This is a genomic window from Escherichia sp. E.sYA108 (genome assembly GCF_011754335.1).
Lineage (GTDB): Bacteria > Pseudomonadota > Gammaproteobacteria > Enterobacterales > Enterobacteriaceae > Escherichia > Escherichia coli.
The window spans coordinates 2987240-3041588 of record NZ_JAAQVZ010000001.1; the positions used below are offsets into that span (position 1 = coordinate 2987240).

General features: G+C 50.0%; 68 protein-coding genes and 3 pseudogenes (2 of these 71 cut by a window edge). 20 read left to right on the plus strand and 51 right to left on the minus strand.

Translation table 11 applies throughout. The features are described 5' to 3' along the window. Window positions 1-23 (minus strand): annotated as a pseudogene (locus tag HBM92_RS14325) (DUF6645 domain-containing protein) (it extends 1940 nt beyond the left edge of the window). 260 nt (window positions 24-283) lie between these two features. Between HBM92_RS14325 and HBM92_RS14330 the strand changes: the two are divergent. Further along, window positions 284-619: an anti-adapter protein IraM gene (locus HBM92_RS14330; RefSeq protein ID WP_001443236.1), complete on the plus strand. Its 336-nt coding sequence runs from the start codon at window positions 284-286 to the stop codon at window positions 617-619. A gap of 295 nt (window positions 620-914) precedes the next feature. Here the strand turns inward: HBM92_RS14330 and HBM92_RS25855 are convergent, their stop codons facing one another. The 21 genes and pseudogenes from HBM92_RS25855 to HBM92_RS14440 all read right to left on the minus strand — a co-directional run bounded on the left by HBM92_RS25855 (window position 915) and on the right by HBM92_RS14440 (window position 10541). Continuing rightward, the gene (locus tag HBM92_RS25855; protein WP_214277461.1) at window positions 915-989 is read right to left on the minus strand and encodes a DUF3927 family protein; all 75 of its coding nucleotides are present in this window, start codon (window positions 987-989) and stop codon (window positions 915-917) included. A 14-nt stretch (window positions 990-1003) separates the two neighbouring features. Next, window positions 1004-1201, minus strand: a complete 198-nt coding sequence (locus tag HBM92_RS14340; protein ID WP_000917765.1) for a hypothetical protein — start codon at window positions 1199-1201, stop codon at window positions 1004-1006. Window positions 1202-1425: 224 nt separating this feature from the next. Then, window positions 1426-1980 (minus strand): DUF1133 family protein, encoded by a 555-nt coding sequence (locus tag HBM92_RS14345; RefSeq protein ID WP_000640021.1) that lies wholly within the window; start codon window positions 1978-1980, stop codon window positions 1426-1428. A gap of 8 nt (window positions 1981-1988) precedes the next feature. Further along, window positions 1989-2348, minus strand: a complete 360-nt coding sequence (locus tag HBM92_RS14350; protein ID WP_000904110.1) for a RusA family crossover junction endodeoxyribonuclease — start codon at window positions 2346-2348, stop codon at window positions 1989-1991. Window positions 2349-2360: 12 nt separating this feature from the next. Further along, window positions 2361-3410, minus strand: coding sequence for a DUF968 domain-containing protein (locus tag HBM92_RS14355; RefSeq protein WP_001265310.1), 1050 nt, complete (start codon window positions 3408-3410; stop codon window positions 2361-2363). A gap of 1 nt (window position 3411) precedes the next feature. Next, window positions 3412-3690: a hypothetical protein gene (locus HBM92_RS14360; protein WP_032141837.1), complete on the minus strand. Its 279-nt coding sequence runs from the start codon at window positions 3688-3690 to the stop codon at window positions 3412-3414. Between the two features lie 166 nt (window positions 3691-3856). Continuing rightward, entirely contained in the window at window positions 3857-4012 is a 156-nt protein-coding gene (hokD, locus tag HBM92_RS14365) for a type I toxin-antitoxin system toxin HokD (protein WP_001443235.1), read from the minus strand. Window positions 4013-4695: 683 nt separating this feature from the next. Then, window positions 4696-5085, minus strand: coding sequence for a hypothetical protein (locus HBM92_RS14375; RefSeq protein ID WP_001556926.1), 390 nt, complete (start codon window positions 5083-5085; stop codon window positions 4696-4698). Continuing rightward, window positions 5082-5258, minus strand: a complete 177-nt coding sequence (locus tag HBM92_RS14380; protein WP_000753058.1) for a hypothetical protein — start codon at window positions 5256-5258, stop codon at window positions 5082-5084. Before HBM92_RS14380 ends, HBM92_RS14375 begins: the two co-directional genes overlap by 4 nt. Next, window positions 5251-5433 (minus strand): hypothetical protein, encoded by a 183-nt coding sequence (locus HBM92_RS14385; protein ID WP_001224662.1) that lies wholly within the window; start codon window positions 5431-5433, stop codon window positions 5251-5253. The genes HBM92_RS14380 and HBM92_RS14385 overlap by 8 nt, the downstream gene beginning before the upstream one ends. Window positions 5434-5526: 93 nt before the next feature. Then, window positions 5527-5883 (minus strand): hypothetical protein, encoded by a 357-nt coding sequence (locus HBM92_RS14390; protein WP_000403778.1) that lies wholly within the window; start codon window positions 5881-5883, stop codon window positions 5527-5529. Then, a complete protein-coding gene (locus HBM92_RS14395) occupies window positions 5861-6004 on the minus strand; it encodes a hypothetical protein (RefSeq protein WP_000207966.1) in 144 nt (47 codons plus the stop codon). Before HBM92_RS14395 ends, HBM92_RS14390 begins: the two co-directional genes overlap by 23 nt. Window positions 6005-6014: 10 nt before the next feature. Next, window positions 6015-6278, minus strand: coding sequence for a hypothetical protein (locus HBM92_RS14400; RefSeq protein WP_000224233.1), 264 nt, complete (start codon window positions 6276-6278; stop codon window positions 6015-6017). Window position 6279: 1 nt separating this feature from the next. Continuing rightward, entirely contained in the window at window positions 6280-6498 is a 219-nt protein-coding gene (locus HBM92_RS14405) for a DUF4014 family protein (RefSeq protein WP_000209148.1), read from the minus strand. Window positions 6499-6530: 32 nt separating this feature from the next. Beyond that, entirely contained in the window at window positions 6531-6743 is a 213-nt protein-coding gene (locus tag HBM92_RS14410; RefSeq protein WP_000072553.1) for a hypothetical protein, read from the minus strand. A gap of 105 nt (window positions 6744-6848) precedes the next feature. Next, a pseudogene (locus HBM92_RS14415) lies at window positions 6849-7271 on the minus strand (DUF977 family protein). Between the two features lie 15 nt (window positions 7272-7286). Then, on the minus strand, window positions 7287-8057 hold the full coding sequence (locus HBM92_RS14420; protein ID WP_000450998.1) for a DUF1627 domain-containing protein: 771 nt from the start codon (window positions 8055-8057) through the stop codon (window positions 7287-7289). Between the two features lie 21 nt (window positions 8058-8078). Continuing rightward, entirely contained in the window at window positions 8079-8825 is a 747-nt protein-coding gene (locus tag HBM92_RS14425) for an ATP-binding protein (protein WP_000788950.1), read from the minus strand. A 6-nt stretch (window positions 8826-8831) separates the two neighbouring features. Next, window positions 8832-9794 (minus strand): helix-turn-helix domain-containing protein, encoded by a 963-nt coding sequence (locus tag HBM92_RS14430; protein ID WP_000095673.1) that lies wholly within the window; start codon window positions 9792-9794, stop codon window positions 8832-8834. A gap of 22 nt (window positions 9795-9816) precedes the next feature. Further along, window positions 9817-10242 (minus strand): toxin YdaT family protein, encoded by a 426-nt coding sequence (locus HBM92_RS14435; RefSeq protein ID WP_000693943.1) that lies wholly within the window; start codon window positions 10240-10242, stop codon window positions 9817-9819. Then, window positions 10239-10541 carry a transcriptional regulator gene (locus HBM92_RS14440; protein WP_001556930.1) on the minus strand — a complete coding sequence of 101 codons (303 nt, stop codon included), beginning with the start codon at window positions 10539-10541 and terminating at the stop codon, window positions 10239-10241. Before HBM92_RS14440 ends, HBM92_RS14435 begins: the two co-directional genes overlap by 4 nt. Before the next feature lie 97 nt (window positions 10542-10638). On the opposite strand from HBM92_RS14440, the gene HBM92_RS14445 reads away from it, so the two are divergent. The 5 genes and pseudogenes from HBM92_RS14445 to HBM92_RS25860 all read left to right on the plus strand — a co-directional run. Continuing rightward, window positions 10639-11010: a hypothetical protein gene (locus tag HBM92_RS14445; RefSeq protein ID WP_001169687.1), complete on the plus strand. Its 372-nt coding sequence runs from the start codon at window positions 10639-10641 to the stop codon at window positions 11008-11010. 20 nt (window positions 11011-11030) lie between these two features. Continuing rightward, window positions 11031-11222: a hypothetical protein gene (locus HBM92_RS14450; protein WP_001302048.1), complete on the plus strand. Its 192-nt coding sequence runs from the start codon at window positions 11031-11033 to the stop codon at window positions 11220-11222. A gap of 1 nt (window position 11223) precedes the next feature. Beyond that, window positions 11224-11502, plus strand: a complete 279-nt coding sequence (locus HBM92_RS14455; protein WP_001303511.1) for a type II toxin-antitoxin system RelE/ParE family toxin — start codon at window positions 11224-11226, stop codon at window positions 11500-11502. A 291-nt stretch (window positions 11503-11793) separates the two neighbouring features. Next, window positions 11794-11946, plus strand: coding sequence for a DUF1391 family protein (locus HBM92_RS14460; RefSeq protein WP_000380313.1), 153 nt, complete (start codon window positions 11794-11796; stop codon window positions 11944-11946). Between the two features lie 11 nt (window positions 11947-11957). Next, a pseudogene (locus HBM92_RS25860) lies at window positions 11958-12108 on the plus strand (hypothetical protein); the annotation flags it as partial. Between the two features lie 176 nt (window positions 12109-12284). Here HBM92_RS25860 and HBM92_RS14470 read toward each other — a convergent pair. After that, complete coding sequence (locus tag HBM92_RS14470) at window positions 12285-12479, minus strand: hypothetical protein (protein WP_001295058.1); 195 nt, start codon at window positions 12477-12479, stop codon at window positions 12285-12287. Window positions 12480-13054: 575 nt separating this feature from the next. Here HBM92_RS14470 and dicB point away from each other — a divergent pair. The 9 genes from dicB to HBM92_RS14515 all read left to right on the plus strand — a co-directional run bounded on the left by dicB (window position 13055) and on the right by HBM92_RS14515 (window position 20685). Then, window positions 13055-13243: a cell division inhibition protein DicB gene (gene dicB, locus HBM92_RS14475; protein ID WP_000449175.1), complete on the plus strand. Its 189-nt coding sequence runs from the start codon at window positions 13055-13057 to the stop codon at window positions 13241-13243. Beyond that, complete coding sequence (locus HBM92_RS14480; RefSeq protein WP_000199475.1) at window positions 13240-13428, plus strand: DUF1482 family protein; 189 nt, start codon at window positions 13240-13242, stop codon at window positions 13426-13428. Before dicB ends, HBM92_RS14480 begins: the two co-directional genes overlap by 4 nt. Window positions 13429-13520: 92 nt before the next feature. Then, a complete protein-coding gene (locus HBM92_RS14485; protein WP_000102132.1) occupies window positions 13521-15959 on the plus strand; it encodes an exonuclease in 2439 nt (812 codons plus the stop codon). Between the two features lie 61 nt (window positions 15960-16020). Further along, window positions 16021-16290 carry an excisionase gene (locus HBM92_RS14490; RefSeq protein ID WP_000003742.1) on the plus strand — a complete coding sequence of 90 codons (270 nt, stop codon included), beginning with the start codon at window positions 16021-16023 and terminating at the stop codon, window positions 16288-16290. Further along, window positions 16259-17377 (plus strand): phage integrase Arm DNA-binding domain-containing protein, encoded by a 1119-nt coding sequence (locus tag HBM92_RS14495; RefSeq protein ID WP_000074983.1) that lies wholly within the window; start codon window positions 16259-16261, stop codon window positions 17375-17377. The genes HBM92_RS14490 and HBM92_RS14495 overlap by 32 nt, the downstream gene beginning before the upstream one ends. 166 nt (window positions 17378-17543) lie before the next feature. Then, entirely contained in the window at window positions 17544-18338 is a 795-nt protein-coding gene (potC, locus tag HBM92_RS14500) for a spermidine/putrescine ABC transporter permease PotC (protein WP_000580316.1), read from the plus strand. Then, a complete protein-coding gene (gene potD, locus HBM92_RS14505; protein ID WP_000759310.1) occupies window positions 18335-19381 on the plus strand; it encodes a spermidine/putrescine ABC transporter substrate-binding protein PotD in 1047 nt (348 codons plus the stop codon). Before potC ends, potD begins: the two co-directional genes overlap by 4 nt. A 57-nt stretch (window positions 19382-19438) precedes the next feature. Then, window positions 19439-19900, plus strand: coding sequence for a DUF3592 domain-containing protein (locus tag HBM92_RS14510; RefSeq protein ID WP_001443234.1), 462 nt, complete (start codon window positions 19439-19441; stop codon window positions 19898-19900). Continuing rightward, complete coding sequence (locus HBM92_RS14515) at window positions 19897-20685, plus strand: TPM domain-containing protein (protein WP_000723290.1); 789 nt, start codon at window positions 19897-19899, stop codon at window positions 20683-20685. Before HBM92_RS14510 ends, HBM92_RS14515 begins: the two co-directional genes overlap by 4 nt. Window positions 20686-20822: 137 nt before the next feature. Here the strand turns inward: HBM92_RS14515 and cobB are convergent, their stop codons facing one another. The 5 genes from cobB to lolC are packed head-to-tail and all read right to left on the minus strand — an operon-like array spanning window position 20823 to window position 25737. After that, window positions 20823-21644 (minus strand): Sir2 family NAD+-dependent deacetylase, encoded by an 822-nt coding sequence (gene cobB, locus HBM92_RS14520; protein WP_000952746.1) that lies wholly within the window; start codon window positions 21642-21644, stop codon window positions 20823-20825. 15 nt (window positions 21645-21659) lie between these two features. Next, a complete protein-coding gene (gene nagK / locus HBM92_RS14525) occupies window positions 21660-22571 on the minus strand; it encodes an N-acetylglucosamine kinase (protein WP_000291305.1) in 912 nt (303 codons plus the stop codon). A 28-nt stretch (window positions 22572-22599) separates the two neighbouring features. Then, complete coding sequence (lolE, locus tag HBM92_RS14530) at window positions 22600-23844, minus strand: lipoprotein-releasing ABC transporter permease subunit LolE (RefSeq protein ID WP_001251365.1); 1245 nt, start codon at window positions 23842-23844, stop codon at window positions 22600-22602. Continuing rightward, the gene (gene lolD, locus HBM92_RS14535) at window positions 23844-24545 is read right to left on the minus strand and encodes a lipoprotein-releasing ABC transporter ATP-binding protein LolD (protein ID WP_001033695.1); all 702 of its coding nucleotides are present in this window, start codon (window positions 24543-24545) and stop codon (window positions 23844-23846) included. Before lolD ends, lolE begins: the two co-directional genes overlap by 1 nt. After that, on the minus strand, window positions 24538-25737 hold the full coding sequence (lolC, locus tag HBM92_RS14540; RefSeq protein ID WP_000284714.1) for a lipoprotein-releasing ABC transporter permease subunit LolC: 1200 nt from the start codon (window positions 25735-25737) through the stop codon (window positions 24538-24540). The genes lolD and lolC overlap by 8 nt, the downstream gene beginning before the upstream one ends. Before the next feature lie 260 nt (window positions 25738-25997). On the opposite strand from lolC, the gene HBM92_RS14545 reads away from it, so the two are divergent. From HBM92_RS14545 to ldtC, 3 genes are all read left to right on the plus strand, one after another. Continuing rightward, complete coding sequence (locus tag HBM92_RS14545) at window positions 25998-27071, plus strand: acyltransferase family protein (protein WP_000810242.1); 1074 nt, start codon at window positions 25998-26000, stop codon at window positions 27069-27071. A 127-nt stretch (window positions 27072-27198) separates the two neighbouring features. Further along, window positions 27199-30645 (plus strand): transcription-repair coupling factor, encoded by a 3447-nt coding sequence (gene mfd, locus HBM92_RS14550; protein ID WP_001443233.1) that lies wholly within the window; start codon window positions 27199-27201, stop codon window positions 30643-30645. A 142-nt stretch (window positions 30646-30787) separates the two neighbouring features. Then, window positions 30788-31750, plus strand: a complete 963-nt coding sequence (gene ldtC, locus HBM92_RS14555) for a L,D-transpeptidase LdtC (protein WP_016265943.1) — start codon at window positions 30788-30790, stop codon at window positions 31748-31750. A gap of 81 nt (window positions 31751-31831) precedes the next feature. Here the strand turns inward: ldtC and bhsA are convergent, their stop codons facing one another. Then, a complete protein-coding gene (gene bhsA / locus HBM92_RS14560; RefSeq protein WP_000800153.1) occupies window positions 31832-32089 on the minus strand; it encodes a multiple stress resistance protein BhsA in 258 nt (85 codons plus the stop codon). A gap of 240 nt (window positions 32090-32329) precedes the next feature. On the opposite strand from bhsA, the gene comR reads away from it, so the two are divergent. Next, window positions 32330-32962, plus strand: a complete 633-nt coding sequence (gene comR, locus HBM92_RS14565) for a TetR family copper-responsive transcriptional repressor ComR (protein WP_000179805.1) — start codon at window positions 32330-32332, stop codon at window positions 32960-32962. A 61-nt stretch (window positions 32963-33023) separates the two neighbouring features. On the opposite strand, the gene HBM92_RS14570 is transcribed toward comR, so the two are convergent. The 8 genes from HBM92_RS14570 to hinT form a co-directional block, all read right to left on the minus strand. Further along, the gene (locus HBM92_RS14570; RefSeq protein WP_001043459.1) at window positions 33024-33563 is read right to left on the minus strand and encodes a glycine zipper 2TM domain-containing protein; all 540 of its coding nucleotides are present in this window, start codon (window positions 33561-33563) and stop codon (window positions 33024-33026) included. A gap of 226 nt (window positions 33564-33789) precedes the next feature. Then, complete coding sequence (gene ndh / locus HBM92_RS14575; RefSeq protein WP_001295966.1) at window positions 33790-35094, minus strand: NADH-quinone dehydrogenase; 1305 nt, start codon at window positions 35092-35094, stop codon at window positions 33790-33792. Between the two features lie 398 nt (window positions 35095-35492). Then, a complete protein-coding gene (gene ycfP / locus HBM92_RS14580) occupies window positions 35493-36035 on the minus strand; it encodes an alpha/beta hydrolase YcfP (protein ID WP_000587933.1) in 543 nt (180 codons plus the stop codon). 22 nt (window positions 36036-36057) lie between these two features. Continuing rightward, window positions 36058-37083 carry a beta-N-acetylhexosaminidase gene (gene nagZ, locus HBM92_RS14585; protein ID WP_000529307.1) on the minus strand — a complete coding sequence of 342 codons (1026 nt, stop codon included), beginning with the start codon at window positions 37081-37083 and terminating at the stop codon, window positions 36058-36060. Between the two features lie 10 nt (window positions 37084-37093). Then, entirely contained in the window at window positions 37094-37918 is an 825-nt protein-coding gene (thiK, locus tag HBM92_RS14590; protein WP_001116601.1) for a thiamine kinase, read from the minus strand. Beyond that, window positions 37899-38540, minus strand: a complete 642-nt coding sequence (gene lpoB, locus HBM92_RS14595) for a penicillin-binding protein activator LpoB (protein WP_001327229.1) — start codon at window positions 38538-38540, stop codon at window positions 37899-37901. The genes thiK and lpoB overlap by 20 nt, the downstream gene beginning before the upstream one ends. 13 nt (window positions 38541-38553) lie before the next feature. Then, a complete protein-coding gene (locus HBM92_RS14600) occupies window positions 38554-38931 on the minus strand; it encodes a YcfL family protein (RefSeq protein WP_001225269.1) in 378 nt (125 codons plus the stop codon). A 2-nt stretch (window positions 38932-38933) separates the two neighbouring features. After that, window positions 38934-39293 (minus strand): purine nucleoside phosphoramidase, encoded by a 360-nt coding sequence (gene hinT, locus HBM92_RS14605; RefSeq protein ID WP_001313744.1) that lies wholly within the window; start codon window positions 39291-39293, stop codon window positions 38934-38936. Between the two features lie 333 nt (window positions 39294-39626). Here hinT and fhuE point away from each other — a divergent pair, with 333 nt between their 5' ends. Then, window positions 39627-41816, plus strand: coding sequence for a ferric-rhodotorulic acid/ferric-coprogen receptor FhuE (gene fhuE, locus HBM92_RS14610; protein WP_000953416.1), 2190 nt, complete (start codon window positions 39627-39629; stop codon window positions 41814-41816). A 59-nt stretch (window positions 41817-41875) separates the two neighbouring features. On the opposite strand, the gene ptsG is transcribed toward fhuE, so the two are convergent. The 14 genes from ptsG to yceD all read right to left on the minus strand — a co-directional run. Beyond that, window positions 41876-43309 carry a PTS glucose transporter subunit IIBC gene (gene ptsG / locus HBM92_RS14615; RefSeq protein WP_000475719.1) on the minus strand — a complete coding sequence of 478 codons (1434 nt, stop codon included), beginning with the start codon at window positions 43307-43309 and terminating at the stop codon, window positions 41876-41878. A gap of 294 nt (window positions 43310-43603) precedes the next feature. Then, on the minus strand, window positions 43604-44401 hold the full coding sequence (locus tag HBM92_RS14620; protein ID WP_000480245.1) for a metal-dependent hydrolase: 798 nt from the start codon (window positions 44399-44401) through the stop codon (window positions 43604-43606). Between the two features lie 10 nt (window positions 44402-44411). Beyond that, the gene (holB, locus tag HBM92_RS14625; RefSeq protein WP_001267923.1) at window positions 44412-45416 is read right to left on the minus strand and encodes a DNA polymerase III subunit delta'; all 1005 of its coding nucleotides are present in this window, start codon (window positions 45414-45416) and stop codon (window positions 44412-44414) included. Then, window positions 45413-46054 carry a dTMP kinase gene (tmk, locus tag HBM92_RS14630; protein ID WP_001257013.1) on the minus strand — a complete coding sequence of 214 codons (642 nt, stop codon included), beginning with the start codon at window positions 46052-46054 and terminating at the stop codon, window positions 45413-45415. Before tmk ends, holB begins: the two co-directional genes overlap by 4 nt. Continuing rightward, entirely contained in the window at window positions 46044-47066 is a 1023-nt protein-coding gene (yceG, locus tag HBM92_RS14635; RefSeq protein ID WP_000756838.1) for a cell division protein YceG, read from the minus strand. Before yceG ends, tmk begins: the two co-directional genes overlap by 11 nt. Before the next feature lie 2 nt (window positions 47067-47068). Beyond that, window positions 47069-47878: an aminodeoxychorismate lyase gene (pabC, locus tag HBM92_RS14640; RefSeq protein WP_000478680.1), complete on the minus strand. Its 810-nt coding sequence runs from the start codon at window positions 47876-47878 to the stop codon at window positions 47069-47071. A 119-nt stretch (window positions 47879-47997) separates the two neighbouring features. After that, the gene (gene fabF / locus HBM92_RS14645) at window positions 47998-49239 is read right to left on the minus strand and encodes a beta-ketoacyl-ACP synthase II (protein ID WP_000044679.1); all 1242 of its coding nucleotides are present in this window, start codon (window positions 49237-49239) and stop codon (window positions 47998-48000) included. An 86-nt stretch (window positions 49240-49325) separates the two neighbouring features. Continuing rightward, the gene (gene acpP, locus HBM92_RS14650; protein ID WP_000103754.1) at window positions 49326-49562 is read right to left on the minus strand and encodes an acyl carrier protein; all 237 of its coding nucleotides are present in this window, start codon (window positions 49560-49562) and stop codon (window positions 49326-49328) included. 210 nt (window positions 49563-49772) lie between these two features. Further along, window positions 49773-50507 carry a 3-oxoacyl-ACP reductase FabG gene (fabG, locus tag HBM92_RS14655; protein WP_001008535.1) on the minus strand — a complete coding sequence of 245 codons (735 nt, stop codon included), beginning with the start codon at window positions 50505-50507 and terminating at the stop codon, window positions 49773-49775. 12 nt (window positions 50508-50519) lie between these two features. Further along, window positions 50520-51449: an ACP S-malonyltransferase gene (gene fabD, locus HBM92_RS14660; RefSeq protein WP_000191372.1), complete on the minus strand. Its 930-nt coding sequence runs from the start codon at window positions 51447-51449 to the stop codon at window positions 50520-50522. 15 nt (window positions 51450-51464) lie between these two features. Continuing rightward, window positions 51465-52418: a beta-ketoacyl-ACP synthase III gene (gene fabH, locus HBM92_RS14665; RefSeq protein WP_000288132.1), complete on the minus strand. Its 954-nt coding sequence runs from the start codon at window positions 52416-52418 to the stop codon at window positions 51465-51467. A gap of 67 nt (window positions 52419-52485) precedes the next feature. After that, entirely contained in the window at window positions 52486-53556 is a 1071-nt protein-coding gene (gene plsX, locus HBM92_RS14670; RefSeq protein WP_000197578.1) for a phosphate acyltransferase PlsX, read from the minus strand. A gap of 80 nt (window positions 53557-53636) precedes the next feature. Further along, window positions 53637-53810, minus strand: a complete 174-nt coding sequence (gene rpmF / locus HBM92_RS14675) for a 50S ribosomal protein L32 (protein WP_000290727.1) — start codon at window positions 53808-53810, stop codon at window positions 53637-53639. A 51-nt stretch (window positions 53811-53861) separates the two neighbouring features. After that, window positions 53862-54349 carry the 3' portion of a 23S rRNA accumulation protein YceD gene (gene yceD / locus HBM92_RS14680; RefSeq protein WP_001174481.1) on the minus strand. 34 nt of this gene lie beyond the right edge of the window, so 488 of the gene's 522 nt are visible here — the last part of the coding sequence; its start codon lies beyond the right edge, outside the window; the stop codon is at window positions 53862-53864.

Genomic DNA, 54349 nt, shown 5'->3' on the forward strand with positions numbered 1-54349 from the left:
ACATCATAGTGTTTAAATGCCATGGTTCTTTCCACCATCTGAAAAATAATTCTTTAAAATACCTGACATGTAATACAGAAAAAACACAAAACCATACCTTAAATAAAAACCTCATCATCAAGCAGATATGCATGGATAAACTACAAGACGAGATATAAACCACCCTGCATTTAAATAAACAATAAACAACATCAGAAAAATAATTCTGCTCTATGGTTTACATTCAAAAATATCATTTATACTTTTCAGAACATCACCAGCAAGACATAAACAAGGAAACTAAATGAAGTGGATTGTGATTGATACAGTTATCCAGCCATCATGCGGAATATCTTTTTCAGTCATATGGAGTAAAATAAAATTAATAATCTGGTATCAATCGGATGCTTTCTTACCTCCTGAAAGTATATTTACACTGACTCACACAGGTATCATGCTCAATAACAAAGTGCTACCTTTAACCATTTACAACGTAGTACCATTCAATAAAACATTCTGGAATTTAATCAAAAACAGCCAGGAATGTCCTACAAATACAGATAACGTATTGAATGAATGCTTTAATAACCGTTGCACTCTGCAAATATGTCCTTATGGACTAAAACAACAAAGTCCATAAGGAGTTTACTCACATCTGACAAAATCAATATAAACAGCCCCTCCGGAGAGGGGCTGGAGAGTGGCGCTATGTGCCATTGCATGATGCCGGGTGCCTCCCGGTGAGTTCAGTATCAGCACCTGAACCCGCACAGAAAGGATAAGGGTCGGTGACAAAACACCAGTTGCTGATTGCCCCTCCGCACAGGGGGATTCACCATGCCAGTTTCTTTTAACAAACTCCCCGCAAACCAGACAACAGTCAACCGCCTGAATTGTGAGGTATTTAAAAATTTCTCCAGATAACTGATACCCGGCTAACAGTCTGGCGTTTTCTTTTTCAGCAACGGGAAAGCAACAACCACCACACCCACCAGCCGCCCATTTACCACAAATAAAAAAGCCTTCAGGACTGAAGGTGTCTGTAACAACCAAACTGATAGTCTGCCAGACCCGCCATAACAAGCTGGGTCAGTATTAACTGGCAGCGTTCGCGTGAAAGGTAAGTATTCTGTGCAATCTCCCCGACTGTCGCCGGTTCGGTGACGCTTAACTCATTAAACACCACTCTGGCGGTTTCGGTCATATCCTGCTGTTTTAGCATGTCTTTTTCCCTTTTCTGGTTAACGTAACATACCAATAACTCTAGTCGGAAAAGCCAGCAAGCTGAAAGACCGGTATTCGCAACCACCAGCGCGTTTAATGTTCTGTGCCGTTTTTCAGGCATAAAAAAACCCGCAAAAAGCGGGCTCTTTCAAATGTCCATGTCTGCTATTCGCCTCGTGGTACAGCTTTGCGAAGCGTACCGGAATTGAAGCAGTTTTTACGTCAAAAAGCAATAACTTTTTTCTCTATACCAAAAGCCATAACCATTGGTTTGTACAAAATAAATTCTGCCACCTTTAGCCAATGCTCAATGCGTCTTTCACAGGTTCTTAAACTCCATTCCGGGTGTGCATCATTCAGCAGTTCAGCCATTTTGCGCTTAGTCATCCCCCGCCCCACATAACGCTGACTCAGGACATTGAGCAGCCCGGGATAGCCTGCCAGGACTTCACCAATAACCCTGTCGATTATTAACGCCTCTGAATCGGTACAATGTGCCAGCCAGCTTTTTTGATTGCCGTTGATCATATCCCGCAAAAAAGCCTCAAGTTCAGGTTTGTCCAGACCAGCTTTTTTCATCCTCCGGAGCGCCTCGTTAATTGCCGTTTTTGTCAGCTTTTTAGAGGTCAGTAATTGGTTGAACATATTTCCCGTCTTACCGCCGCCAATATACGACCACCGCCCCCACATCCGTAATTTCCCCTGGATCCAGACTGCTTCCAGCGTTTTTAGACGTAAATGCTCGCCGCTTTTGCCTGTAATTTCCGGATATATCATATTTACGCTCACTCACTCTCAATTTTGTAAATCTTCACACCCAGCCGTCCACCAGATACTGGCTGACCACCTACAATATTGATTTCATCAAACTGCTCATCGTCCATTAACACTCCCGCATGCGTCAGCGCATCCAGCGGTGCTTTCAGGATATTGTCCAGGTCGCGACGACGCTTATCCGGTGGCTCTGCAATCACCTTTATCGCCAGCCTTCCGGACAGGCTTAATTTCAGCCGCTGCTGGCGAACAATAAGCGCCACAGCCCGGCGATAACGCTTTCCCTCCTCCGAGATAAAATATGTGCTGCCACGGCGTCGCCAGTAAGTGTTCACCGTCGGCGGGTAAGGTAAAACCAAATCTATGAGCATCAGTCACCTCTTTTACCCAAGCACGCCAGTTGCAAAGGCGTGATCAAGAAAACGAAAAATTAAATCAACCTGAGAACCATGCTTTTGTTCGAACGCCAGAGGATCCGCATGAAGCTCGTTGTGATGCTCCCGACACAGCGGTAGCGTGAAAATATCGTGAGATTTTGTCCCCATTCCGCCCTGACCATGACCAATCAGGTGATGGGGATCGTCGGCTGGCTTACCACAACACGCACACGGCTGTGTCTTCACCCAGCGTTTGTATTTCTCGTTAACCCAGCGGCGACGTTTAGGTCGTTTCATGAAAGATTCCGGAGACTCAGGATCAACGGCAATGCTGACCACCGTCTTTTCCTGTGGTGGGTTCTGTTGCTGGTGGGCGTGAGGCAGCGGCGCAATATTTTTTGTGCGCTGTTTCAGTATGCTGGTGGCGGTCTGCTCTCCCGGTACGATGTCGCTTTCACGGTACATTGAGCGGATTTTTTCCGCACGCAACCCCAGCGAACGACGTAATACCACTTCCGGTAGCGCGTCCGCCACCTGATTGCGGACCGCCCACCAGGATAATTCAGCCAGAGATAATTCACGCTCCTGCGTACCGCTTATTGCGTGACCGATGACGTCAATCATCCATGCTGACAGGTTTTGATGAGCAAGTTGCTCGAGTGATTCGGATGTCTGGTCACGCAGCTGGTTGTCGCAGTGCCAGCACAACACCATTGCGCCGGTACCATAACGGTGAATGACGGTTTCGCTGTGATGATAATCGCCGTGTGGCCACTGGCAGGATTTAATATGGCGCAACAGCCAGTCAGACAATGCACCAGCACCACCAGCAGCACGAATCACCCGTGCGTTACTGAAAAACGGCAGCAATGTTTTGTCTTCCACCAGCGGCTGGCGAGCGCCAGGAACGACCCCGGACGGCAGATTACGCATGCTTTTCGGTTCCGGCTCCACCAGTAACCGGGTATTGTGGAATACCGGCATGGATTCACGGCCCGGCTTAACGATCACCAGCCCGAGTTCCGGTACCAGAACAGATCGAAGTAATACCCGCACGTTACCTCCAGATGCGTTGCTGGAATGTGCGGGACGGACGCGGTGGGCGTTCGGAGTAAGGAAGCCTGACGGAGATTATCCAGTGACGATAATCGAGGCTGAGGGCTTTCTTAATCTCGTATCCGTGTCTGCGGTAGCACTGAATTAGCCACTCGGCCTGTTCTTCAGTGCATGGGGGATGCTGGAACCAGTCAGATTTGAAAGTGCGGGAACACCGCCCGTGCCTGCTGGCAAAGACGGCAGAATCATCAGAATTGTGTAATTTGGTATCGTGCGCCATCGGTTGTCTCTGCTGGCGCAGCAGGTGCCAGTTGTTCAGGCTGGCGTGCGAATTGTAAACCAGAATGCCAGGAAAAAACAAAACCCGCCGAAGCGGGTTAAGTGCGGGTGCGTTGAGGATGCCTGACACATCAGAGGTGGCGAGGGATTCTCCCCCGCCTGGTCTCTTACTCCTCAGGTTCGTAAGCTGTGAAGACAGTGACCTCCGTCTGGCCGGTTCGGATTCGTACCTCGCAGAGGTCTTTCCTCGTTACCAGTGCCGTCATTATGACGGTTAAACAGATGACGATCAGGGCGATTAACATCGCCTTTTGCTGCTTCATAGCCTGCTTCTCCTTGACCTTTCGGTCCGTAAGAGGCTAATCTCTATGTGTCGCATAGATATGGCCTCAGATTAATGTTAAGCGTCTTGCAGGACGCGTAATGTTAACTGGGGCTTTTCTCTATCTGCCTTTTGGTGTTCATGCCTGAGACAGATAGCCTCAAGCACCCGCAGTCATTCTACTTAACTAAGATTTCCCCGCAAACCGTTTTTGTCCGGCACAGTAAATATCCAACTAAACCAATGGCGTTCGCTGTATTTACCGCCAGTATTCAATGCACATGACCGCCATGAACACCCCTAAAAAAAGGGCATTTATATGTCCAAACATTAATATCAAAACATCAATTTTTTCCATATACCTTGCTGTGAAGATGATGGGCATACATGATGCGAACAACCAGAACGCAACAAACAAAAACTGCAATGCGTTTTTCATTATTCCCCCTACAATCAATGTGCAATAACATTTAAACACACCTCAATTTGGCCGGACATATAAATATCTAAACCAGAAAAAATCACTTACATAGCGTTACAAACTCTTTAGTCTAAATATTCATCGTAAAACATCCTCCACGCTTATCAGTCCATTTCGTTTCAGGTAATCCATCGCCTTCTCCGGTAATTTGCAGTCCGGCTGAGCTTTTTTCAGTTGACTGACCAGTCGTTTAACCCACATTGTTAATTCGCTAACCTGATTGCCGGATGCTGGTGGATTGTCGGCTTACCCAGAATGGCAGCGCAGCAGGCCTCTCTGAGCACCCAGTCAACAGCATCCTTCCATGCTCCTGTTTCGACTGGCGGATTCTCACGCTTTACCTGTTCATAAAAGCGCACGGCTTTAACCAGTCCTTCTGATGTCACCGGGACTGGCGGGCCGATGAATAAGGCCTGAATTTCATAGTTCGGCCTGTCGTTACAATCCTCTTTTGTCGGTACATATTTCCAGTCACCAGCCCACGGCTTCCCCTGAAAGTCTGTAACGTCTTTTTTCACGTAGCGATATCGCCATGCAACTGGTTTTGCCTGCCCTGCCGTTTCATGCCCTTCCTGATAATTAATCTCGCTCATTCATCGCCCCACTCATCACAATATGCTTCGACCGGAGTTTTTCCTGCTTCATAATCATCACGCCATGCTTCAGCATCAGCAGCACTGCCACCACGTAACTCTGCATAGTCCATTAACAGTTCATGCCATGCTTCAAAACTGACGTTGTATTTAGTTGAACCAAAATCAGCCATTTTGCTCTTCCTCTTCGTCTTTTATTTCGTGATATGAGTAATTGCAGTAGTTAAAGAAAATATCTTTTGCTTCGTCATGTATTTCATCAGGCGTCGCATCATCATCCACTTCGAATTCATCCTCGAAATCTCCACCGGCTATTCCCGTTTCAATAATTATTTTAAACTTTCGCATTTAACTACCGCCCTTTCGGGCGGCCTCCTGATGTTCTGAGGGTGCAGAAATCCCTCCGGTTAAGGATTAAATTTTTAACAGAGCTAAATTTAATTATTCAGTTCTGGATTTTGTCGCCCTGCGTATCCGCGCTTTCGCGTTACGCTCAATCTGAATTAGCTTTTCTATATTTTTTCGCCTTTCCCGCTCCTCCTGGCGCAAGTGCCTTACATCATCTGCCAGTCTGGTTTCTCTTTTCGCCACAGAGAGCATCCAGTCAAATGGCTCCACAACTGCACCGCAGATTTTACAGCGGACCTGACGCTCTTTTTCGTCAACCCGGACAGAGGCGTGATGACAATATGGTCTTTCCGATGGCTCATAAAGAAAATTAACCTGATTACGAGGGTCATCCTCTTTTACCGGAAATAAAACGATATTGCTTAACTCATCCTCTGGTTTTATTTCCATGCTCCTCTCCTTTGATGCGAATGCCAGCGGTAATTGAAGCCTGATAGCTAATTTCACTCACAGTACCGCCTCCTGAAAATTTAATGAACAATTCAATACGTTCTTTGGTAATAGTGGTCATGTGTTACTCCTTAACCCGCAGTGCTTTCAACTGATGAGGGGAACAAAATCTTTTCATCAAACCCTGCATTCATATCATGAACAGCAACACACCAATCCATCGACGAACGATTATCAAGAGCCTCCATGATTTCATCCATGCGGCGTAGGTCATACAGGTAAATGCTTTTATCGCCAATGGTGTAAAAGCCAATTTTTTTCGGTGATGGACAGCGATCAAGAACTTCCTGTAATTCGTTCAACCATGCCCGTTCTTTTTTTGTCAAAGTTGCCATATCAGTTTTCCTTATACGGATTAATTTTATTGTGCAGTGTGTTGAACGACGCCCATACAACGTCGGTATACAATTCAGTAACTGGCTCAATTATTTTCCCGATTGCCCAGACAAAAATTAGAGGGGATATCGGTATCATCAATACGATAAACAGAATGAGAAACAAAAATTCTGTTGCCCTACTTTTTTGCGGATATTCTTTTCTGAATAATGTAGTCATTTCTTACCGCCCTTTCGGGCGGCCTCCCGACATTAATCGTTGTGGTAACTCATGGCTTCATTTGCAGCATCAACCGGATCAACCTCCCACCAGCAATAATTTGGTGCGTTTCCTTCAGGTGTCCACGGTTCTAATTCATTTTTTGCCACATTCTCGTCGCCAGTAATTTTAAAAATCTGCTCAGAGAATTTTTTCACCCACTCGTTATATTTTTCAGTGTTAATAATTTTCTGTGTATTTGACATAGATATACCTCCAGTTAAGGATTAAATTTTATTTACAGTGCTGAACTTAATTATTCAGATTTGGATTATGCTTTCTCTTCACGAAGTTCCGATTGTTAATTTGGCTCACAACAGCACCTTCTGAAAATTACCCTGATAGAAAGCCAGTACACGCTGCATAGCTTCGCTCTTCCGGCACTCGCTACAGATTATGTTTTAACGCCTGTCGTAGCGGCGTATTTCTCCGTCTGGTAATGACCAGATAAGGTCAGGATCAACCACAGATGGTTTCTTCAGATTTGCCCTTGAGAGTTTTTTGCGGGCGTTTTGCCAGTCCTTACGCGCCTGTTCAGACGGGAATAACCCGTAACCAGAGTTGTATACATCGCCACTGGCAACCAGCTCTCTGGCGAGAACACTCATCAGATATCTTGTCGCACCTGTCTTGGCTTCCAGTTGCCGCAACGTCTCGCGACCGCTCAGACGTACAAGTTCAACAACCTGCCCTTTAATTTTTTCCCGCTCTTCTTGTGTAAATACTTTTGCCATAAGCGCCTCCGGCAATCACTTTTCCGATACAACACGGCGGGAAGAATCAGTAATCTGTCGAACAATATCCCGGTGCTTGTTCAGCTCCCGCAGCGCGGCGCAGACTCGCTCCCACTTCTGAACATCACTTTTCGCCCTGCGCAGCGCCAGGTTTGCCCTGCGAAGGGACGGAAAAATCAGCTCATCTGCTTGCGTTTCGGTAAACGATGGCAACGGCTGCACAATGTCCGCCACAGTTTCTGTTTTAATTTCTTCCTGTGTTGCGGCTTCCCGGACTGGTAACGCAGCACCTGCTGGCTGAGGAAAGGCCTTACCATCACTTTCCGTTACCAGAGCGGCTTTCGGCTCTGCTGGTAAATTATCGCCCGGCATGCAGTAACGAAATTTACCGTTCTGATTAACGCGTGCCAGCCGCCCCGTTGCGGTTACCACCGCCAGCGTGGAAGCAACCTTGCGAGTACTGACACCGAACTTACCCGCCAGTTCCTCACACGTTTTAGCCCCATCCTGACCGATAAACTCAATCATCATGTCTGCGGTAACTTTTTGTTCGACCTCCCCGGTCAGCATATCCTGTGCTTCAGATTTTACTGGCCGCTCTTCGGTTACCCGGGATTCACCTTCGCCAGCTAGAAACCAGGTGTGACCAGTTTTATCAACGACGCCTTTTCTTTTGAGTTCCCACAGCTCGTTGACAGCCTCTTCACGACTGATTCCAAGGCGAGCTGCCACCACATGTGAAGAGGCTTTTTTCAGTGCTTTCAGTGCGTCAGATACGGTTTCCATTAAAATTTCCTCCGGACAAAATTACTTCACAACCCTCATATTGCTGACATTTGGACGCCAGCTATCCCAGTTAAACGTCACCCATCGACCACCGTTCATGGTCATGCGGTCCATAATCCTCTCACCAAGAAGCGTACTCATTGCGGCATGATTCAGGTTTGTTAACATCCCGACACTGCACAGTGATGCTGTCCGGCGATCAATTATCTGGTGCAATACCACCTGCTCGTTTTTCGTCTCCCGCTGAACGCCTATTTCATCCAGGACCAGCAAATCAACCCCGCAAAGCTCCTGTAAAAATTTTTCCCCGGATTTGCCGTTGTCGTAACTGTCATGCAACACGCTCATGACGTCAGACACGGTGACGATAATCACGCTGCGCCCCTTCACCATCAGCCGGTTGCCCATCGCCGCTGCAAGGTGATTTTTCCCGGTGCCGGTTTTACCGCTGAACACAAAATTCGTGCACCCGGTCATCAGTTCGTCAGCTATGGATTTGGCCTGGCTCAGCGCGTATTTTTGCCCGTCGTTCTGCACCTGATAATTTGCAAACGAGCATTTGCTGTGCAGAGGCTGGATGCCCGAACGATTCAGGATTTTTTCCACCCGCAACTGGCGATTCTGGCGGTTAATCTCCTCGCTGCGTTTTCGTCCTTCAGCAAGTTGCCATTCCCGCCACTCCTCCACCGTCCGGTACGGTGGAACCGACCCCTGTGGTGCAAGTCTGCGAATACGTTCAAGAACCCCAACTGCCGCAATGTTTTTCATGACACGTCACCCCCTGAATCCCGGCGGTATTTCAGTGTCCGGTTCAGAAATGTGATTCACGCAACGCTGCGCAGGCGAACGCCCCAGGCGGATAACCAGTTCATCCCATTTTTCCCGGAGTTTTGCCGGACTCATGATGTTTTTTACCCAGAACGAATCCCGCTGGAGACGCCCAAACATTTCACAAATTTGTCTGTGAGTTCTGCCATCCAGCATCCGCATTGTGCGAACGTCATTGGCCCATGCTGTCCAGTTGGGTTCTTTCGGTCTAGTGATCTCGCCATCATAGCTGGCCGCCTGCTCGTAAAGACTCACGATTCGTCCCCAGATCCACTGTGCGCACACCAAATCTTCCTGACTTCCCCACTGGCGTTTTTTCGCACTGAACACAACCGCGTCAGGGTGTCGGGTTAAAAAATCCTGTTCAGCCGTCTGCGGGTCCGGTTGCGAAGCGTCCGGACAAGAAGATCTTTTATCTGACGGATCAGGTTTTAATACTGACGGATCGGGGTCAATCATCGCCCCCCTAATCGGCAGTTTTTTATCAACAGTTGATCCATCAAAATTTGACGGGTCAACCGTTGAGGGGTCAATATTTGACGGGTCAACTGTTAACGGGTCATTTTTTGCCGGGCTAATTTTTCTTTTCGGTTTATATGACTCACGCGCCGCCGCCGCAGCTGCTTCGAGTTTTTCCACATTAAGCCGATAGATATTGCTTACATTACGCCCACCGACCTTACGCTCTTCCTTCGTCAGCCAGCCCTCTTTCGCCAGTTCTGCAATAGCCGATTTCACTGTGGATTCACTTCTTGCACCGATCTGACGCCGGATAGTTTCAATGGCAGGCCATGACACACCCTCGTCATTGCTGTAGTCTGCAAGACGGGCCATAACCGCCACCCTGGATAAGATCATGCCGGTGAAGGCGCACCCTTCCCAGACAAGACCATGAAGCTTGCTGCTCATAAAACCCCCGAACACCGTGCTTTTAGTGCATCACCACAGCATTCCCTGCCGGGCCGCCGCGATTCATCTGGTCATACAAAACAACCGCTGACGCAACAAAATCATCGACATCCTTCACCAGCCGATCCCTCCGTTCGACGATCTCACGGTAATATTCAGAACTGTGGCTGCGCATACGGGCCACCAGCAAAGGCGGCATCGCCTTTTCGATCGCCGGTAACAGAGCCTGCATTTTTTCAACAGCATCAGGGGTGTCTTTATCCAGCCAACGGAAAATTTTCTGGGTATTACGGGCCAGGGCTTCCGGATGGCTGTCGTCATACAGTTCCGGGAACGTCATTCCCAGCTCGAAATACGCTTTGGTAATTTTCGCAGCCGGTACTTTTTCGCCGTCCGGATGCGCCCAGACATTCATCGCCATGCGGATGTGTTCATGCTTGATTTTCATGAATCAACTCCATCAGATAAGCATGTACTACAATCACCTTCAGCATGAACTACATGTGTTTGCCCCAAACGAATGCCGCTCGCATACTCAGGCCAAATAAGCTCCCAATCATGGGGTCGTAGCTCCGCCCTACTTACTTGGCCTTCCGTCGCAGATTCGATCATAAGGGCGCGGGTTGGAGATATAGCTGTTCGTCCAGACGCCATTTGCGATAAGTAAGATGGCGATACACCAAGTCTGGCCGCGAATTTCTTAGCATCACCAACCCTTAATGATTTAATAAACTCTTTTAATGTCATACCTTCCTCGGTTTAGTGTTTTTTTGCGAGTTTAGTGTTTAATAAACCATTAAGTCAAGTATTTGCTTGTTTAGTGATTACTAAAGATAATTACCACATGCAAAAAAAAGAAATTCGCCGTTTACGTCTCAAGGAGTGGTTTAAAGATAAAACTCTGCCACCCAAAGAGAAGAGCTACCTATCTCAACTAATGAGTGGGAGAGCCTCGTTTGGAGAAAAGGCTGCCAGAAGAATAGAGCAAACATACGGGATGCCGGAAGGGTATCTGGATGCGGAATACGCAGAACAACCGGGGGTTTCTCCACCACATGCAGGGTTAACGTCTAATCAACTGGAATTATTGCAGATTTTTTCAGCCTTCCCTGAGGATGAGCAACGCCAGATAATCAGCGAGTTAAAGCAGAAAAAAGAATCAATGGAAGATCTCATAGCGAGATGGATTGCGGCGCAAAAATGCCGCCGCGCCTGAGTTATAAAACCGGAGGAAACATGAATAGAGCCCTTTCACCAATGGTTTCTGAATTTGAAACCATTGAACAAGAAAACAGTTACAACGAATGGCTGCGTGCGAAAGTAGCAACGAGCCTTGCAGATCCGCGCCCAGCAATTCCCCATGACGAAGTTGAGCGCAGAATGGCAGAACGCTTTGCTAAGATGCGTAAGGAACGGAGCAAGCAGTAAAATGTTACCCGTGTTATGGCTTGAAAGCGCAGATACCGACCTAGATGATATAACTAGTTATATTGCTCGTTTCGACATAGATGCGGCTGAACGCTTATGGCAGCGATTAAGGGGTTGTGTGCTGCCGTTATCCGAACATCCGTATTTATACCCACCAAGCGACAGAGTACCTGGCTTGCGTGAGATTGTAGCCCACCCTAACTATATAATTCTATACCGCGTAACAACATCAAGCGTTGAAGTAGTAAACGTGATCCACGCAAGACGCCAGTTTCCCTAACTTTCACTACCAATAGAAACATAACAACCGCAACGACTTTATCAAAAGCGTTGTGTTTGTTATGCCCCGCGGTTTAGTTTTTACTTGACTTAAGTTTAATGTTTATTAAACTAAAAATACCAACCCACCCCGCCCCACAGAACGCAGGGAAATACTTCGAGTTACCCGGCAGTGGTCAGGGGTTAAGTAGCCAGCCCGAGGCGTATGAACATGACGGCGGGAACACTTTGTATAACAGCGCAGCAGGTTTTTTGTTCCGCTACCCCGGCGTTAAGGGGAAATGAGGTCAACATGGATACGCTCAATCTTGGCAACAACGAATCTCTGGTATGCGGTGTGTTCCCTAACCAGGACGGCACCTTCACCGCGATGACGTATACCAAAAGTAAAACGTTTAAAACCGCAGCTGGTGCGCATCGCTGGTTAGCAAGAAACACTGACTGATGAGGTTGACGATGGAATTTAAAGATTTACCTCCTTCAATCCAGGAGATTGCAGCACACACACTTCGTCATCGTCTGAACGAACTTGAATTGGAATCGGTAACAAAAAAAGACACTGATAATATGGCTCGCAATGTGCGCGATGCGTTTACTGGGCTGTTTTCAGATACAGCTTTAAATATCCATGGCACAGAGGATACAGCAAAACAATTTGCAGAAAAAGAAGTGGAAGATCCCAGTTCAAAGAGCCAGAAACAGCCAAACAACCATGAAATTAACGAACTGCTTCTGGCAACAGGCTTCATAAATATTAACGAATATGAACGCCGTAAAAAAATGTTATCTGATTAATCCATCAAGATATCTTTTTAGCATCAGCGTTTCTACGTTATTAAAACCATCAGATTTTAACATAGCTTCGATTCGCTGATTTAAATTGCCAACTAACTGTTGATACTGAGTAGATGGAAGCATGTGTACCAGCTCCTTGAGAACACAATAACATGCACCAAGTTTTAACTCCTGCTCTGACATTTTATCCTCCATTGAGGTTACTGGTTGAGAATGGAGACCTCTCGTGACAGCGTGTGGTCGTGCGCCGGACACGGATAAGAATCCGGCACTGACAGTTTACTGAAAGGATATTTCCCTGAAAAGTCAGACCATAACGCGAAAGCGTACGGCGAGGTAGCTGGTTCATAGATAGCCTGTCGTTAAATTTTCGTCGACCGTGCGCTTCCGGTTGTGGCAATCCGCGAAATGGCGCGGCGGTAAGTATGGCGGGGTTATTCCTTCCCCCGTTGAGGACACCGGGTTGTCAGGTTGACCATACGCTTAAGTGACAACCCCGCTGCAACGCCCTCTGTTATCAATTTTCTGGTGACGTTTGGCGGTATCAGTTTTACTCCGTGACTGCTCTGCCGCCCTTTTTAAAGTGAATTTTGTGATGCGGTGAATGCGGCTGAGCGCACGCGGAACAGTTAAAGCAGTAAGGCGGTCTTTTACTGGCGTAACGAGCATCAACTAACCCGGCGTTAATTGTTAACTGGTTAACGTCACCTGGAGGCACCAGGCACTGCATCACAAAATTCATTGTTGAGGACGCGATAATGGAAACGTTATTACCAAACGTTAATACGTCTGAAGGTTGTTTTGATATTGGTGTTCTGCTCAGTAACCGGGAGTTTACTGAAGATGCCATTAATATGAGGAAATATGAGCCTTATCTGCTCAATGATAATTCCATACTTTCCCGAATTGCTCTTCTTGAACTTGGTATTTTCGGAGAGCGTCAATGACTTCAGCATTTGCACTGATGATGACGGTTTTTCTTATAACGGGTGAATCACAGAATGTGATTACCGGAATTTATGCCAGTAAAGAATCCTGCCTCCAGGCAAGAGACGAGCAAAAAATTTCTGGTGAATGCCTCCCGGTAAAAAAAGTATCGCTGTACCTGAATAACGAAACACCGGCTGGATAACCCTCCAGCCATATTAACACCATACCAACGGATTAAAAATGCCAGCAATGGCAGGGATTTGTTCACCCTTAAATCTGTAATGAGGTTTATCAATGAGCACTGATAAAGAAGAATTTGCGCTATATTGCGAAGCAAAAAATGACAAAGTCAGAAAACGTCTGGGAATTAAAGGTGGTTTTTACTGGACTACAGCAAAAAAATTATCTGTTGCCATCTCCCGCTGCATTACCGCAATGGATGACAACGATTATGATGAAGACGACTTTAAAAAACCCGTTCGCGTCCATTTACCCGTTGTGAATGACCTTCCACCTGAAGGCGTGTTTGATACCGAATTCTGCAACCGATACGAAAAAGGCGGGGAAGATGGCATTACAATGGTATTTATCGCGCCCTCTCCCTCCGTGCAGGAGAAACCAGCCAGTACTGACAATACCAACGTCAACGGCGAAGACATGACGGAGATTGAGGAGAATATGCTCCTGCCGGTTTCTGGTCAGGAGCTGCCCATTCGCTGGCTTGCGCAACACAGCAGCGAAAAACCAGTAACGCACGTTGCACGGGAAGAACTTCAGGCATTACATATAGCACGGGCGGAAGAACTGCCGGCTGTTACTGCCCTGGCCATTTCTCACAAAACAAAGCTGCTCGACCCGCTGGAGATTCGCGACCTTCACAAACTGGTACGCGACACTGACAAAGTTTTCCCTAATCCCGGTAATTCAGACCTGGGACTGATAACTGCTTTTTTCGAGGCATACCTGGACGCTGATTACACTGATCGGGGTCTGCTGACAAAAGAGTGGATGAAAGGAAATCGTGTTTCGCGTATCACCCGTACGGCTTCCGGTGCAAATGCCGGTGGCGGGAACAAAACCGATCGCAATCCGAATTTAGTACACACCTTCGATGCGCTGGATGTGGAGATTGCAGCAGCCACACTTCCGATGGATTTTAATATTTATGAAATTCCGGGCAGCGTTTATCGTCGCGCAAAAGAAATCGTCCTGAAAAAAGAAAGTCCGTTCAGGGAATGGTCCGCAGCACTTCGCGCAACCCCTGGTATCCTGGACTATTCCCGCGCAGCTATTTTTGCACTTATCCGAAGCGCCCACCCTGAGTTTTATCACTACCCGGGGCGCCTTCAGGGGTATATCAATGCCAACCTGACAGAAACTGATCACGAGAATCCCACAGCTGAAACGCTCATGGCTGCCCGGCATACACCGGAAAAAGATATCCTGGAAGAAATTAACGGCGGACTGGCTGCTGAGTGCAAAACAGAAGAAGAAAAAAATGATGAAGATAACCCGCAACCATCTGGCGCAATGGCAGATGAACAGGCAACGGCTGAAACAATGGCAGCGGATACAGTTGAACATCATCAGGACCCGCAGCCGCTGGATGACAAGTCACAGGTAAAAGTTACCGCTGACGAAGTAAACAAAATTATGCAGGCAGCCAATATCAGCCAGCCTGACGCCGATAAGTTGCTTGCTGCCTCTCGCGGAGAATTTGTTGCAGGGATTAGCGACCCGAATGATCCGAAATGGGTAAAGGGGATTGAAACCCGCGATTCTGTAAACCAGAACCAGCAAGAATCGGAACAGAACGACCAGAAAGCGGAACAAAACAGCCCAAATGCGTTACAAAACGAGCCAGAAACGAAACAACCTGAACCAGTAGTGCAACAGGAACCGGAAAAGATCTGCACCGCCTGCGGTCAGACCGGCGGCGGCAACTGCCCTGATTGTGGCGCGGTGATGGGCGACGCAACATACCAGGAAACATTCGATGAAGAGAATCAGGTTGAAGTTCAGGAAAATGATCCGAAGGAAATGGAAGGCGCTGAACATCCACACAAGGAGAATGCTGGCAGCGCTCAGGATCACGCCAGCGATAGTGAAACTGGCGAGACGGCAGATCCCTTAATTACGGTGAACGGTCATCATGTTATCACATCCACCAGCAGGACGTGTGACCATCTAATGATCGACCTTGAAACCATGGGAAAAAATCCTGATGCCCCGATCATCTCAATAGGTGCAATATTTTTCGATCCGCAAACCGGAGATATGGGACCGGAATTTAGTAAGACTATCGATCTGGAAACTGCTGGCGGGGTCATTGATCGGGACACCATTAAATGGTGGCTTAAGCAATCACGCGAAGCGCAATCTGCCATTATGACCGATGAAATCCCGTTAGATGATGCACTGTTACAATTGCGGGAATTTATCGACGAAAACTCCGGTGAATTTTTTGTTCAGGTCTGGGGAAATGGAGCCAACTTCGACAACACGATTTTGCGCCGTTCATACGAACGGCAGGGGATCCCCTGCCCGTGGCGTTACTACAACGATCGAGATGTACGCACAATCGTTGAGCTGGGGAAAGCCATAGACTTCGATGCCAGAACGGCTATTCCATTCGAAGGTGAGCGCCATAATGCACTTGATGACGCCCGTTACCAGGCAAAATACGTTTCAGTTATCTGGCAAAAACTGATCCCGAGTCAGGCTGATTTTTAATGTTCAACCGTCGCCAGTTGTCGTTGATATTCTGCAACTGGCGCGTTCCGGAGTGATAGCCATGAGCGAACAGTACCTGATAACGCTCGACGAGTGGAAACCAAAACGGTTCAGTCTCCCAATAACAAACACTACCCTGGTGAAATACGGAAAACTAGGATACATCGTTCCAAGACCACAAAAAATTCGTGGGCGTTGGCTGATAGATCGCCGAGCAGTATTTGTTGGGCCTGGTGAAACGGGAATTGCGCCGGAAATTCATACTGGCGATGATGATGCACTGAAGGAGATTTTAACTCATGTCACCGAGGCCACGAAAAAACAGCACTGACGTAGCCGGTCTTTACGAAAAGTTTGATCGCAGAACTGGCAGAGTTTACTACCAGTATAAAAATCCTGTGACTGGAAAATTTCACGGACTCGGAACAGACAAAGGTAAGGCAGAAAAAATCGCTTCCACAGCCAATCAGCGAATAGCTGCAGCAGAAGCTGAATATTTCATGCGCAAAATTGATGAAAGTCCGTCAGCAACAAAACGTCGGGGTATCAGATTAAAGGCATGGGTTGATCGATATCTGAAAATACAGGACACGCGACTGAAAAATGGAGATATTGCAGCTACAACTCACAAAGAAAAAACTCGAATGGCTGCATACCTGGTTTCCCGTCTGGGAAACCACCCATTGAAAGAACTGGAAGTAAGAGACTTTGCATTAATACTGGATGAGTGGCTGGATAAAGACATGGTCAGCACAGCGAGAGTAAATCGTGGATTATGGGTTGATATTTATAAAGAAGCACAGCATGCAGGGGAAGTTCCTCCTGGATGGAATCCTCCGGAGGCTACCCGTAAACCGATCCCTAAAGTAACCAGAGCCAGGCTCACCATGGAAGACTGGCAAAAAATTTACAATGCAACGCCTGAAAAACACTTTATCCGTAACGCAATGCTTCTTGCGATTGTTACTGGTCAGCGCCGTGATGACATTTGCCACATGCGTTTTTCAGATGTGTGGAACGAACACTTGCATATCACCCAGGGAAAAACCGGAATGCGTCTGGCGTTACCGCTTACACTACGCTGTGATGCCATTGGGATAACGTTAAAAGAAGTTATTGATGGGTGCCGAGACAGAATATTAAGTCCATATCTAATCCATAGTCGGCACCAGAAACAACCGAAGCCGATGAGTAAAGACAACCTGAGCGACTACTTTGCCAAAGCACGGGATCTGGCTGGGATAATTCCACCAGCAGGAAAAACTCCGCCAACATTTCATGAACAACGCTCTCTATCAGAACGGCTGTACCGTGCACAGGGTATCGATACAAAAACATTACTAGGACATAAAGTCCAGGCAACCACCGATCGCTATAACGATACTCGAGGTCAGGAATGGGTTAAGTTGGTTATTTGACAAACACCATATGGAATATCCGTCACCATCTCAGGAAAAAAGTGTTGTAAAATGCGTGGCCTAGTTTTGGGGAAACGTTTTGGAGAGATTTTGGAGAAAGGAAAAAATTGAATAAATTCAAAATCCTGAAAGTATCCCGCCTTATGAATAAGAAGGTGGAACTCGAATGATCGGTCGACTGCTTCGCGGCGGTTTTATGACCGCTATCTACGCGTACCTGTATATCCCAATCATTATTTTGATTGTGAACTCCTTTAACAGCTCGCGCTTTGGCATCAACTGGCAGGGTTTTACCACCAAATGGTATAGCCTGCTGATGAACAACGACAGCCTGTTACAGGCAGCGCAGCATTCACTAACAATGGCGGTGTTTTCGGCGACGTTTGCTACGCTTATCGGTTCACTGACGGCAGTTGCGCTGTACCGTTATCGCTTTCGTGGTAAGCCGTTCGTTAGCGGAATGCTGTTTGTGGTGATGATGTCACCAGATATCGTGATGGCGATTTCGCTGCTGGTGCTGTTTATGCTGCTGGGTATTCAGCTTGGCTTCTGGTCGCTGCTGTTCTCGCATATCACCTTCTGCCTGCCATTTGTGGTGGTGACAGTGTATTCGCGCCTGAAAGGTTTTGACGTGCGAATGCTGGAAGCGGCGAAAGATCTCGGTGCCAGCGAATTTACCATTCTGCGAAAAATCATTCTGCCTCTGGCAATGCCAGCGGTAGCGGCGGGCTGGGTGTTAAGCTTTACCCTGTCGATGGACGACGTGGTGGTTTCTTCGTTTGTCACCGGGCCGAGTTATGAAATTCTGCCGTTAAAAATTTATTCGATGGTCAAAGTCGGCGTATCGCCGGAAGTTAACGCGCTGGCAACCATATTACTGGTGCTGTCGCTGGTGATGGTAATTGCCAGCCAGCTTATTGCTCGTGATAAAACGAAAGGTAACACAGGGGACGTTAAATGAAAAAATGGTCACGCCACCTGCTCGCGGCGGGTGCTCTGGCACTGGGCATGAGCGCCGCTCACGCCGATGACAACAACACGCTGTATTTCTACAACTGGACCGAGTACGTGCCGCCAGGACTGCTTGAACAGTTCACCAAAGAAACCGGTATTAAGGTTATCTATTCGACTTACGAGTCGAACGAAACCATGTACGCGAAGCTGAAAACGTACAAAGACGGTGCCTATGACCTGGTGGTTCCTTCAACCTATTACGTCGATAAAATGCGTAAAGAAGGGATGATCCAGAAGATCGACAAGTCGAAGTTAAGCAATTTCAGCAACCTCGATCCAGACATGCTCAACAAGCCGTTTGACCCGAATAACGACTATTCCATTCCGTATATCTGGGGTGCAACGGCGATTGGCGTTAACGGTGATGCGGTGGATCCGAAATCTGTCACCAGCTGGGCCGATCTGTGGAAGCCTGAGTACAAAGGCAGCCTGCTGCTGACCGACGATGCCCGTGAAGTGTTCCAGATGGCGCTGCGTAAGCTGGGCTACTCCGGTAACACCACCGATCCGAAAGAGATTGAAGCTGCATACAACGAGCTGAAAAAACTGATGCCAAACGTCGCGGCGTTTAACTCCGATAACCCCGCTAACCCGTATATGGAAGGCGAAGTTAACCTCGGCATGATCTGGAACGGTTCTGCTTTCGTTGCACGCCAGGCGGGTACGCCAATTGATGTGGTATGGCCGAAAGAAGGCGGCATTTTCTGGATGGACAGCCTGGCGATCCCGGCAAATGCCAAAAACAAAGAAGGCGCGCTGAAATTGATCAACTTCCTGCTGCGCCCGGATGTGGCAAAACAGGTTGCTGAAACTATCGGTTATCCAACGCCAAACCTTGCGGCGCGTAAGCTGTTAAGTCCGGAAGTGGCGAACGATAAAACGCTCTACCCGGATGCTGAAACCATTAAAAATGGTGAATGGCAAAATGACGTAGGCTCCGCCAGCAGCATTTATGAAGAGTATTATCAGAAGCTGAAAGCAGGACGTTAATTCAGCAAGTGGGCGGTGGTATTACCGCCCGTTTTTTATTTAGCAAGGATGTGGCTAATGAGCCAGGACAGTAGAGTTTTCTTTCGTATATTCTTCGGTATCGGTCTGGTACTGATCCTCATTTCTGTTGTTATCTTTTATAACCAGTTCACCTATAGCAAAGACGCGATTCATACTGAAGGCGTCATTGTTGATACCGTCTGGCACTCCAGTCATTCTCATCGCACGGGTAAAAATGGTTCGTGGTATCCCGTCGTTGCCTTTCGACCGACGCCAGATTACACGCTAATTTTCAATTCGAGTATCGGCAGCGATTTTTATGAAGACAGCGAAGGCGATAAAGTTAATGTTTATTATTCTCCAGGACATCCTGAAAAGGCTGAGATAAATAACCCGTGGGTTAATTTTTTTAAATGGGGGTTTATCGGCATTATGGGCGTTATTTTTATCTCCGTCGGTTTATTAATCAGTATGCCCTCCTCTAAAAAGACACGCAGGAAACGGAAGTCCCGCCCATGAAAAAAATCATGATACTGCTCAGTTTACTGATGTTCCTGCCTCTGACGGCAATCAGTAAGCCCTTAATTCCAATAATGAAGACTCTTTTTACAGATGTTACCGGTACTGTACCAGATGCTGAAGAGATCGCGCATAAAGCCGAACTTTTTCGCCAACAAACCGGAGTTGCACCGTTTATTGTGGTTTTACCCGACATTAATAATGAAGCCAGTCTCAGGCAAAATGGCAAAGCGATGCTGGCGCATGCGGCATCTTCAATGAGTAATGTAAAAGGAAGTGTTCTGTTACTCTTTACTACCCGCGAGCCACGGTTAATTATGATAACCAACGGCCAGGTCGAAAGCAGTATGGACGATAAACATCTCGGCCTTCTGGTAGAAAATCACACGCTGGCTTATTTACATGCGGATCTCTGGTATCAGGGTATCAATAATGCATTGGCTGTTTTACAAGCACAGATATTAAAACAACCGACGCCACCACTGACATATTATCCGCATCCCGGACAACAGCATGAAAATGATCCACCCGGCAGTACCACGACATTAGGCCTTTTTGCCTGGGCAGTTGCATTCATCGTCTTTGCTGCATTTTTTAACTACACAACGCGCCTTTATTATGCGTTAAAATTTGCAGTGGCGATGGCTGTTGCCAATATGGGGTATCAGGCTTTATGTTTGTATATCGATAACAGCTTTGCGATTACCAGAATATCGCCACTCTGGGCAGGGCTGATTGGTGTCTGTACGTTTATTGCCGCGTTACTATGGACGAGTAAACGGTAAAAGAGGCAGTAAAGTTCGCATGTATTATGCCGGATGCGGCGCGAACGCCTTATCCGGCCCACAAAACCCGCAAATTCAATTAATTGCGCCCCTTCACAGGCCTGACAAGCGTAGCGCATCAGGCAATTTTTCCCGCTTTATAATCCCTTCAGCAACTTTTCAACAAACTCTGGCACCACCTGGCTTGCCGGACCGTAATATTTCTCGGCAAATTCATTACCAACCTGACTCGGTTCAAGATTCAGTTCCACGGTGTGCGCGCCATGCAGTTTCGCTTCGTGAACAAACCCAGCCGCCGGATAAACATGCCCCGAAGTACCAATGGCAATGAAAATATCGGCCATCGACAACGCCATATAAATTTCATCCATACCGAGTGGCATTTCGCCAAACCACACTACGTGCGGGCGCAAGGGTGCCGGGAACTGGCAACAATGGCATTTATCTTCTGGCGTAACGTCTCCGGTCCAGTCGAGGACCTGGCCACTTTGCGAACAACGTACTTTCAGCAGTTCCCCATGCATATGAATCACATTGGTATTGCCTGCGCGTTCATGCAGATTGTCGATATTCTGCGTCACCAGCAAAAAGCGATCGCCGAGAGCATCTTGCAGTTTCGCCAGCGCAAGATGTGCAGCGTTAGGCTGAATTTCTGGCTGCTGCAACTGTCGACGACGGGCGTTATAAAACGTTTGCACCAGTTCAGGATCGCGATCAAAACCTTCCGGCGTTGCCACATCTTCAACCCGATGTTCTTCCCACAGGCCATCTGCGGCGCGAAAGGTACGAATACCTGATTCCGCAGAAATCCCTGCCCCTGTCAGTACGAGTACTCTTGGTTTTTCCATTGCTTCCGGCACCACTTTATCTCTGAAAAAAATACGCTGACGCAAACGCTCGCGCAGGCGGCGTTTATTTTTACGAAAACGACTTAACCGATGACCCCGACGCGACAGCATAGCAACCTCTGTTGTTTAATCGGTTAGATGTAGGAAGGCCGCACCACGCATTCCTCCCGCATCACCGTGGCGCGCGCGTTCAATGCGCGGAACACGAGCTACAGGTAAGAGATGACGAGGCAACCTTTCCGCCAGTTGCGTTGTGATTGCCGGGAAATTCGATAAGCCACCACCAATGACGACCAGGTCAGGGTCAACAATGGTCAGGATATTTCCCAGACAAACCGCTAATAAATCCAGATAACGCTCAACGTGCGCCCTTGCCTGCTCATCGCCTTGATCATAAAGCGCAATAATTTCGGGAGCCTGCAACGGTTGATGATAATAGTGTTGATACAGCCACGCAAAACCGCGACCAGACAGATAATTTTCAATGCAGCCATACTGACCACAGCCGCAGCGGCGTAACGGGAAATCCAGCCCCATCATGGTTAACGCATCAACCGGCAGACGCATATGGCCAAACTCGCCGGTAATATAGCTTTTACCGGTAATTGGTCTACCGTTGAAAATCAGCCCGCCGCCAACGCCGGTGCCGAGAATCAACCCCATCACCAGTGGATATTGAGTAAATTCATCATCCCATGCTTCAGAAAGGGCAAAACAGTTGGCATCGTTATCAAGGCGTACATCGCGATCAAGACGTGCGCTCAGGTCGGCACGCAGCGGTTTACCGCTGGCAGCAGGGACATTGGCGGCATACAGCGTACCATCTTCTGTTTCCGGCATTCCCGGAATACCGATGCCGACAGAACCTTTACAGCCAAAACGCCGGTCAGCTTCAGCTACCAGCTCACACACTGCATCTAAAAATGCGTCATAGCTGTCACGCGGTGTCGGCACCCGCTTTTCCCACTGCAACTGCCGACCGCTATCAAACACGCCAAGCGCAATTTTTGTTCCACCAATATCAAACCCGTAATACATTGCCGCTCCTTGTTTTAATGTACTGCCTTTACTGGCCGCTAAGGACTCGCGCAGGGTCAATATTACTGGCGCGCCGCGCCGGATACCAACTTGCCAAAAGACTCAGCAACAATGCTGTGACCAGTACGTAGAAGACGTCCAGCCAGTGCAATTCCGATGGCAAGAAGTCAATAAAATAGATATCGCTGGAGAGGAACTGATGACCGATCAGCTTTTCAATCCACTCAATAATCGGGGTAAGTTTAAGTGAAACCACCACGCCGATAACCACACCACACAGGCTGCCGAACAGCCCTGCCAGCAATCCATACCAGACAAAGATGGCGCGAATTAAACCATCTTTCGCCCCCAGCGTTCTTAATACTGCGATATCGCCACTCTTGTCTTTCACCGCCATCACTAAGGTGGAGACGATGTTGAAACAGGCCACACCAATCACCAGTACCATCGCCAGATACATAATGGCGCGGATCATCTGGATATCGCGATACATATAGCCGTAAGTACCAATCCAGCTTTTAATATAAACATAGCTGTTGGTCACTTCCCCCGCATCGCGTACCAGCTTATTGGCGTTGAAAACATCCGTCATTTTAAGGGCAATACCTGACACGCTGGAACCCATATCAAGATATTGCTGAGCATCGGCCAGCGGGATCATGGCAAAACTGTGATCGAGTTGACCACTCAACTGCAAAATACCGGCAATGTGCAAACGCACACGTTTTGGCTGCATCAGTTTATGCTCGGGATTCGAATTTGGGATCATAATCGACACCCAATCGCCCTGCTTCACTTTCAGCGCATCCGCCACGCCTTTGCCGATGATAATTTGCTGTTCGCCCGCTTTAAAATTGCGCCAGGCATCCCCCTGAACAAACGAGGGTAATGCGCTCAGACGCTGTTCCTGTTGCGGGTTAACGCCCTTCACCTGGATTGCGCGCAGATTCGCGCCGCTCTCCACCAGCCCGGTGAAATTGATATACGGCGCAGCGGCGGCAATGCCCGGCACTTTCTGCACGTTATCCAGTGCTTCCTGCCAGTTGGTCCACGGCTGATCTACCGCCTCAATTTCACCGTGCGGTACTACCGCCAGAATGCGGTTATTCAGTTCGCGTTCAAAGCCGTTCATCGCGCTTAAGCCGACGATCAATACCGCCACGCCGAGGGCAATGCCAATGGTAGAAATGACGGAGATCAACGACACCATGCCGCCGCGTCGCCGTCCGCGGCTAAAACGCAGGCCAATCAATAACGATAAAGGCATCGCCATTACTCCGCCCCCATCAGGCTCAGTTCCGCCGTCAGACGTCCATCACGCATTTCCAGTTGGCGGCTCATACGTTTCGCCAGTTGCAGGTCGTGAGTAACCACCAGGAAGGCGGTGCCCTGCAAGCGATTCAATTCCCCAAGCAACTGGAAGATGCTGTCGGCGTTACGTGCATCGAGGTTACCAGTAGGTTCATCCGCCAGTACCAGCCGCGGGTTATTGACCAGCGCACGGGCAATCGCCACACGCTGGCGTTCGCCGCCAGAAAGTTCAGATGGGCGGTGATTCGCACGATGCTCCAGCCCCACCGCTTTTAACATCTCCAGCGCACGGCTGTTGATTTCAGCGGGCTTTTTCTTGCCAATCAACAGCGGCATAGCCACGTTTTCCAGGGCGGTAAAATCCGGCAGCAGGTGGTGAAACTGATAAATAAATCCCAGCTTCTGGTTGCGCAGTTCCGCTTTGGCCGCCGACGACAGTTTGCTCATCGGTTGACCGTTAAAGATCACATCGCCGGAGGTTGGCGTATCCAGCCCGCCTAACAGGTGCAGCAAGGTGCTTTTACCGGAACCAGAGCTGCCGACGATCGCCATCATTTCACCTTCGCCCACGCTGAAACTGACATTGTGCAGTACATCGGTTTGCACACTGCCTTCCTGATAGCGTTTGCACAGGTTGTCGCATTGCAACAGGATCTTATTCATAACGTAAAGCCTCAGCGGGTTGAGTGGCGGCAGCGCGCCAGGAAGGGTAAAGCGTAGACAGCAGCGCGATAGCCATCGCCACCAGCGCAATAACAATGACCTGTAAAGGCTCGATAGCGACCGGCAGCGCCGCGCCATCAAGCAGGACGCCGATTATCGGCATCAGATTATTCAACTGGCTGGCAAGCAGTGCGCCAAGCGCCGCTCCGAGGATCGCACCGATAATCCCAGCGCTGGCCCCTTGCACCATAAAGACCATCATGATTTGACGCGGAGTCAGCCCCTGAGTCTGAAGAATGGCCACTTCGCCCTGCTTCTCCATCACCATTAACCCCAGCGAGGTAATAATGTTAAACGCCGCAACGGCGACAATCAGGCTCAGCAGCAAGCCCATCATATTTTTTTCCATGCGTACGGCCTGGAACAGCTCGCCTTTACGGTCACGCCAGTCCTGCCATTTGCTGCCTTCAGGCAGTTTTTGCTGACTTAATGAGTCGACTTTCAGCGGCTCATCCAGCCACAAACGCCAGCCGGTAATATTGCCTGCCGGATAACGCATCAGACGCGAGGCATCCTCAATATTCACCAGCATTTCATAGCCATCGACTTCACTGTTGGCGGCGAAAGTGCCAATCACATTGAACAGGCGCTGACTTGGAATACGCCCCATCGGCGTGAACTGGCTAGCAGATGGCACCATCACGCGGATTTGATCACCGCGATTGACGCCCAACTGTGAGGCAAGCTGTTCACCGAGGATGACATTATATTTCCCCGGCTCGAGGTCAGTTTGTTTCACATTGACCAGATACGGCGTTAGTGGATCTTTTTGCGCCGGGTCGATACCCAGCATCACCCCGACCGCCACGCTGCGCGCGCTTTGCAGTACCACATCACCGGTAGTAATAGGTGCGACGCGATTAACGCCGTCCAGTTTGACGGCCGTTTCCGGGAGTTGCTGCGGGTTAAGAGAGCCATGCTCAGAAGAGAGAATTGCCTGTGGCATCAGGCCAAGGATGTTGTTTTGCAGCTCGCGCTCAAAGCCGTTCATCACTGACAATACTGTGACCAGCGCCATCACCCCGAGGGTAATGCCGATGGTAGAAAGCCAGGAGACGAAACGACCGAAGCGATCCGCTGCACGCCCACGCATGTAACGCAGGCCAATAAATAGAGCGACAGGTTGGTACATGAAATCCGTCTGGTTGCTGTAGCAAAGACACGAGTATATAAGCGAAAGCAGGATGGGTAAACGTCTGAACTGTAAGTGATCGTCAGGGCTAATCTGAAAAGTACCGGCAAATCAATCGGCTAAAGTGCCTCATTTTATCATCGGCCATGTGGCCTGATCTTTATCTGAAAAATAACCAAATACAGACAGATACGCATTACACCACGCGACTCGCCCCGCAGGATCAACCGCATGTTAAATAAAAAGAGCGTGTTGTCCTGATGAAACAAAAAGAGCTATGGATTAACCAGATCAAAGGGTTATGTATTTGTCTGGTGGTGATTTATCACTCGGTCATTACCTTTTATCCGCATCTGACCACTTTCCAGCATCCGTTATCAGAAGTCCTGAGCAAATGCTGGATCTATTTCAATCTTTACCTTGCACCCTTTCGTATGCCGGTTTTTTTCTTTATCTCTGGCTATTTGATTCGCCGCTATATCGACAGCGTACCGTGGGGAAATTGTCTCGATAAACGCATCTGGAACATCTTCTGGGTGCTGGCGCTTTGGGGCGTGGTGCAGTGGCTGGCGTTAAGTGCGCTGAACCAGTGGCTGGCACCTGAGCGCGATTTAAGCAATGCCTCCAATGCCGCTTATGCCGATTCCACCGGTGAGTTCCTGCACGGGATGATCACCGCCAGCACCAGCTTGTGGTATCTGTATGCGTTAATTGTCTATTTCGTGATATGTAAAATTTTTAACCGCCTGGCCCTGCCGTTATTTGTTCTGTTTGTACTGATGAGTGTGGCTGTTAATTTCGTACCCACACCGTGGTGGGGAATGAACAGTGTGATCCGCAATTTGCCTTATTACAGCCTTGGCGCATGGTTTGGCGCAACATTAATGACCTGTGTTAAAGCGGTACCGTTGCGCCGCCATCTGCTGATGGCTTCTTTGCTGACCGTTCTGGCGGTCGGTGCCTGGTTGTTTAATATCTCGCTGCTGTTGTCGCTGGTATCGATTGTGGTAATCATGAAGCTATTTTATCAGTACGAGCAGCGTTTCGGTATGCGTTCCTCCAGCCTGCTGAATGTGATTGGCTCCAACACCATTGCTATCTATACCACCCATCGCATTCTGGTAGAAATATTCAGCTTAAGCCTGATTCCGCAAATGAACGCGGTACGCTGGTCGCCGCAAGTCGAACTGACGCTCCTGCTGATTTACCCCTTTGTCAGTTTGTTGATTTGTACTGTTGCGGGCTTGCTGGTAAGAAAACTTTCACAGCGCGCATTCAGCGATCTGTTGTTCTCCCCGCCTTCTCTGCCCGCTACCGTCAGTTACTCCCGCTAAGCCATCGCCCCAGCCGGGGCGATTCAATTTGCTAAACCATGCCGATTACGGATAATGAACAGCATTGCTTATCAGAGATATGCCCTCATATGTTGAGGCATATCCTAACGAGAATCTGACAACCGTTATGCCTGAACAATATCGTTATACGCTGCCCGTCAAAGCGGGTGAGCAGCGTCTGCTGGGCGAGTTAACCGGCGCTGCCTGCGCGACGCTGGTAGCGGAAATTGCCGAACGTCACGCCGGTCCGGTGGTACTCATTGCACCAGATATGCAAAATGCTCTGCGTTTGCATGATGAAATCAGCCAGTTCACCGATCAGATGGTGATGAATCTGGCGGACTGGGAAACCCTCCCTTACGACAGTTTTTCGCCTCATCAGGACATTATCTCCTCGCGTCTTTCCACCCTTTACCAGCTACCGACCATGCAGCGTGGCGTACTGATTGTTCCGGTGAATACGCTTATGCAGCGCGTTTGCCCGCACAGCTTTCTCCACGGTCATGCGCTGGTGATGAAAAAAGGTCAGCGCCTGTCACGAGATGCATTACGAACCCAACTGGACAGCGCCGGTTATCGCCATGTTGACCAGGTGATGGAGCACGGCGAATACGCCACGCGCGGCGCGTTGCTGGATCTCTTCCCGATGGGGAGTGAGCTGCCTTATCGTCTTGATTTCTTTGATGATGAAATCGACAGCCTGCGGGTGTTTGACGTCGATAGCCAGCGCACGCTGGAGGAAGTAGAAGAGATCAATCTGCTTCCCGCGCACGAATTTCCTACCGATAAAGCGGCAATTGAACTGTTCCGCAGCCAGTGGCGTGATACCTTCGAAGTGAAGCGCGACCCGGAACATATTTATCAGCAAGTGAGTAAAGGCACATTACCTGCCGGGATCGAGTACTGGCAGCCGCTATTCTTCAGCGAACCGCTGCCGCCACTGTTCAGTTATTTCCCTGCCAATACGCTGTTGGTGAATACTGGCGATCTGGAAAACAGTGCCGAACGTTTCCAGGCTGACACGCTGGCGCGTTTTGAGAATCGCGGCGTCGACCCAATGCGCCCACTGTTGCCACCACAATCGCTCTGGCTGCGGGTGGATGAGCTCTTCTCAGAGCTGAAAAACTGGCCCCGTGTGCAGCTAAAAACTGAACATTTACCGACAAAAGCAGCGAATGCCAATTTAGGTTTCCAGAAACTGCCAGACCTGGCCATTCAGGCACAACAAAAAGCGCCGCTGGATGCGCTGCGTAAGTTCCTCGAGTCTTTCGACGGTCCGGTGGTGTTCTCGGTAGAAAGTGAAGGCCGCCGTGAAGCGTTGGGTGAACTGCTCGCGCGAATTAAAATTGCTCCGCAACGCATTATGCGTCTTGATGAAGCCAGCGACCGTGGGCGTTATCTGATGATTGGCGCTGCCGAACATGGTTTTGTCGATACGATGCGTAACCTGGCGCTGATTTGCGAAAGCGATCTGCTCGGTGAACGCGTTGCCCGTCGTCGTCAGGATTCTCGCCGCGCCATCAACCCCGATACACTGATCCGTAACCTTGCGGAGCTGCATATTGGTCAGCCGGTGGTCCATCTGGAGCACGGCGTCGGTCGTTATGCCGGAATGACCACGCTCGAAGCTGGAGGCATTACTGGCGAGTATTTGATGCTCACCTATGCCAACGACGCCAAACTGTATGTTCCGGTGTCGTCACTGCATCTGATTAGCCGTTACGCGGGTGGCGCAGAAGAAAACGCACCACTGCATAAACTTGGTGGCGATGCCTGGTCACGCGCACGGCAGAAAGCGGCGGAAAAAGTGCGTGATGTGGCGGCGGAATTGCTGGATATCTACGCGCAACGCGCCGCCAAAGAGGGCTTCGCGTTTAAACACGATCGCGAGCAGTATCAGTTATTCTGCGACAGCTTCCCGTTTGAAACCACGCCGGATCAGGCGCAGGCCATTAATGCGGTGCTTAGCGACATGTGTCAGCCGCTGGCAATGGATCGTCTGGTGTGCGGCGATGTTGGCTTTGGTAAAACAGAAGTGGCGATGCGCGCCGCTTTCCTGGCGGTAGATAACCACAAACAGGTGGCGGTGCTGGTGCCTACCACCCTTCTCGCGCAGCAGCATTACGACAACTTCCGCGACCGTTTCGCCAACTGGCCGGTACGTATCGAAATGATCTCCCGTTTCCGCAGCGCCAAAGAGCAGACGCAAATCCTTGCGGAAGTGGCGGAAGGGAAAATCGATATTCTGATCGGTACGCACAAACTGCTGCAAAGTGACGTCAAGTTTAAAGATTTAGGCCTGCTGATTGTCGATGAAGAACACCGCTTCGGGGTGCGTCATAAAGAGCGCATTAAAGCGATGCGCGCGAACGTGGATATTCTGACGCTTACCGCAACGCCGATCCCACGTACGCTGAATATGGCAATGAGCGGAATGCGCGATCTGTCGATTATCGCCACGCCGCCCGCCCGTCGTCTGGCAGTTAAAACCTTTGTCCGTGAGTATGACAGTCTGGTGGTCCGGGAGGCGATCCTGCGTGAAATTTTGCGCGGAGGACAGGTTTATTATCTCTACAATGATGTGGAAAACATCCAGAAAGCCGCCGAACGGCTGGCAGAACTGGTACCTGAAGCGCGGATTGCCATCGGTCACGGGCAAATGCGTGAGCGCGAACTGGAACGGGTGATGAATGATTTCCATCATCAACGTTTCAACGTGCTGGTTTGTACCACCATTATCGAAACCGGGATCGACATTCCTACCGCCAACACCATTATCATTGAACGCGCGGATCACTTCGGTCTGGCACAGTTGCACCAGTTGCGCGGTCGCGTCGGGCGTTCTCACCACCAGGCATATGCATGGCTACTGACGCCGCATCCAAAAGCGATGACTACCGATGCGCAAAAACGTCTTGAAGCGATTGCCTCGCTGGAAGATCTCGGTGCAGGTTTTGCGCTGGCAACGCACGATCTGGAGATCCGCGGCGCAGGTGAACTGCTTGGCGAAGAACAAAGCGGCTCAATGGAAACCATCGGTTTCTCGCTGTATATGGAGTTGCTGGAAAACGCCGTCGATGCGCTGAAAGCCGGACGCGAGCCGTCGCTGGAAGATCTCACCAGCCAGCAAACAGAAGTCGACCTGCGGATGCCGTCGCTATTGCCAGATGATTTCATCCCTGACGTGAACACGCGTCTGTCGTTCTACAAACGTATTGCCAGCGCCAAAACGGAAAACGAACTGGAAGAGATCAAAGTCGAGCTTATCGATCGCTTCGGCCTGCTGCCGGATCCGGCGCGTACCCTGCTGGATATTGCCCGTCTGCGCCAGCAAGCGCAGAAACTGGGGATCAGGAAGCTGGAAGGTAATGAGAAAGGCGGCGTGATCGAATTTGCCGAGAAGAATCACGTTAATCCAGCCTGGTTGATTGGTTTGCTGCAAAAACAGCCGCAGCATTACCGCCTTGATGGTCCGACGCGTCTGAAGTTTATTCAGGATTTGAGCGAGCGGAAAACGCGTATCGAATGGGTACGCCAGTTTATGCGTGAACTGGAAGAGAACGCGATCGCTTGATGGTAAATCGGGGGCGTCTCTGCGCCCCCATCTGCAATATTTACAAATTCTTTGCACTTCCCTGCATTATCCGACACTGTCACCCTCCATAATTCAGACTTACTTTTTTATTACAATAACCTTATATTTATTATTGACTTTGGTGATGATCAAAACGCGTTTTTCTCGCTGGCTAACGTTTTTTACGTTCGCCGCTGCCGTGGCGCTGGCGCTACCGGCAAAAGCCAACACCTGGCCGCTGCCGTCAGCGGACAGTCGTCTGGTTGGTGAAAACAAATTTCATGTGGTGGAAAATGACGGTGGTTCTCTGGAAGCGATCGCCAAAAAATATAACGTCGGCTTTCTCGCTCTGTTACAGGCTAACCCCGGCGTTGATCCTTACGTACCGCGCGCGGGTAGCGTGTTAACGATCCCGTTGCAAACCCTACTTCCAGACGCGCCGCGCGAAGGCATTGTGATCAACATTGCGGAGCTGCGTCTCTATTATTATCCGCCGGGAAAAAATTCGGTAACCGTATATCCCATCGGCATTGGTCAGTTAGGTGGTGACACGCTGACACCGACAATGGTGACCACTGTTTCTGACAAGCGTGCAAACCCAACCTGGACGCCAACGGCAAACATTCGCGCGCGGTATAAGGCACAGGGAATTGAGTTGCCTGCGGTAGTTCCGGCTGGACCGGATAACCCAATGGGCCATCATGCGATTCGTCTGGCGGCCTATGGCGGCGTTTATTTGCTTCACGGTACGAACGCTGATTTCGGCATTGGCATGCGGGTAAGTTCTGGCTGTATTCGTCTGCGGGATGACGATATCAAAACACTCTTTAGCCAGGTCACCCCAGGCACCAAAGTGAATATCATCAACACCCCGATTAAAATCTCTGCCGAACCAAACGGTGCGCGTCTGGTTGAAGTACATCAGCCGCTGTCAGAGAAGATTGATGACGATCCGCAGCTGCTGCCAATTACGCTGAATAGCGCAATGCAATCATTTAAAGATGCAGCACAAACTGACGCTGAAGTGATGCAACATGTGATGGATGTCCGTTCCGGGATGCCGGTGGATGTCCGCCGTCATCAAGTGAGCCCACAAACTCTGTAAAGCTCGGATAAAAAAATCCCCGCGACACAGCATGTCGCGGGGAAAAAATCAGCAGTAGCAGGCATTAATGAGGGTTAATGCTTATTTATAAATTACTGCTGTTCCATGGAGGGTATTCGGACCGGTTACAGAAGTAATACGGAAAGATTTTGCGCCCATCTCATCCGCTTTTTGCGCCAGCTGCTCTTCCAGCGATCCCAGATTTGTCCCCGCGTTAGCACTGATAGTACCGACTTTTTGTTGGCCTTCTGGCGTTGACTGAACTTCGACAGCCGCAAAGCTGGCAAATGACATTGAGCTTAAAATCGCCGCAGCGATGAGGGTTTTTACGTTTTTCATAATAGTGGCCTTATGCAGATGAATGACGTCGCAAGCAATTACTTAACGATCGATAACTAAATGATAGATGTGATCTGGATCACATACAAGATATTTTTTATAACAATCATTAATTAATTTAAAAATCTTTAAATTTCAGTTAAATAGAAAGCAATTATTTTTATGGTTTGTGGACTGGTGAACGGAGATGATTATTTTTATAATAACCTTTCATTCACAGTCACCAGGTACAACGGCATCATGGCAACTGACTCAACACAATGTGTAAAAAAAAGCCGCGGCCGCCCAAAAGTGTTCGACAGGGATGCCGCGCTTGATAAGGCCATGAAATTGTTCTGGCAGCACGGTTATGAAGCGACTTCTCTTGCGGACCTCGTCGAAGCGACCGGAGCCAAAGCGCCCACGCTATACGCGGAATTTACCAACAAAGAGGGGTTATTTCGCGCCGTACTCGACCGTTATATCGATCGCTTTGCCGCTAAGCATGAAGCACAGCTGTTTTGTGAAGAGAAAAGCGTGGAGTCTGCGCTGGCTGACTATTTTGCTGCCATCGCCAACTGCTTTACCAGCAAAGACACCCCGGCAGGCTGCTTCATGATCAACAACTGCACCACCCTCTCCCCGGATTCAGGAGATATCGCCAATACGCTGAAATCACGCCATGCGATGCAAGAGCGCACTTTGCAGCAGTTTTTATGTCAACGACAAGCGCGCGGGGAAATCCCGACCCACTGTGACGTGACGCATCTGGCAGAATTCCTTAATTGTATTATTCAGGGGATGTCGATCAGCGCACGCGAAGGTGCATCGCTGGAAAAACTGATGCAGATTGCCGGAACGACTTTGCGTTTATGGCCCGAACTGGTGAAATAAGTCGCAAAAAAAGCCCCTCAGCCTGAGCGAATAAGGGGCCAAATTGCAGAGTACAGCCTTGTTATACTTTGTTATTCAAAATCAGTTGCCCGTTGCTATCTAGCGGGATCTGCGTACCCGGATCGCGGTCCATGCGGATTTTGCCCTGCTGATCGCCAATCTTATAGGTCACATCATAACCGAGCATTTTTTCTGACTTGTCATACACCGTTTTACAACGCTGTTGCGTAGTCGTGTAAGTATCGCTTTCCTGGAGAGAGCCCTGGATCTGGTTACCGGCATATCCACCACCCAGCGCCCCCACAACAGTGGCGACATCTTTACCGCGACCACCACCAAACTGATGCCCTATCACGCCGCCAGCAACAGCGCCGAGCACCGACCCGGTAATGCGATTTTCATCCTGCACCGGTCGACGATGGGTCACTGTGACGTTGCGACACTCCTGACGCGGTGTTTTAACCGTTTCCTTGATTGGGGTTGCAGAAACAACCTGAGCGTATTGCGGGCCACGTTCAAACACGTTCAGACTGGCCACTGCCGCTACGCCCAGCGCAGCTGCGACACCAATCCCGATACCCGCCAACATTGACTTATTCACGGGAATACCTCCTTCTTTGCTGTTATGCCAATCATGCAAGCGAAGGAGAAAAGCAGCTATCAGACAGAAGATGAAAAGCGCGGGAATGGCTGGAAATACTTAGGGATTCGGAGGAGTCTGAAGGAATGCCTGATGCGACGCTTAACGCGTCTTATCAGGCCTACCGCTCGTACCATTTGTCCAGGGCGGATAAGGCGTTTACGCCGCATCCGCCAGTACAAGCCGATTAATGCAACTTCAAACGTGGACGGATAACGCGGTTAATACTCCCCACCAGCATCATTAATCCGGTTTTAAAGTAACCATGCAGCGCAATCTGGTGCATTCGGTACAGCGAGATGTATACAAAGCGCGCAATTCGTCCTTCAATCATCATTGAGCCGCGCGTCAGGTTACCCATCAGGCTACCGACTGTGGAAAAGTTCGACAGCGATACCAGCGAACCGTGATCTTTATACTGATAATTTTTCAGCGGCTTACCGTTCATCTGCGCCAGAATGTTGTTCATTGCACAGGTTGCCATCTGATGTGCGGCCTGAGCGCGCGGCGGAACAAAGCCCCCTTCCGGACGCGGGCATGACGCGCAGTCGCCAATAGCGTATATGTCTGGATCGCGAGTGGTTTGCAGCGTCGGTTCCACCACCAGCTGGTTGATACGGTTGGTTTCAAGACCACCGATATCTTTCAGGAAGTCAGGCGCTTTGATCCCGGCTGCCCACACCATCAGATCAGCCTCAATATATTCGCCATCTTTAGTGTGCAGGCCGCCTTCATCAGCACTGGTGACCATGGTTTGCGTCAGCACGCGAACGCCAAGTTTCGTTAACTCACTATGGGCCGCAGCAGAGATACGTGGCGGCAATGCAGGCAAAATACGTTCGCCCGCTTCTACCAGCGTTACGTTCAGGGCTTCGTTGGTCAGACCTTTATAACCGTAACTGTGCAGTTGCTTGACCGCGTTGTGCAATTCAGCGGAGAGTTCTACACCCGTCGCGCCGCCGCCGACAATCGCAATGTTTACTTTGCCATTCGCGCCCAGGTTGGCGGAGTATTTCAGGAACAGATTCAGCATCTCCTGGTGGAAGCGACGCGCCTGGTGCGGGTTATCGAGGAAAATGCAGTTCTCTTTGACACCTGGTGTATTGAAATCGTTAGAGGTGCTACCCAGCGCCATTACCAGGGTGTCATAGGCGATTTTACGTTCCGGAACCAGCAGTTCACCTTTCTCGTCGCGCAGTTCTGCAATAGTGATTGTTTTCGCTTCACGATCAATATCAATTACGGAACCCAGCTGGAACTGGAAACCATGATTGCGCGCATGGGCCAGATAGCTCAACGCATCGACGCCTTCATCAAGCGAGCCAGTCGCCACTTCGTGCAGCAGCGGTTTCCACAGGTGGCTGTGGTTACGATCGACCAGCGTAATTTTGGCTTTTTTCTTGCGTCCCAGCTTATGCCCCAGCTGTGTTGCCATTTCCAGCCCACCAGCACCGCCGCCGACAATCACAATTTTTTTCAATGGCGTAGTCAACGTGACCCCCTTAAATTTATTAACCAATTGTTAATTAATGGTTATTAACATAGCTCTTAATTAACAACAGGTTACAGCAATGAAAATGTTCTTCGCTATTGAGAATAACATGAATGGTGCATTGGTCATACCAAAATTGATGTTAATCAAGTTTTGTTGCTGAAAAGATAGGCGACTTTACCGGGTGAGATCAAAAAACAGAGTTTGTTGTTTATTATTTGAGCTGATTTGTGAGAGTGATATAGAGTGAGGTGTGTATGGAGGGCATTCGGTAGGCCTGATAAGAGGCGCATCAGGCATTGATGCTCGACTGTCGGATGCGGCGGAACGCCTTATCCAACCCACAGAATCCGGAGCGCATCAGGTACCGGCAAGGTTACCTGATGCGACGAGGGCATTTACCCGAGGGTTTTGAACGCTTTAATGCGCTGTAAATGCGGGGAGATATTCTTGAATTTGTGCGTCTGCTCTTCGTCCCAGACAATCTCGTAATAATGATGCAACTCTTCAGATGTCCGCTGGCTGTTAAGCGCTTCATCATTACGCGACAAAATCACCAGGCAACGATCGCGATTCTTCTCACGGAAGTTGGTCACACACTTAGTGGCAATATCGGCATACTCTTCCGGGCGATCAATCTTCCCTTCCATGTTCTCATAAGGGAACAAATTGGGGTTGAAGATCACCTGGCGGATATCACAGAGAAAACCAATCCGCTCAGCCCAATAACCGCCCAGACCAACACCACAAATGAGCGGGCGCTCGTCGACGTTCAGTTGCAACATTTTGTCCACTTCTTTGAGCAAATGCTGCATATCATGTTTCGGATGCCGCGTACTGTAGCTTATTAGCCGTACATCCGGGTCAATAAACTGCAATTGTAAGACTTTCTCGTGGTTACCCGGACTGTTAGAGTCAAAACCGTGCAAATAGATAATCATCGCTTCCTCACATAAGCCAGGGTTAATGACCTGCCTTCTCTTCCTGCCAGCGTTCATGTAACTGATTCAGACGGGCGCTGATCGCTTTCCAGCGAGCCGAGTCCATCAGTTCCTGTCGCGAAAATGAACCTTTATGATACAAACGTGTAACACGTTCTGCCTTGATCGGTGACAGATTATCTAACACGCTGACGGCCCCTTTACGATTATTGCAGACCAGGATCATATCGCAACCTGCATCCAGTGATGCCTGTCCACGCTCGGCATAACTGCCCATAATCGCTGCGCCTTCCATCGATAAATCGTCAGAGAAAATCACGCCGTCAAAACCCAATTCCTGACGCAAAACGGCTTTCAGCCAGTAGGGAGAAGCGCTCGCCGGACGCGGATCAACATCACTGTAGATCACATGCGCAGGCATAATGGCGTCGAGTTTATTTTCGCGGATTAAGGAACTGAAGACCGACATATCTTTAGCGCGAATCTCCGCTTGCGGACGTGGGTCGCACGGTGTTTCTTTGTGTGAGTCTGCCGTTACTGCACCGTGACCTGGGAAGTGTTTCCCGGTAGTTTTCATTCCCGCTTCATGCATACCATCAATAAAACGGCTGGCAATTGCCAGAGCTTTTTGTGGATCGGCATGATAAGAACGCTCGCCAATCGCCGCGCTGATATGCCCGACGTCCAGCACTGGCGCAAAGCTGATATCAATATCCATAGCAATCATTTCGCTGGCCATCAACCAACCTGCCTCTTGCCCCAGTTTTCCGCCTTCTTCCATTCCCAACAGCGCAGCGAATGATTGTGCCGCTGGCAAGCGGGTAAAACCTTCACGAAAACGCTGCACGCGTCCACCTTCCTGATCTACCGCCACCACCAGATGATTGCGCGATGCTGCGCGGATCTGGCGCACCAGTTCACGTAACTGGGCAGGATCATGATAGTTTCGCGTAAAGAGAATCAGCCCTCCCACCAGCGGATGCGCCAGTATTTCACGCTCTTCCGCGTCCAGTTCGTAACCTTCGACATCCAACATTACTGGACCCACACTGCTCTCCTTATTGTTTTATTAATAGCTGCCGCCAGGTGTCATCGGCCAGCCTGATAAATTGTTGATCGCCGGTTTGTCGCCAGCGGTACTCAAACCACCCTGCTTTGAGCATCAGCAGCCAGGGAAACCATCGCCTGACCTGACGCCATAATTGCGCCGGATAAATCTTCGCGCGAGTGGCATAGTCATTGACCAATTGCCGATGCTGGTCAGTATTTTCCACCCACACCGCCGCCAGTTCCAGCGCGATATCACCATCTCCGGCATACTCCCAGTCGATGAGTTTTAACCCTGACGCGCTATGCACTAAATTTCCGGCGTGGACATCCATATGCAATGGACTTAAGCGTAAAAGCCGTGGTTCCCGCGCTTTGCGCAGACGTTTTAACATTCGCAGCCAACCCACTGTCCGCCGCGCCGGATCGCTTTGCTGCCAGTACAGTTCCAGTAACGGCAACAGCGTTATTCGCCAGCCAAAACGCGGTTGTTGATGTAGATAATACAGCAAGCCTGCCAGTTCGTTGGTATCCGGCAAATACGTTTTTACCTCGCCGGGCAGATAGTCAACCACCATCCAGTCACGGAGATATAAATGCGGCTTCGGTGCAATGCATGCGGGTAGTTGTGATAAAGCCCGATACTGTCGCAAGAACGCGGACTGCGGCGCATCAGGATCGTGCGGCTGACGCACAACAAAACGCTGGCCCTGATGTTCAATGAGAAAACTCCCGCCACTAAGCCCACTATTAAACGTCGTGACGGGATGAAACTGCGGGAAAAAGCGCGACAGCAATTCGTCGCGCGTGAGGGGATTATTGCTGCGAAACGGCACCTTTACCTGACCAGATAATTTCGCCCGTCTGCACCAGCATCAGCTGCATTTGTAGGGTCGGAGCGTTAACGTTGCCAGAGGCGCTGGAGTACAGCACGTAATGAGCGCCAACATTGCGGGCAATGCCTATGGCTTTACTACGGGTGCCTAAACTGTCCTGCGGCGATAAACCTAATTGTTGCTTAGCCATCGACAGCTGCTGGGCGGAAACCAGGGTAAATTTACCGTTATTAGCCAGCGCATTTCGCAGCGTTTCGGTCGCTTCTGCGGCATTCAACGAACCGTTAGTACGGTTGTTAACGCTATCAACCAGCAGGACGCTACCCGCAGTCACGCCGTCAGCCCCAAGCATCTTACTGACCATCGGCTGCATTGCGCCATTCCAGTCATAATGGCGAATATGCGGCGCAAGCGGTGCAGTTTGATCTTCGTGCTCAATTGGGCCTGGCTGCTGCGGTATCGTCGGCACCGATGGCACTGTGGGGACAGGCTGTTGTGGCTCAGCAGGTTGTTCCGGCGCTGGTTTCACTTCTTCTACCGGTGCAGGTTCACGTTGCCCCACACACCCGGCAAGAAACATCGCCAGCGCGGTAATCAAGGCGTAGCGACTCATTTTTGTCATCAAGATTCACCCCTTACAAATATAGATAAAGTCTGACTTTGTGCGCCCCCAGAAAATTGGCGCTGCCGTACAGCGTGACCGCCGAATGTGCGGGAATGGTAACGCTGCGTGGCCTTTCCAGAGGATGCATCTCCAGCCCTCTGGCGTCATACCAGTAAAAACGATAATGAACGGTAACGGGTTCTTGCCTTTCGTTATAAAGCGTTGAGGATGCTGAAGGTTGAATATCAGATGTCGAAAGGACGGGCTTTTCTGCACTGATGCCCGCAGCTAATAAAGATGACTCCATCACCAGCGATTGCTCATCATTCACCGGAATTTCCGGATGTGAACGACAGCCCACCAGCACTAACAACGCCAGAGACATCAGCCCAAAGCATCCTTTTCTCATCGTTACAGACCTTTATGCGCCAGCATTGGTCCCAGCGGACAGCCACCCAACAAATGCATATGGATGTGGTAAACCTCTTGTCCGCCATGGCGGTTGGTGTTCATGATCAGACGATAGCCATCTTCGGCAATACCTTCTTGCTCAGCAATTTTTGCCGCTACGGTGATCATGCGTCCCAGCGCCTGCTCATGCTCAGCTGACACGTCGTTCACTGTCGGAATGAGGATATTCGGAATGATCAGAATATGCGTTGGCGCTTGCGGCGAAATATCGCGAAACGCCGTTACCAGATCATCCTGGTAGACGATATCGGAGGGGATCTCACGACGAATAATTTTGCTGAATATAGTTTCTTCTGCCACGACATTTTCCTTTTTCAAATAGCCATGCGTTGCGCCATGCTACGCCGCGCCACACTGCGAGTATAGAGTATGGTCGAGTTAAACCTGCTCTTTCAACCTTAACTAACGATTTCTTAAGCAAAAAATCGTTTTGCTGCCGTATATATCGCCATTATTCCCATTTCTGCCTGCGAATGCGCTGAAAAGACATTCTCTGTTTGGTTTACACACTAAATATGAATGCGTATATTTCTCATTTGCATTTACATATAAAATTATTCGCACACTAAATATAACCGCTCATCACCCTGCTCCGGCATGAGCCTGACGCCAACATAAACCAAGAGATTTCAAATGCTTTCGACACAATTTAACAGGGATAATCAACATCAAGCTATCATCAAACCGTCACTCCTTGCCGGTTGCATAGCACTGGCACTATTACCTTCCGCCGCTTTTGCTGCACCAGTCACTGAAGAAACGGTGATTGTTGAGGGTTCAGCCACAGCCCCAGATGATGGCGAAAATGATTACAACGTAACGTCTACCTCTGCGGGTACAAAAATGCAGATGACTCAACGTGATATTCCTCAGTCGGTCACTATTGTTAGCCAGCAGCGGATGGAAGATCAGCAGTTACAAACGCTGGGCGAAGTGATGGAAAACACGCTGGGGATCAGCAAAAGTCAGGCGGATTCCGATCGTGCTCTTTATTATTCCCGCGGATTCCAGATCGATAACTATATGGTTGATGGTATCCCCACCTATTTTGAATCGCGCTGGAATCTGGGCGACGCACTTTCTGATATGGCACTGTTTGAACGCGTAGAAGTAGTGCGTGGCGCGACAGGCCTCATGACCGGGACGGGTAATCCATCTGCGGCAATTAATATGGTTCGAAAACACGCGACCAGTCGTGAATTTAAAGGCGATGTCTCGGCGGAATACGGTAGCTGGAACAAAGAACGGTATGTGGCGGATTTACAAAGCCCACTCACCGAAGATGGTAAAATCCGCGCACGAATTGTCGGCGGCTACCAGAATAACGACTCATGGCTGGACCGCTACAACAGTGAAAAGACCTTCTTCTCCGGCATTGTCGATGCTGATTTAGGCGATCTTACGATGCTTTCAGCCGGTTACGAATATCAGCGTATTGATGTTAATAGCCCAACCTGGGGTGGTTTACCGCGCTGGAATACTGATGGCAGCAGCAACAGTTACGATCGCGCACGCAGTACCGCACCTGACTGGGCGTACAACGATAAAGAGATCAACAAGGTCTTTATGACCCTGAAGCAGCGGTTTGCTGATACCTGGCAAGCGACGCTGAATGCCACCCACTCTGAAGTCGAATTTGACAGCAAAATGATGTATGTCGATGCCTATGTAAACAAAGCGGATGGTATGCTGGTTGGGCCATACAGTAATTATGGACCTGGTTTTGATTATGTCGGCGGCACCGGTTGGAACAGCGGCAAACGTAAAGTTGATGCGCTGGATTTGTTCGCTGACGGTAGTTATGAATTGTTTGGTCGTCAGCACAATCTAATGTTTGGTGGCAGTTACAGCAAACAAAACAATCGTTACTTCAGTTCATGGGCCAACATCTTCCCGGATGAAATTGGCAGTTTCTACAACTTTAATGGCAATTTCCCACAAACCGACTGGTCACCACAGAGCCTGGCGCAGGACGATACCACACATATGAAATCGTTATATGCTGCCACTCGTGTCACCCTTGCCGATCCGCTGCATCTGATCCTCGGCGCACGTTATACCAACTGGCGGGTTGATACGCTGACTTACAGCATGGAGAAAAACCACACCACGCCTTACGCTGGTCTGGTGTTTGACATCAATGACAACTGGTCGACCTACGCCAGCTATACCTCTATTTTCCAGCCGCAAAATGATCGTGACAGTTCAGGCAAATATCTGACTCCAATCACCGGTAACAACTACGAGCTGGGTCTGAAATCGGACTGGATGAATAGCCGTCTGACCACCACGTTAGCCATCTTCCGTATTGAGCAGGATAATGTCGCTCAGTCCACCGGTACACCTATCCCCGGCAGCAACGGCGAAACCGCCTATAAAGCGGTGGATGGGACAGTCAGTAAAGGTGTGGAATTTGAACTCAACGGCGCAATTACCGACAACTGGCAGCTGACGTTTGGCGCAACGCGCTATATTGCAGAAGATAACGAAGGAAACGCCGTTAATCCTAATCTGCCACGCACCACGGTTAAAATGTTCACCAGCTACCGGTTGCCTGTCATGCCAGAGTTGACGGTCGGCGGTGGTGTTAACTGGCAAAATCGCGTGTATACCGACACCGTGACACCGTATGGCACCTTCCGCGCCGAGCAAGGTAGCTACGCGCTGGTGGATCTCTTCACCCGCTACCAGGTGACGAAAAACTTCTCGTTACAGGGGAACGTCAATAACCTGTTCGACAAAACCTACGATACCAACGTGGAAGGTTCTATCGTCTACGGCGCACCGCGTAATTTCAGCATTACCGGCACGTATCAATTCTGAATAACACCTGTAAAAAAGGCAGCCATCTGGCTGCCTTAGTCTCCCCAACGTCTTACGGATTAGTGGTTACGGATGTACTCATCCATCTCGGTTTTCAGGTTATCGGATTTAGTACCGAAAATCGCCTGAACACCAGAACCAGCAACCACTACGCCCGCTGCGCCCAGTTTCTTCAGGCCAGCCTGATCCACTTTAGACACATCAGCAACGCTGACGCGCAGACGGGTAATACATGCGTCGAGGTTAGTAATGTTTTCTTTACCACCAAATGCAGCAACCAGAGCCGGTGCCATTTCGCTGGTACCTGTCGCTTTTGCATCTTCAGTCGCATCTTCACGACCCGGCGTTTTCAGATCCAGTGCTTTAATCAGCACGCGGAAGATGGTGTAGTAAACAATGGCATAACCGATACCGACGATCGGGAACAGCCACAGTTTGCTGCTGTTACCAGACAGAACGATGAAGTCGATCAGACCGTGCGAGAACGACGTACCGTCACGCATCCCCAGAAGAATACAGATTGGGAATGCCAGGCCTGCCAGAATCGCGTGGATGATGTACAGGATCGGCGCAACGAACATGAAGGAGAACTCGATCGGCTCGGTGATACCGGTCAGGAACGAGGTCAGCGCCGCGGAGATCATAATACCGCCCACTTTCGCGCGGTTTTCTGGTTTAGCAGAGTGCCAGATAGCAATTGCGGCAGCTGGCAGACCGTACATTTTGAACAGGAAGCCACCAGACAGTTTACCCGCAGTCGGGTCACCCGCCATATAACGCGGAATGTCGCCGTGGAAAACCTGACCTGCTGCGTTGGTGTATTCACCAATCTGCATCTGGAAAGGTACGTTCCAGATGTGGTGCAGACCAAACGGTACCAGGCAACGTTCGATGAAACCGTAAATGCCAAACGCAACTACCGGGTTCTGGTAAGCAGCCCACTGAGAGAAGGTCTGGATTGCAGAACCAATCGGCGGCCAAATGAAGGACAGCACAACGCCAGTAAAGATGGCAGCCAGGCCTGAAATGATCGGCACAAAGCGTTTACCGGCAAAGAAGCCAAGATACTCAGGCAGCTTAATACGGTAGAAACGGTTAAACATATACGCTGCAATCGCACCGGAGATAATCCCTCCGAGTACGCCAGTATCCGCCAGGTGTTTAGAGGCGATTTCTTCAGCAGGTAAATGCAGTACCAGTGGCGCAACCACGGCCATGGTTTTAACCATGATGCCATAGGCAACAACTGCGGCCAGCGCGGATACGCCATCGTTATTGGTAAAGCCGAGGGCGACACCGATCGCAAAAATCAGTGGCATGTTTGCAAAGACGGAACCGCCTGCTTCTGCCATAACATGCGATACAACGGCGGGCAGCCAGCTGAAATTCGCGGAACCGACGCCCAGCAGAATACCTGCGATAGGCAGTACGGATACCGGCAGCATCAGCGATTTACCGACCTTTTGCAGGTTAGCAAATGCATTCTTAAACATAATTGAGAGTGCTCCTGAGTATGGGTGCTTTTTTTACGTTCTCACGCGTGGCAAGGGGGGAGTGCCTCGCCGTGTACAGGGCATCTAAGCGCCCTTTATTTATTACACAGAGTAAAATAATTCAGTGCCGATTTGTTTGACGGCTATCACGTTTCAACTTCAGATCATTGGAGAAGTTGCACATTTTGACAAAACATATGTCACAATATTTCAAACGTGGTTATTCACCGCCCGATTTTCGGCGGTGAACTTTACTCGTTTTAGCCATTAATTACGAGCTTTAAAAAAACTCATTCAACGGATGGATTGAAGGCGGGAAGCGTCGATGTGAAACAGACGGGCGAAGTTATCGGTGGTTACCTGCGCCAGTTCTTCAACGGCAACACCTTTCAACACAGCCATGTATTCTGCAACGTCACGAACCATCGCAGGTTGATTCTCTTTTCCTCGATGCGGTACTGGCGCAAGGTAAGGTGAGTCAGTTTCCACCAGTAACCGATCCAGGGGGACATAACGCGCAGCATCGCGCAGTTGCTCCGCATTACGGAAGGTCACAATGCCGGAAAAGGAGATGTAAAATCCGAGATCCAGTAATTTGCCCGCCGTTTCTCTGTCCTCTGTAAAACAGTGTAGTACGCCACCGCAATCCGTCACTTTTTCTTCGCGCAGAATTGCCAGCGTATCGGCGCGGGCGTCACGGGTGTGGACGATAACCGGCTTGTTCAGTTCACGACCAATCTGGATATGATGGATGAAGGACTCTTGCTGACGTACTTTAGTTTCCGGCGTGTAATAATAATCCAGCCCGGTTTCACCCAGCGCTACAACGCCCTCTTCTGCCGCCAGACGACGTAAATCTTCTACATCGTAGGGATCATTCTGGTTGAGTGGATGCACGCCACAAGAAAATACGACGTTGTCGCGTTCGCCTACCAGATCCCGCATGTGTAAATAACCCGGTAATGTTGTGGCGACTGCCAGACAAAATTTCACATCGCGTGCGGCGGCTTTCGCCAGAACGTCATCCACGTCCTTATGCAAAGATTCATAATCCAGACCATCGAGATGGCAGTGTGAGTCGACTAAAAACATGATGTCTCTCTTAAAGATGAGGAACCGGTAGCACAACGCCCGGTTGCAGGTAATGCTCAATACGCAGTAAAAGATCGGTGATGAGAAGCTCGCGGTTGATACCTGTGACAGACATTAACTGTTCACGAATGTGGCAAACATCCCCCAGTATAGCCTGCAGGCGCGAGGGAGAAAGATGGTTTGCCAGTTCGACGACCAGCCCCGGCACATCAACATTGGTCACGTGCGCAGCGCCATAATGGCGTTTTAGCGCATCCATCAGCAACGTTGCCAGCCAGTGTAAACGCGCCGGAGCTTGTTCATGATTAAGGGCCGCCAGCAGCGAATACCAGTCGCCCGATTGCACGCTATATGCCAGCGCCTGACACAATGTTTCACGAGCCTGCCAGTTATCTCCCTGAAACAACGCCAGTGCCGCCCCAGGCGAACCGGCGCTTAAGCGCAATGCGGCAAGTAGTGCATCCTGTGACATTGTCACTTCGCGTGAAAGCCAGGTCACGGCGTACTGTTCCGGCGGCGGCGCAAGGTAATGTAACCGACAACGACTACGTAATGTTGCCAGTAAACGTTCTGGCTCGCGGGTAGCAAGGAAAAACCACGTTTCTGCTGGTGGCTCTTCAAGCGTTTTCAGCAATGCGTTAGCCGCGGCGTCGGTTAGTAAGGCAGCATCGGTTACCCAGACAACTTTCGCACCACCTAAGCGTGCGTGCTCATTCAGCTTTTCGGTGACCTCACGTACCGCATCAATGCCCAGCGCATTTTTCCCTTTTTCGGGAGCCAGGGTGTAGTAATCGGGATGTGTGCCAGCCTGCATCAACTGACATCCACGACAGTGACCGCAACTTTTGTGGCCCTGCGGTTGTTGGCAGAGTAAATAACGGCTCAGGGCGTAGATTAAAGCATCATCACCCATGCCCGGTAACGCCTGAATGAGTAGCGCATGGTGACCTCTTCCGGCCTGATAGCTGGCTACCAGTTTTTCGAAATCAGGTCGTAACCATGGATACCATCTCATGCGTCCAACTCCTTCACCCAGTTGGTCACGGTGGTGCGGATTGCATCCATCACGGCCTCCAGCGGCTGGGTGGCATCAATGGTATGAATGCTTTTATCTTGTGCTGCCAGTTCCAGATAGCGGGCGCGGGTGCGATTAAAGAAATCGAAAGATTCTTGCTCAATACGATCCAGCTCGCCGCGCGCACGCGCGCGTTTTAAGCCAACCTCCGGGGTAACATCGAGATAGAGCGTTAAGTCGGGGCGAACCCCCCCGAGAACAGCATCACGCAGTGTTGCCAGCATATGTTGGTCAATACCTCGTCCTCCACCCTGATAGGCTTGAGTGGAGAGATCGTGGCGATCGCCAATCACCCAGGTGCCGTTAGCCAGCGCAGGTTTGATGACCGTTTCTACCAGTTGAACGCGCGCGGCATAAAACATCAGAACTTCGGCTTTATCGGTAATGACTTCATCGCCTACCGATTTGATATCCAGCACAAGGCTTCTTAACTTTTCGGCAAGTTGCGTACCGCCAGGTTCCCGAGTGAAAACCATGTCGCGGATACCCAGTTGCTCAAGCGTCTCAACCACCACGTTACGCGCGGTAGTTTTGCCTGCGCCTTCCAGCCCCTCAATGACGATATACTTACTGCGCATTTTTTTCCTTAAGCACTTTCAGATAATCCTGCACAGACTTGTTATGACTGGCAAGATTGGTATTAAACGTGTGACCACCTTTACCATCGGCCACAAAATAGAGATACGGCGTTTTTGCCGGATGCGCAGCAGCCTTCAGCGAATCCGCCCCCGGCGTCGCTATCGCACCTGGCGGCAGACCGGTAATGGTATAGGTGTTATACGCTGTCGGCGTTTCCAGGTCTGCACGAGAAAGTTTGCCATTATAACGCTCTCCCATCCCGTAAATCACGGTCGGGTCGGTCTGCAGGCGCATACCAATGCGTAAACGGTTGATAAATACTGAGGCAACCTGATCGCGTTCACTGGCAACGGCGGTTTCTTTTTCGATAATTGATGCCATCGTCACCAACTGGTTTTTATCTTTATAAGGCAGACCGTCCGCACGCCCTTCCCAGGCGCTATCGACCGCTTTCACCATTTTCTTGTGCGCTCGCTTGAGTAACGCGACATCGGTGGTATTGGCGGTATACATCCAGGTGTCTGGCCAGAACCAACCTTCAATCCACTCCGGGTTTTCCAGTTCAAGTGCCTGCGCTACGGTGGCGTACTTATCGTCGCTCAGCGTGTGCTTGATATACGGAGCCTCACGCAATTGCTTGAGGTAGTCGCTCAGACGCATCCCTTCTACCAGTCGCAGCGGGAACTGTGCTTCTTTACCGCTTTCCAACAATTTCAGCATCTCGCGCACGGTCATCTGCGGTGTAAAGCGGTAAGTCCCGGCTTTAAAGTGAGAAAGATCCGGTTCGATACGCAGCAACCATTGAAAAACCCGTGGGCGATTGATGATCTTATCGGCATAAAGCTGTTCACCTAGCGCCAGACGTCCGGTCCCTGGCTTAAGGGTAAATATCGTCTCTTCTTTGATAAGCAATTTGCTGTCGGCAAGATGGCGAACCTTCCAGACGCCCACACCAGCGGCGATACCCAGTACCACCAGCAATAACAAGATTATCAATAACACTTTTTTCATGACTAATTCGGGCGCTCACAAAGTGGGGCTAAATATTCATATAACGTTGCTGACGAAAAGGAGACATCGCCACAGGCACGTACGGGCATCACTGGCATTAACGCATTACAAATAACCATCTCATCTGCCTGCAACGCCTCTTCCAGAGAGGCTTGCACTTCGACAAGCTGATAAGAGGATTGTGCCAGCAAACGGATACAGAATTGTCGCATAATGCCGTTAACACCTGCCTGATCCAGTCGCGGCGTATAAACTACGTTGCCCTTCCGCCAGAACAAATTAGCCGCACAGCATTCCGTAACCCACCCTTCGCTGTCAAGGACCAGCGCCTCATCAGCGTTTGTCTGCTCAAGATGAGAGCGGATCAATACTTGCTCAAGCCGATTAAGATGTTTAATACCTGCAAGGTGAGGATTGCGCCCCAGCCGCACCGGGCTTAGCGCCAACATCATCCCTTCGTTACGCAAACGGTCGTAATGTGCAGGATAAGCCGTAATGGAGAGAATCCGCGTTGCCGGTCCACTGTTCAATGTGCTGTACCCTCGCCCGCCACTACCGCGACTGATCACGACTTTCAGCACACCATTCTGCTGTTCTGCTGCCAGCGTTTTCATCTCTTGTTCAAGCTGAGGCCAGAAGTCACAGGAAATCATCAACCGCTGACAAGCATCCTGTAGTCGCTGGATATGCGCCGATAACAAACTGACTTTACCGTCGATAACTCTGGCGGTGGTAAAACAACCATCACCAAACTGCGTTGCCCGATCGCTTACTGCCAGCGATTCCTGCTTATGACCGTTAATTAAGAACATACCAGCTCCTTATCAGAGAATTGTTAGTGTGGCAGCATGTTCACTACGGAACAAGTCGGAATAAAAGCTAAGAAAAAAGGCCCGCAAGCGGACCTTTTATAAGGGTGGGAAATGACAACTTAGATCTTTTTAAAGATCAAAGAACCATTAGTGCCACCGAAGCCGAAGGAGTTACACAGCGTGTATTCCATTCCGCTGACCTGACGCGCTTCGTGCGGTACGAAATCCAGATCGCAACCTTCATCCGGGTTATCCAGGTTGATGGTTGGCGGAACAGCCTGATCGCGCAGCGCCAGGATGGAGTAGATAGATTCTACTGCACCCGCCGCACCTAACAGGTGACCGGTCATAGATTTCGTGGAGCTTACCAACACGCGGCTTGCAGCTTCACCGAAGATGGTTTTCACCGCCTGCGCTTCAGCTTTATCGCCAGCCGGCGTAGAAGTACCGTGCGCGTTAACGTAGCCAATCTGACTCGCTTCAATGCCTGCATCACGCAGAGCATTTGCCATCGCCAGAGCTGCGCCTGCGCCATTTTCTGGCGGTGACGTCATATGATAAGCATCGCTGCTCATACCAAAGCCGACGAGTTCAGCGTAAATTTTCGCACCGCGTTTTTTCGCGTGTTCGTACTCTTCAAGTACCAGCATACCGGCACCATCGCCTAGTACGAAACCATCACGCTCTTTATCCCACGGGCGGCTCGCCGCTTGCGGGTTATCATTGCGGGTAGATAATGCACGTGCCGCGCCAAAACCACCAACGCCCAGCGGCGTACTGGCTTTCTCTGCGCCACCTGCAACCATCACGTCAGCATCGCCATACGCGATAATACGCGCAGCATGGCCAATGTTGTGCACGCCGGAAGTACAGGCGGTCGCGATAGAGATGCTTGGGCCACGCAGGCCATACATGATAGTCAGATGACCTGCCACCATGTTCACAATCGTTGACGGAACGAAGAATGGGCTGATCTTACGTGGACCACCGTTCATCAGAGATGTGTGGTTTTCTTCGATCAGTCCGAGGCCGCCAATCCCGGAGCCAATTGCGGCACCAATGCGGGTTGCGTTCTCTTCCGTTATTTCAAGGCCAGAATCCTGCATGGCCTGAACGCCAGCGACAATTCCATATTGAATGAAGGCATCCATCTTGCGCTGTTCTTTGCGCGAGATAATGTCCTCACAGTTAAAATCCTTTACTAAGCCAGCAAATTTCGTTGCATAGGCGCTAGTATCGAAATGGTCGATTAGGCTGATGCCACTCTGACCGGCAAGCAGAGCTTTCCAGGTAGACTCTACGGTATTGCCGACAGGAGACAACATGCCCAGTCCGGTCACAACTACACGACGCTTAGACACGTTTGTCCTCCAGGGAGGGAAAAAATGATTCTAGTGGGACAAAAGATAAAACTCAGGCGGTCGAACGACCGCCTGGAGATGTTCACTTACGCCTGGTGGCCGTTGATGTAATCAATGGCAGCCTGAACGGTGGTGATTTTCTCAGCTTCTTCGTCCGGAATCTCAGTATCAAACTCTTCTTCCAGAGCCATTACCAGCTCAACGGTGTCAAGAGAATCCGCGCCCAGGTCTTCAACGAAAGAAGCATTGTTGGTAACTTCTTCCTGCTTAACGCCCAGCTGTTCGCCGATAATTTTCTTAACGCGTTCTTCGATAGTGCTCATACTCTTAAATTTCCTATCAAAACTCGCTTTCGCGATGGTTTTCGTAGTGTATAAAATGTTGAAAAATTTGCAACTAAATCCCGGCAGGTCTTACCACGATTTTACGTTATTTTGAGGCCTTACCCCCCAATAACGCAAATCATTTTGCACTAATTATTACTCATAACCACGCAGACTGCGCGCAACATGAGCATTTTGTGCAAATCGCGGTCAGACCATGTACATCCCGCCGTTCACATGCAAAGTTTCACCCGTGATGTAAGCTGCTTCGTCGGATGCCAGGAATGCAACCGCGTTGGCGATTTCCTGTGCGCCGCCGAGGCGACCCGCAGGAACCTGCGCCAGGATACCCGCACGCTGGTCATCGCTCAGCGCACGTGTCATGTCCGTTTCAATAAAGCCCGGAGCAACAACGTTTACAGTAATACCGCGTGACGCAACTTCGCGCGCCAGTGATTTACTGAAGCCGATCAAGCCCGCTTTCGCCGCAGCGTAGTTGGCCTGACCGCCATTTCCCATGGTACCAACCACAGAACCGATAGTGATAATACGACCATGACGCTTTTTCATCATAGCGCGCATTACCGCTTTTGACAGACGGAAAACAGATGAAAGGTTGGTTTCGATAATATCGTTCCACTCTTCATCTTTCATTCGCATTAACAGGTTATCACGAGTGATACCGGCATTATTGACCAGGATATCCACTTCACCAAATTCTGCGCGAATTTTTTCCAGAACAGATTCGATAGATGCCGGGTCGGTCACATTCAACATCAGACCTTTGCCGTTGGCACCTAAATAATCACTGATCGCCTGAGCGCCATTTTCACTGGTCGCAGTGCCAATAACTTTCGCGCCACGGGCTGCGAGCGTTTCAGCAATTGCGCGGCCAATTCCGCGGCTTGCACCGGTTACCAGTGCGATTTTTCCTTCAAAATTCATGATTTTCCTCTTTTAAAGCTCGAGCGCCGCTGCCATCGCTGAAGGTTCGTTCAGCGCCGAGGCGGTCAGGGTGTCGACAATGCGTTTCGTCAGGCCAGTAAGCACTTTGCCCGGGCCGACTTCATAGAGATGTTCTACGCCTTGCGCTGCCATGTACTCAACAGACTTCGTCCACTGAACCGGGTTATACAACTGACGTACCAGTGCGTCACGGATGGCATCACCATTGGTTTCGCATTTCACATCAACGTTATTCACAACAGGAACTGTTGGTGCGTTAAAGGTGATTTTCGCTAATTCTACTGCCAGTTTGTCGGCTGCTGGTTTCATCAGCGCACAGTGAGACGGTACGCTCACTGGTAACGGCAGAGCGCGTTTTGCGCCCGCAGCTTTACAGGCAGCGCCAGCACGCTCAACTGCTTCTTTATGACCGGCAATAACCACCTGTCCCGGAGAGTTAAAGTTTACCGGAGAAACGACCTGACCTTCTGCAGCTTCTTCACACGCTTTCGCAATAGACGCATCATCCAGACCGATGATTGCCGCCATAGCGCCCGTGCCTTCCGGTACGGCTTCTTGCATGAACTTGCCGCGCATCTCAACCAAACGCACCGCATCAGCGAAATCAATTACACCAGCGCAAACCAGCGCGGAGTATTCCCCCAGGCTGTGACCGGCCATCATTGCCGGTGCTTTACCGCCCTGCTGCTGCCATACGCGATACAGCGCAACAGATGCAGTCAACAGCGCTGGCTGAGTTTGCCAGGTTTTATTCAGTTCTTCAGCTGGCCCCTGCTGGGTCAGCGCCCACAGATCGTAGCCCAGCGCCGCAGAAGCTTCTGCAAACGTTTCTTCGACAATTGGATAGCTCGCCGCCATATCAGCCAGCATTCCAACGGTTTGAGAACCCTGTCCAGGGAACACAAATGCAAATTGCGTCATGTTTTAATCCTTATCCTAGAAACGAACCAGCGCGGAGCCCCAGGTGAATCCACCGCCAAAGGCTTCAAGCAGAACCAACTGTCCCGGCTTAATGCGCCCGTCACGTACAGCTTCATCCAGCGCGCACGGGACAGAGGCCGCAGAGGTATTACCGTGGCGATCCAGCGTCACCACGACATTGTCCATCGACATGCCGAGTTTTTTCGCCGTTGCACTGATAATACGCAGGTTAGCCTGATGCGGAACCAGCCAGTCCAGTTGAGAACGGTCAAGATTATTCGCCGCCAGCGTCTCATCAACGATGTGCGCCAGTTCCGTTACCGCAACCTTGAAGACTTCGTTGCCCGCCATCGTCAGATGAATTGAATTCTCTGGATTCACACGGTCAGCATTAGGCAGCGTCAGCAATTCACCATAGCTACCGTCGGCATGCAGATGGGTGGAGATGATTCCCGGCTCTTCAGAGGCAGCCAGCACCGCAGCGCCCGCGCCATCGCCAAAAATAATAATAGTCCCACGATCTGTTGGATCGCAGGTGCGCGCCAGTACATCGGAACCGACGACCAGAGCATACTTCACCGCCCCAGATTTCACGTATTGATCGGCTACGCTTAATGCATAGGTGAAACCTGCGCAGGCTGCTGCAACGTCAAATGCCGGGCAACCTTTAATGCCCAACATGCTTTGAATCTGACAAGCTGCGCTCGGGAAAGCGTGCGTCGCAGAAGTCGTTGCCACAACGATCAGGCCAATCTGGTCTTTCTCAATACCCGCCATCTCAATTGCGCGTGTCGCCGCTTCAAAGCCCATGGTTGAAACGGTTTCGTTTGGCGCGGCAATGTGGCGTTCGCGGATACCGGTACGAGTGACAATCCACTCGTCAGAGGTATCCACCATTTTTTCCAAATCGGCGTTTGTCCGCACTTGTTCGGGCAGATAGCTGCCAGTACCAATAATCTTCGTATACATGTACGCTCAGTCACTTTTCGGTTATATACCGTCACTTGCAAACTGCGAGTTCGCTGGCAGCGTCCTGCTACCGCAGAGTTCCGCTTTTGCCACCGTCCAGCAGCTCAAAACCAGCTGGGTATACAGATTCCAGGCGAGCGGCAATTCGCTGAGGAACTTGTCGCTGCACCGCCTGCACTGCCTGTTCAATCGCGACCGCAAAAGCTCGCTGATTGGCTGCACCATGACTTTTTATCACCGTGCCGCGCAATCCTAACAGACAGGCGCCGTTATACTGGTCGGGGTTGAGGTGACTGAATCGCCTCGTCAGGCTCTTTTGTAGCCAACGCTTTAATAACAGTAGCCACCACGACCGTTTTTTCCCTTCACCCTGAGATTTCAGCAGAGAAAGGAACATCCTGACAACACCTTCCATCGTCTTTAATGTGACATTTCCTGTAAAGCCGTCACAAACCAGCACATCTGTCTTGCCAGTTAACAACTCATTGGCTTCAAGATAGCCGATATAATTGATAGAAGGGATTGTTTTAAGCACCGCTGAGGCATCCCGAATACTGTCGAGACCCTTTACTTCTTCTTCACCAATATTGAGCAACGCCACGCGAGGATTAGGAATTTCCACCACCTCTTCAGCCAGAACTGAGCCCATAATGGCAAATTGCACCAACATTGTACTGTCACAATCGACGTTGGCCCCTAAATCGAGGACCACCGTTTTGCCCTTTTGCTGATGCGGTAATACCGTCACCAGCGCCGGACGCTCAATCCCCTCCAGGGGCTTGAGTAATAATTTTGCCAGCCCCATCAGCGCCCCGGTATTACCGGCACTGACACAGGCTTGCGCTCGACCTTCTTTCACCAGCTCCAGGGCCACGCGCATTGAACTCCCACGACTGGCGCGGATAGCTTGCGAAGGCCGGGCATCACTGGCGATAACTGACTGCGCAGGAATAATCTGCAGACGCGAACGTTGTTCAAAGTCAGCTTTAGCAAGTAATGGCGTGATGGCGTCGGGATTGCCGACTAAAAGAAGAGTGAGTTGCGAATTAGAATTCAGTGCCTGCAATGCTGCAGGCACTGTCACGGAAGGGCCAAAATCCCCTCCCATGACATCTAACGCCAGGGTTAGACGTGTCAAGGTATCGTCGCCGCCCGGTTTGGTCTTTCCCCAGTTGCCTGGGGAAAATCCTCACTAAGCTTCATCACGCAGACGCGTGATTACTTAGCGATGACCTTGCGGCCGCGGTAGTAACCGTCGGCAGTGATGTGGTGACGCAGGTGTTTTTCACCAGAAGTTTTGTCTACAGACAGGCTGGTGACTGCGGTCAGCGCGTCATGGGAACGACGCATGCCACGTTTGGAACGGGTTGGTTTATTCTGTTGTACGGCCATGGACCTTACTCCTCAATTACGGTTTATCCCCGATCCAACGGGGAGCACCAATTACTTACGCTTTAAGCTGGCTAATACGGCAAATGGGTTTGGCTTTTGCGCTTCTTCAGGCAGTTCACCAAAGACCATGTCCGCTTCGGACACTTCACAGTGTTCAGAATCATGCACCGGAACTACCGGCAAGGCGAGGATGATTTCATCTTCAACCATTGCAAGCAGATCGATTTCACCGAATTCGTTAACCTCAATCGGTTCATACGCTTCCGGCAGTGCTTCAGCCTGTTCGTCTGAACGCACAGGACTAAAACAATACGTTGTGTAGACCTGATGAGTAAACGGCTTCCCGCAACGCTGACACTCGAGCGTTACCGTCACCTTCGCATCGCCGTTTAACACTGCGAGACGTTGGTTATCGATAGCGAACGACATGGAGCATTCCACATCACTGTCCACACTGACTACGGATTCGGCGACGCGCTCAACCTGATCAGGAGTATAGATACCCTGGTAATCAAGGCGTTTTTGAGCCGTACGAACCG

Excerpts from the sequence above, each read along its gene's own strand:
- HBM92_RS14330 (WP_001443236.1), top strand. The coding sequence starts at position 284 with ATGAAGTGGATTGTGATTGATACAGTTATCCAGCCATCATGCGGAATA.
- HBM92_RS14340 (WP_000917765.1), bottom strand. The coding sequence starts at position 1,201 with ATGCTAAAACAGCAGGATATGACCGAAACCGCCAGAGTGGTGTTTAAT.
- HBM92_RS14345 (WP_000640021.1), bottom strand. The coding sequence starts at position 1,980 with ATGATATATCCGGAAATTACAGGCAAAAGCGGCGAGCATTTACGTCTA.
- HBM92_RS14350 (WP_000904110.1), bottom strand. The coding sequence starts at position 2,348 with ATGCTCATAGATTTGGTTTTACCTTACCCGCCGACGGTGAACACTTAC.
- HBM92_RS14360 (WP_032141837.1), bottom strand. The coding sequence starts at position 3,690 with ATGGCGCACGATACCAAATTACACAATTCTGATGATTCTGCCGTCTTT.
- hokD (WP_001443235.1), bottom strand. The coding sequence starts at position 4,012 with ATGAAGCAGCAAAAGGCGATGTTAATCGCCCTGATCGTCATCTGTTTA.
- HBM92_RS14375 (WP_001556926.1), bottom strand. The coding sequence starts at position 5,085 with ATGAGCGAGATTAATTATCAGGAAGGGCATGAAACGGCAGGGCAGGCA.
- HBM92_RS14380 (WP_000753058.1), bottom strand. The coding sequence starts at position 5,258 with ATGGCTGATTTTGGTTCAACTAAATACAACGTCAGTTTTGAAGCATGG.
- HBM92_RS14385 (WP_001224662.1), bottom strand. The coding sequence starts at position 5,433 with ATGCGAAAGTTTAAAATAATTATTGAAACGGGAATAGCCGGTGGAGAT.
- HBM92_RS14390 (WP_000403778.1), bottom strand. The coding sequence starts at position 5,883 with ATGGAAATAAAACCAGAGGATGAGTTAAGCAATATCGTTTTATTTCCG.
- HBM92_RS14395 (WP_000207966.1), bottom strand. The coding sequence starts at position 6,004 with ATGACCACTATTACCAAAGAACGTATTGAATTGTTCATTAAATTTTCA.
- HBM92_RS14400 (WP_000224233.1), bottom strand. The coding sequence starts at position 6,278 with ATGGCAACTTTGACAAAAAAAGAACGGGCATGGTTGAACGAATTACAG.
- HBM92_RS14405 (WP_000209148.1), bottom strand. The coding sequence starts at position 6,498 with ATGACTACATTATTCAGAAAAGAATATCCGCAAAAAAGTAGGGCAACA.
- HBM92_RS14410 (WP_000072553.1), bottom strand. The coding sequence starts at position 6,743 with ATGTCAAATACACAGAAAATTATTAACACTGAAAAATATAACGAGTGG.
- HBM92_RS14420 (WP_000450998.1), bottom strand. The coding sequence starts at position 8,057 with ATGGAAACCGTATCTGACGCACTGAAAGCACTGAAAAAAGCCTCTTCA.
- HBM92_RS14425 (WP_000788950.1), bottom strand. The coding sequence starts at position 8,825 with ATGAAAAACATTGCGGCAGTTGGGGTTCTTGAACGTATTCGCAGACTT.
- HBM92_RS14430 (WP_000095673.1), bottom strand. The coding sequence starts at position 9,794 with ATGAGCAGCAAGCTTCATGGTCTTGTCTGGGAAGGGTGCGCCTTCACC.
- HBM92_RS14435 (WP_000693943.1), bottom strand. The coding sequence starts at position 10,242 with ATGAAAATCAAGCATGAACACATCCGCATGGCGATGAATGTCTGGGCG.
- HBM92_RS14440 (WP_001556930.1), bottom strand. The coding sequence starts at position 10,541 with ATGACATTAAAAGAGTTTATTAAATCATTAAGGGTTGGTGATGCTAAG.
- HBM92_RS14445 (WP_001169687.1), top strand. The coding sequence starts at position 10,639 with ATGCAAAAAAAAGAAATTCGCCGTTTACGTCTCAAGGAGTGGTTTAAA.
- HBM92_RS14450 (WP_001302048.1), top strand. The coding sequence starts at position 11,031 with ATGAATAGAGCCCTTTCACCAATGGTTTCTGAATTTGAAACCATTGAA.
- HBM92_RS14455 (WP_001303511.1), top strand. The coding sequence starts at position 11,224 with ATGTTACCCGTGTTATGGCTTGAAAGCGCAGATACCGACCTAGATGAT.
- HBM92_RS14460 (WP_000380313.1), top strand. The coding sequence starts at position 11,794 with ATGGATACGCTCAATCTTGGCAACAACGAATCTCTGGTATGCGGTGTG.
- HBM92_RS14470 (WP_001295058.1), bottom strand. The coding sequence starts at position 12,479 with ATGTCAGAGCAGGAGTTAAAACTTGGTGCATGTTATTGTGTTCTCAAG.
- dicB (WP_000449175.1), top strand. The coding sequence starts at position 13,055 with ATGGAAACGTTATTACCAAACGTTAATACGTCTGAAGGTTGTTTTGAT.
- HBM92_RS14480 (WP_000199475.1), top strand. The coding sequence starts at position 13,240 with ATGACTTCAGCATTTGCACTGATGATGACGGTTTTTCTTATAACGGGT.
- HBM92_RS14485 (WP_000102132.1), top strand. The coding sequence starts at position 13,521 with ATGAGCACTGATAAAGAAGAATTTGCGCTATATTGCGAAGCAAAAAAT.
- HBM92_RS14490 (WP_000003742.1), top strand. The coding sequence starts at position 16,021 with ATGAGCGAACAGTACCTGATAACGCTCGACGAGTGGAAACCAAAACGG.
- HBM92_RS14495 (WP_000074983.1), top strand. The coding sequence starts at position 16,259 with ATGTCACCGAGGCCACGAAAAAACAGCACTGACGTAGCCGGTCTTTAC.
- potC (WP_000580316.1), top strand. The coding sequence starts at position 17,544 with ATGATCGGTCGACTGCTTCGCGGCGGTTTTATGACCGCTATCTACGCG.
- potD (WP_000759310.1), top strand. The coding sequence starts at position 18,335 with ATGAAAAAATGGTCACGCCACCTGCTCGCGGCGGGTGCTCTGGCACTG.
- HBM92_RS14510 (WP_001443234.1), top strand. The coding sequence starts at position 19,439 with ATGAGCCAGGACAGTAGAGTTTTCTTTCGTATATTCTTCGGTATCGGT.
- HBM92_RS14515 (WP_000723290.1), top strand. The coding sequence starts at position 19,897 with ATGAAAAAAATCATGATACTGCTCAGTTTACTGATGTTCCTGCCTCTG.
- cobB (WP_000952746.1), bottom strand. The coding sequence starts at position 21,644 with ATGCTGTCGCGTCGGGGTCATCGGTTAAGTCGTTTTCGTAAAAATAAA.
- nagK (WP_000291305.1), bottom strand. The coding sequence starts at position 22,571 with ATGTATTACGGGTTTGATATTGGTGGAACAAAAATTGCGCTTGGCGTG.
- lolE (WP_001251365.1), bottom strand. The coding sequence starts at position 23,844 with ATGGCGATGCCTTTATCGTTATTGATTGGCCTGCGTTTTAGCCGCGGA.
- lolD (WP_001033695.1), bottom strand. The coding sequence starts at position 24,545 with ATGAATAAGATCCTGTTGCAATGCGACAACCTGTGCAAACGCTATCAG.
- lolC (WP_000284714.1), bottom strand. The coding sequence starts at position 25,737 with ATGTACCAACCTGTCGCTCTATTTATTGGCCTGCGTTACATGCGTGGG.
- HBM92_RS14545 (WP_000810242.1), top strand. The coding sequence starts at position 25,998 with ATGAAACAAAAAGAGCTATGGATTAACCAGATCAAAGGGTTATGTATT.
- mfd (WP_001443233.1), top strand. The coding sequence starts at position 27,199 with ATGCCTGAACAATATCGTTATACGCTGCCCGTCAAAGCGGGTGAGCAG.
- bhsA (WP_000800153.1), bottom strand. The coding sequence starts at position 32,089 with ATGAAAAACGTAAAAACCCTCATCGCTGCGGCGATTTTAAGCTCAATG.
- comR (WP_000179805.1), top strand. The coding sequence starts at position 32,330 with ATGGCAACTGACTCAACACAATGTGTAAAAAAAAGCCGCGGCCGCCCA.
- ycfP (WP_000587933.1), bottom strand. The coding sequence starts at position 36,035 with ATGATTATCTATTTGCACGGTTTTGACTCTAACAGTCCGGGTAACCAC.
- lpoB (WP_001327229.1), bottom strand. The coding sequence starts at position 38,540 with ATGACAAAAATGAGTCGCTACGCCTTGATTACCGCGCTGGCGATGTTT.
- HBM92_RS14600 (WP_001225269.1), bottom strand. The coding sequence starts at position 38,931 with ATGAGAAAAGGATGCTTTGGGCTGATGTCTCTGGCGTTGTTAGTGCTG.
- fhuE (WP_000953416.1), top strand. The coding sequence starts at position 39,627 with ATGCTTTCGACACAATTTAACAGGGATAATCAACATCAAGCTATCATC.
- ptsG (WP_000475719.1), bottom strand. The coding sequence starts at position 43,309 with ATGTTTAAGAATGCATTTGCTAACCTGCAAAAGGTCGGTAAATCGCTG.
- HBM92_RS14620 (WP_000480245.1), bottom strand. The coding sequence starts at position 44,401 with ATGTTTTTAGTCGACTCACACTGCCATCTCGATGGTCTGGATTATGAA.
- holB (WP_001267923.1), bottom strand. The coding sequence starts at position 45,416 with ATGAGATGGTATCCATGGTTACGACCTGATTTCGAAAAACTGGTAGCC.
- tmk (WP_001257013.1), bottom strand. The coding sequence starts at position 46,054 with ATGCGCAGTAAGTATATCGTCATTGAGGGGCTGGAAGGCGCAGGCAAA.
- yceG (WP_000756838.1), bottom strand. The coding sequence starts at position 47,066 with ATGAAAAAAGTGTTATTGATAATCTTGTTATTGCTGGTGGTACTGGGT.
- pabC (WP_000478680.1), bottom strand. The coding sequence starts at position 47,878 with ATGTTCTTAATTAACGGTCATAAGCAGGAATCGCTGGCAGTAAGCGAT.
- acpP (WP_000103754.1), bottom strand. The coding sequence starts at position 49,562 with ATGAGCACTATCGAAGAACGCGTTAAGAAAATTATCGGCGAACAGCTG.
- fabG (WP_001008535.1), bottom strand. The coding sequence starts at position 50,507 with ATGAATTTTGAAGGAAAAATCGCACTGGTAACCGGTGCAAGCCGCGGA.
- fabD (WP_000191372.1), bottom strand. The coding sequence starts at position 51,449 with ATGACGCAATTTGCATTTGTGTTCCCTGGACAGGGTTCTCAAACCGTT.
- fabH (WP_000288132.1), bottom strand. The coding sequence starts at position 52,418 with ATGTATACGAAGATTATTGGTACTGGCAGCTATCTGCCCGAACAAGTG.
- rpmF (WP_000290727.1), bottom strand. The coding sequence starts at position 53,810 with ATGGCCGTACAACAGAATAAACCAACCCGTTCCAAACGTGGCATGCGT.